The organism is Mixta mediterraneensis (assembly GCF_014946725.1).
Classification (GTDB): domain Bacteria; phylum Pseudomonadota; class Gammaproteobacteria; order Enterobacterales; family Enterobacteriaceae; genus Pantoea; species Pantoea mediterraneensis.
In genome coordinates, this window is the sequence record NZ_JACFXY010000004.1 from 1 (window position 1) to 55,838 (window position 55,838).

At 52.6% G+C, this 55,838-nt stretch carries 57 protein-coding genes, 1 tRNA gene and 5 pseudogenes; 44 read left to right on the top strand and 19 right to left on the bottom strand.

Going from position 1 to position 55,838, the window contains the following annotated elements:
• Positions 1-120 precede the first annotated feature (120 nt).
• The 4 genes from H2P46_RS08675 (at position 121) to H2P46_RS08690 (ending at position 1,602) form a co-directional block, all read left to right on the top strand.
• Positions 121-687: a hypothetical protein gene (locus tag H2P46_RS08675; protein WP_193404710.1), complete on the top strand. Its 567-nt coding sequence runs from the start codon at positions 121-123 to the stop codon at positions 685-687.
• A 105-nt stretch (positions 688-792) separates the two neighbouring features.
• On the top strand, positions 793-1,002 hold the full coding sequence (locus H2P46_RS08680; RefSeq protein ID WP_193404711.1) for a helix-turn-helix transcriptional regulator: 210 nt from the start codon (positions 793-795) through the stop codon (positions 1,000-1,002).
• Positions 1,002-1,421: a hypothetical protein gene (locus H2P46_RS08685; RefSeq protein WP_193404712.1), complete on the top strand. Its 420-nt coding sequence runs from the start codon at positions 1,002-1,004 to the stop codon at positions 1,419-1,421. The genes H2P46_RS08680 and H2P46_RS08685 overlap by 1 nt, the downstream gene beginning before the upstream one ends.
• Positions 1,422-1,434: 13 nt before the next feature.
• A complete protein-coding gene (locus H2P46_RS08690; RefSeq protein WP_193404713.1) occupies positions 1,435-1,602 on the top strand; it encodes a hypothetical protein in 168 nt (55 codons plus the stop codon).
• Between the two features lie 134 nt (positions 1,603-1,736).
• Here H2P46_RS08690 and H2P46_RS08695 read toward each other — a convergent pair whose 3' ends face one another.
• Positions 1,737-2,261, bottom strand: a complete 525-nt coding sequence (locus tag H2P46_RS08695; protein WP_193404714.1) for a hypothetical protein — start codon at positions 2,259-2,261, stop codon at positions 1,737-1,739.
• Positions 2,262-2,285: 24 nt separating this feature from the next.
• Between H2P46_RS08695 and H2P46_RS08700 the strand changes: the two are divergent.
• The 4 genes and pseudogenes from H2P46_RS08700 to H2P46_RS08715 form a co-directional block, all read left to right on the top strand.
• A pseudogene (locus tag H2P46_RS08700) lies at positions 2,286-2,483 on the top strand (terminase small subunit); the annotation flags it as partial.
• 59 nt (positions 2,484-2,542) lie between these two features.
• Entirely contained in the window at positions 2,543-2,749 is a 207-nt protein-coding gene (locus H2P46_RS08705; protein ID WP_193404716.1) for a hypothetical protein, read from the top strand.
• Positions 2,750-2,847: 98 nt separating this feature from the next.
• Positions 2,848-3,096, top strand: a complete 249-nt coding sequence (locus tag H2P46_RS08710; RefSeq protein WP_193404717.1) for a helix-turn-helix transcriptional regulator — start codon at positions 2,848-2,850, stop codon at positions 3,094-3,096.
• A 24-nt stretch (positions 3,097-3,120) separates the two neighbouring features.
• Complete coding sequence (locus H2P46_RS08715; RefSeq protein WP_193404718.1) at positions 3,121-3,459, top strand: helix-turn-helix domain-containing protein; 339 nt, start codon at positions 3,121-3,123, stop codon at positions 3,457-3,459.
• A gap of 209 nt (positions 3,460-3,668) precedes the next feature.
• Here H2P46_RS08715 and H2P46_RS08720 read toward each other — a convergent pair whose 3' ends face one another.
• A complete protein-coding gene (locus H2P46_RS08720; RefSeq protein WP_238938971.1) occupies positions 3,669-3,887 on the bottom strand; it encodes a hypothetical protein in 219 nt (72 codons plus the stop codon).
• A 52-nt stretch (positions 3,888-3,939) separates the two neighbouring features.
• Here H2P46_RS08720 and H2P46_RS08725 point away from each other — a divergent pair.
• From H2P46_RS08725 to istB, 3 genes are all read left to right on the top strand, one after another.
• A protein-coding gene (locus H2P46_RS08725) for an IS3 family transposase (protein ID WP_193404719.1) occupies positions 3,940-5,087 on the top strand; the annotation gives its coding sequence in 2 pieces (ribosomal slippage) (positions 3,940-4,177 and positions 4,177-5,087; 1,149 coding nt in all).
• Positions 5,088-5,261: 174 nt separating this feature from the next.
• Entirely contained in the window at positions 5,262-6,290 is a 1,029-nt protein-coding gene (gene istA / locus H2P46_RS08730) for an IS21 family transposase (protein ID WP_193403243.1), read from the top strand.
• Entirely contained in the window at positions 6,287-7,075 is a 789-nt protein-coding gene (gene istB, locus H2P46_RS08735) for an IS21-like element helper ATPase IstB (RefSeq protein WP_193404138.1), read from the top strand. Before istA ends, istB begins: the two co-directional genes overlap by 4 nt.
• 1 nt (position 7,076) lies before the next feature.
• On the opposite strand, the gene H2P46_RS08740 is transcribed toward istB, so the two are convergent.
• From H2P46_RS08740 to H2P46_RS08765, 6 genes are all read right to left on the bottom strand, one after another.
• Positions 7,077-7,421 carry a DUF6538 domain-containing protein gene (locus H2P46_RS08740; protein ID WP_193404720.1) on the bottom strand — a complete coding sequence of 115 codons (345 nt, stop codon included), beginning with the start codon at positions 7,419-7,421 and terminating at the stop codon, positions 7,077-7,079.
• 349 nt (positions 7,422-7,770) lie between these two features.
• Positions 7,771-9,384: a rhodanese homology domain-containing protein gene (locus tag H2P46_RS08745; RefSeq protein WP_193404721.1), complete on the bottom strand. Its 1,614-nt coding sequence runs from the start codon at positions 9,382-9,384 to the stop codon at positions 7,771-7,773.
• On the bottom strand, positions 9,377-9,967 hold the full coding sequence (locus tag H2P46_RS08750; RefSeq protein WP_193404722.1) for a cysteine dioxygenase: 591 nt from the start codon (positions 9,965-9,967) through the stop codon (positions 9,377-9,379). The genes H2P46_RS08745 and H2P46_RS08750 overlap by 8 nt, the downstream gene beginning before the upstream one ends.
• Positions 9,964-10,944 carry an ABC transporter substrate-binding protein gene (locus H2P46_RS08755; protein WP_193404723.1) on the bottom strand — a complete coding sequence of 327 codons (981 nt, stop codon included), beginning with the start codon at positions 10,942-10,944 and terminating at the stop codon, positions 9,964-9,966. Before H2P46_RS08755 ends, H2P46_RS08750 begins: the two co-directional genes overlap by 4 nt.
• On the bottom strand, positions 10,944-12,029 hold the full coding sequence (locus H2P46_RS08760) for an LLM class flavin-dependent oxidoreductase (protein ID WP_193404724.1): 1,086 nt from the start codon (positions 12,027-12,029) through the stop codon (positions 10,944-10,946). The genes H2P46_RS08755 and H2P46_RS08760 overlap by 1 nt, the downstream gene beginning before the upstream one ends.
• Positions 12,030-12,221: 192 nt before the next feature.
• Entirely contained in the window at positions 12,222-13,412 is a 1,191-nt protein-coding gene (locus tag H2P46_RS08765) for a NupC/NupG family nucleoside CNT transporter (RefSeq protein ID WP_193404725.1), read from the bottom strand.
• 339 nt (positions 13,413-13,751) lie between these two features.
• Between H2P46_RS08765 and H2P46_RS08770 the strand changes: the two genes are divergently transcribed.
• Positions 13,752-15,023 (top strand): Nramp family divalent metal transporter, encoded by a 1,272-nt coding sequence (locus H2P46_RS08770; RefSeq protein ID WP_338103638.1) that lies wholly within the window; start codon positions 13,752-13,754, stop codon positions 15,021-15,023.
• Between the two features lie 59 nt (positions 15,024-15,082).
• Here the strand turns inward: H2P46_RS08770 and H2P46_RS08775 are convergent, their stop codons facing one another.
• Both H2P46_RS08775 and mgrA read right to left on the bottom strand, forming a co-directional pair.
• Positions 15,083-15,427: a DUF2502 domain-containing protein gene (locus H2P46_RS08775; RefSeq protein ID WP_193404727.1), complete on the bottom strand. Its 345-nt coding sequence runs from the start codon at positions 15,425-15,427 to the stop codon at positions 15,083-15,085.
• 160 nt (positions 15,428-15,587) lie between these two features.
• Positions 15,588-16,577, bottom strand: a complete 990-nt coding sequence (gene mgrA / locus H2P46_RS08780; RefSeq protein ID WP_193404728.1) for an L-glyceraldehyde 3-phosphate reductase — start codon at positions 16,575-16,577, stop codon at positions 15,588-15,590.
• A gap of 215 nt (positions 16,578-16,792) precedes the next feature.
• Between mgrA and H2P46_RS08785 the strand changes: the two genes are divergently transcribed.
• The 4 genes from H2P46_RS08785 to alaC all read left to right on the top strand — a co-directional run bounded on the left by H2P46_RS08785 (position 16,793) and on the right by alaC (position 21,865).
• Positions 16,793-18,445: an alpha-keto acid decarboxylase family protein gene (locus tag H2P46_RS08785; protein ID WP_193404729.1), complete on the top strand. Its 1,653-nt coding sequence runs from the start codon at positions 16,793-16,795 to the stop codon at positions 18,443-18,445.
• Positions 18,446-18,607: 162 nt separating this feature from the next.
• Complete coding sequence (gene glk / locus H2P46_RS08790) at positions 18,608-19,573, top strand: glucokinase (RefSeq protein WP_193404730.1); 966 nt, start codon at positions 18,608-18,610, stop codon at positions 19,571-19,573.
• Between the two features lie 413 nt (positions 19,574-19,986).
• Positions 19,987-20,511 (top strand): GNAT family N-acetyltransferase, encoded by a 525-nt coding sequence (locus H2P46_RS08795; RefSeq protein ID WP_193404731.1) that lies wholly within the window; start codon positions 19,987-19,989, stop codon positions 20,509-20,511.
• Between the two features lie 118 nt (positions 20,512-20,629).
• On the top strand, positions 20,630-21,865 hold the full coding sequence (gene alaC, locus H2P46_RS08800; RefSeq protein ID WP_193404732.1) for an alanine transaminase: 1,236 nt from the start codon (positions 20,630-20,632) through the stop codon (positions 21,863-21,865).
• Positions 21,866-21,904: 39 nt separating this feature from the next.
• On the opposite strand, the gene ypdK is transcribed toward alaC, so the two are convergent.
• The 3 genes from ypdK to H2P46_RS08815 all read right to left on the bottom strand — a co-directional run bounded on the left by ypdK (position 21,905) and on the right by H2P46_RS08815 (position 24,814).
• The gene (gene ypdK / locus H2P46_RS08805; RefSeq protein ID WP_193404996.1) at positions 21,905-21,976 is read right to left on the bottom strand and encodes a membrane protein YpdK; all 72 of its coding nucleotides are present in this window, start codon (positions 21,974-21,976) and stop codon (positions 21,905-21,907) included.
• 201 nt (positions 21,977-22,177) lie between these two features.
• The gene (locus H2P46_RS08810; RefSeq protein ID WP_193404733.1) at positions 22,178-23,206 is read right to left on the bottom strand and encodes an HlyD family secretion protein; all 1,029 of its coding nucleotides are present in this window, start codon (positions 23,204-23,206) and stop codon (positions 22,178-22,180) included.
• A 51-nt stretch (positions 23,207-23,257) separates the two neighbouring features.
• Positions 23,258-24,814 carry an MFS transporter gene (locus H2P46_RS08815; RefSeq protein WP_193404734.1) on the bottom strand — a complete coding sequence of 519 codons (1,557 nt, stop codon included), beginning with the start codon at positions 24,812-24,814 and terminating at the stop codon, positions 23,258-23,260.
• Between the two features lie 151 nt (positions 24,815-24,965).
• On the opposite strand from H2P46_RS08815, the gene H2P46_RS08820 reads away from it, so the two are divergent.
• From H2P46_RS08820 to H2P46_RS08845, 6 genes are all read left to right on the top strand, one after another.
• Entirely contained in the window at positions 24,966-25,751 is a 786-nt protein-coding gene (locus tag H2P46_RS08820) for an IclR family transcriptional regulator (RefSeq protein ID WP_193404735.1), read from the top strand.
• Positions 25,752-25,758: 7 nt separating this feature from the next.
• Positions 25,759-26,211 carry a universal stress protein gene (locus H2P46_RS08825; protein ID WP_193404736.1) on the top strand — a complete coding sequence of 151 codons (453 nt, stop codon included), beginning with the start codon at positions 25,759-25,761 and terminating at the stop codon, positions 26,209-26,211.
• 9 nt (positions 26,212-26,220) lie between these two features.
• Complete coding sequence (locus H2P46_RS08830) at positions 26,221-27,024, top strand: hypothetical protein (protein WP_193404737.1); 804 nt, start codon at positions 26,221-26,223, stop codon at positions 27,022-27,024.
• A 250-nt stretch (positions 27,025-27,274) separates the two neighbouring features.
• Entirely contained in the window at positions 27,275-27,556 is a 282-nt protein-coding gene (locus tag H2P46_RS08835; RefSeq protein WP_193404738.1) for a hypothetical protein, read from the top strand.
• Positions 27,557-28,025: 469 nt separating this feature from the next.
• The gene (locus tag H2P46_RS08840; protein WP_193404739.1) at positions 28,026-28,901 is read left to right on the top strand and encodes an SMP-30/gluconolactonase/LRE family protein; all 876 of its coding nucleotides are present in this window, start codon (positions 28,026-28,028) and stop codon (positions 28,899-28,901) included.
• A gap of 276 nt (positions 28,902-29,177) precedes the next feature.
• Positions 29,178-29,417: a hypothetical protein gene (locus tag H2P46_RS08845; protein ID WP_193404740.1), complete on the top strand. Its 240-nt coding sequence runs from the start codon at positions 29,178-29,180 to the stop codon at positions 29,415-29,417.
• Between the two features lie 36 nt (positions 29,418-29,453).
• On the opposite strand, the pseudogene H2P46_RS08850 reads toward H2P46_RS08845, so the two are convergent.
• Positions 29,454-30,346, bottom strand: a pseudogene (locus H2P46_RS08850) (DMT family transporter).
• A gap of 177 nt (positions 30,347-30,523) precedes the next feature.
• Between H2P46_RS08850 and H2P46_RS08855 the strand changes: the two are divergent.
• Positions 30,524-31,393 (top strand): helix-turn-helix domain-containing protein, encoded by an 870-nt coding sequence (locus H2P46_RS08855; RefSeq protein ID WP_193404741.1) that lies wholly within the window; start codon positions 30,524-30,526, stop codon positions 31,391-31,393.
• A 77-nt stretch (positions 31,394-31,470) separates the two neighbouring features.
• Here H2P46_RS08855 and H2P46_RS08860 read toward each other — a convergent pair.
• Together H2P46_RS08860 and H2P46_RS08865 are read right to left on the bottom strand one after the other, a co-directional pair.
• A tRNA-Arg gene (locus H2P46_RS08860) sits at positions 31,471-31,542 on the bottom strand.
• Between the two features lie 73 nt (positions 31,543-31,615).
• A pseudogene (locus tag H2P46_RS08865) lies at positions 31,616-32,543 on the bottom strand (formate/nitrite transporter family protein).
• A gap of 210 nt (positions 32,544-32,753) precedes the next feature.
• Here H2P46_RS08865 and ccmA point away from each other — a divergent pair.
• The 10 genes from ccmA (at position 32,754) to mlaA (ending at position 40,638) form a co-directional block, all read left to right on the top strand.
• Positions 32,754-33,371 (top strand): cytochrome c biogenesis heme-transporting ATPase CcmA, encoded by a 618-nt coding sequence (gene ccmA, locus H2P46_RS08870; protein ID WP_193404742.1) that lies wholly within the window; start codon positions 32,754-32,756, stop codon positions 33,369-33,371.
• Positions 33,371-34,030, top strand: coding sequence for a heme exporter protein CcmB (gene ccmB / locus H2P46_RS08875; protein WP_193404743.1), 660 nt, complete (start codon positions 33,371-33,373; stop codon positions 34,028-34,030). Before ccmA ends, ccmB begins: the two co-directional genes overlap by 1 nt.
• 58 nt (positions 34,031-34,088) lie before the next feature.
• Positions 34,089-34,829, top strand: coding sequence for a heme ABC transporter permease (locus H2P46_RS08880; RefSeq protein WP_193404744.1), 741 nt, complete (start codon positions 34,089-34,091; stop codon positions 34,827-34,829).
• Positions 34,826-35,059 carry a heme exporter protein CcmD gene (gene ccmD, locus H2P46_RS08885; RefSeq protein WP_193404745.1) on the top strand — a complete coding sequence of 78 codons (234 nt, stop codon included), beginning with the start codon at positions 34,826-34,828 and terminating at the stop codon, positions 35,057-35,059. The genes H2P46_RS08880 and ccmD overlap by 4 nt, the downstream gene beginning before the upstream one ends.
• Entirely contained in the window at positions 35,056-35,541 is a 486-nt protein-coding gene (gene ccmE / locus H2P46_RS08890) for a cytochrome c maturation protein CcmE (RefSeq protein ID WP_193404746.1), read from the top strand. Before ccmD ends, ccmE begins: the two co-directional genes overlap by 4 nt.
• Positions 35,538-37,496, top strand: a complete 1,959-nt coding sequence (locus H2P46_RS08895) for a heme lyase CcmF/NrfE family subunit (protein WP_193404747.1) — start codon at positions 35,538-35,540, stop codon at positions 37,494-37,496. The genes ccmE and H2P46_RS08895 overlap by 4 nt, the downstream gene beginning before the upstream one ends.
• Positions 37,493-38,050 (top strand): DsbE family thiol:disulfide interchange protein, encoded by a 558-nt coding sequence (locus H2P46_RS08900; RefSeq protein ID WP_193404748.1) that lies wholly within the window; start codon positions 37,493-37,495, stop codon positions 38,048-38,050. Before H2P46_RS08895 ends, H2P46_RS08900 begins: the two co-directional genes overlap by 4 nt.
• Entirely contained in the window at positions 38,047-38,502 is a 456-nt protein-coding gene (locus H2P46_RS08905; RefSeq protein ID WP_193404749.1) for a cytochrome c-type biogenesis protein, read from the top strand. Before H2P46_RS08900 ends, H2P46_RS08905 begins: the two co-directional genes overlap by 4 nt.
• Complete coding sequence (gene ccmI, locus H2P46_RS08910; RefSeq protein ID WP_193404750.1) at positions 38,502-39,713, top strand: c-type cytochrome biogenesis protein CcmI; 1,212 nt, start codon at positions 38,502-38,504, stop codon at positions 39,711-39,713. Before H2P46_RS08905 ends, ccmI begins: the two co-directional genes overlap by 1 nt.
• Positions 39,714-39,873: 160 nt before the next feature.
• Positions 39,874-40,638: a phospholipid-binding lipoprotein MlaA gene (gene mlaA, locus H2P46_RS08915; RefSeq protein ID WP_193404751.1), complete on the top strand. Its 765-nt coding sequence runs from the start codon at positions 39,874-39,876 to the stop codon at positions 40,636-40,638.
• Between the two features lie 59 nt (positions 40,639-40,697).
• On the opposite strand, the gene fadL is transcribed toward mlaA, so the two are convergent.
• Positions 40,698-41,981, bottom strand: coding sequence for a long-chain fatty acid transporter FadL (gene fadL, locus H2P46_RS08920; protein ID WP_193404752.1), 1,284 nt, complete (start codon positions 41,979-41,981; stop codon positions 40,698-40,700).
• 358 nt (positions 41,982-42,339) lie between these two features.
• Here fadL and H2P46_RS08925 point away from each other — a divergent pair.
• From H2P46_RS08925 to sixA, 4 genes and pseudogenes are all read left to right on the top strand, one after another.
• A pseudogene (locus tag H2P46_RS08925) lies at positions 42,340-42,637 on the top strand (YfcZ/YiiS family protein).
• A gap of 160 nt (positions 42,638-42,797) precedes the next feature.
• Positions 42,798-44,108 (top strand): acetyl-CoA C-acyltransferase FadI, encoded by a 1,311-nt coding sequence (gene fadI, locus H2P46_RS08930; protein WP_193404753.1) that lies wholly within the window; start codon positions 42,798-42,800, stop codon positions 44,106-44,108.
• Entirely contained in the window at positions 44,108-46,225 is a 2,118-nt protein-coding gene (gene fadJ, locus H2P46_RS08935) for a fatty acid oxidation complex subunit alpha FadJ (protein WP_193404754.1), read from the top strand. The genes fadI and fadJ overlap by 1 nt, the downstream gene beginning before the upstream one ends.
• Before the next feature lie 205 nt (positions 46,226-46,430).
• Entirely contained in the window at positions 46,431-46,913 is a 483-nt protein-coding gene (sixA, locus tag H2P46_RS08940; RefSeq protein WP_193404755.1) for a phosphohistidine phosphatase SixA, read from the top strand.
• Between the two features lie 34 nt (positions 46,914-46,947).
• Here the strand turns inward: sixA and smrB are convergent, their stop codons facing one another.
• Positions 46,948-47,496, bottom strand: coding sequence for an endonuclease SmrB (gene smrB / locus H2P46_RS08945; RefSeq protein WP_193404756.1), 549 nt, complete (start codon positions 47,494-47,496; stop codon positions 46,948-46,950).
• Between the two features lie 159 nt (positions 47,497-47,655).
• On the opposite strand from smrB, the gene prmB reads away from it, so the two are divergent.
• The 6 genes and pseudogenes from prmB to H2P46_RS08975 all read left to right on the top strand — a co-directional run bounded on the left by prmB (position 47,656) and on the right by H2P46_RS08975 (position 52,243).
• Complete coding sequence (prmB, locus tag H2P46_RS08950) at positions 47,656-48,588, top strand: 50S ribosomal protein L3 N(5)-glutamine methyltransferase (RefSeq protein WP_193404757.1); 933 nt, start codon at positions 47,656-47,658, stop codon at positions 48,586-48,588.
• Between the two features lie 45 nt (positions 48,589-48,633).
• Complete coding sequence (aroC, locus tag H2P46_RS08955; protein WP_193404758.1) at positions 48,634-49,719, top strand: chorismate synthase; 1,086 nt, start codon at positions 48,634-48,636, stop codon at positions 49,717-49,719.
• A gap of 4 nt (positions 49,720-49,723) precedes the next feature.
• Positions 49,724-50,542: a penicillin-insensitive murein endopeptidase gene (gene mepA / locus H2P46_RS08960; RefSeq protein ID WP_193404759.1), complete on the top strand. Its 819-nt coding sequence runs from the start codon at positions 49,724-49,726 to the stop codon at positions 50,540-50,542.
• Positions 50,543-50,550: 8 nt separating this feature from the next.
• A pseudogene (locus tag H2P46_RS08965) lies at positions 50,551-51,354 on the top strand (sulfite exporter TauE/SafE family protein).
• A gap of 31 nt (positions 51,355-51,385) precedes the next feature.
• A complete protein-coding gene (locus H2P46_RS08970; RefSeq protein WP_193404997.1) occupies positions 51,386-51,931 on the top strand; it encodes an elongation factor P hydroxylase in 546 nt (181 codons plus the stop codon).
• 30 nt (positions 51,932-51,961) lie between these two features.
• Entirely contained in the window at positions 51,962-52,243 is a 282-nt protein-coding gene (locus tag H2P46_RS08975; RefSeq protein ID WP_193404760.1) for a YfcL family protein, read from the top strand.
• A 23-nt stretch (positions 52,244-52,266) separates the two neighbouring features.
• Here the strand turns inward: H2P46_RS08975 and mnmC are convergent, their stop codons facing one another.
• Positions 52,267-54,276 (bottom strand): bifunctional tRNA (5-methylaminomethyl-2-thiouridine)(34)-methyltransferase MnmC2/FAD-dependent 5-carboxymethylaminomethyl-2-thiouridine(34) oxidoreductase MnmC1, encoded by a 2,010-nt coding sequence (mnmC, locus tag H2P46_RS08980; RefSeq protein ID WP_193404761.1) that lies wholly within the window; start codon positions 54,274-54,276, stop codon positions 52,267-52,269.
• 154 nt (positions 54,277-54,430) lie between these two features.
• Here mnmC and fabB point away from each other — a divergent pair, with 154 nt between their 5' ends.
• Positions 54,431-55,651, top strand: a complete 1,221-nt coding sequence (fabB, locus tag H2P46_RS08985) for a beta-ketoacyl-ACP synthase I (RefSeq protein ID WP_193404762.1) — start codon at positions 54,431-54,433, stop codon at positions 55,649-55,651.
• Positions 55,652-55,838 lie beyond the last annotated feature (187 nt).

A 55,838-nucleotide genomic window follows, 5' to 3' on the forward strand; every position in this document is an offset into this window, starting at 1 on the left:
ACTGAAAGATAAGCTGAAAAGCGGTCAACTCCAGAAGAAAACGAAAGCAACAACGCTCGAATGATTCAAAGGGGGTGGGTCAGTTTTACTTTGGCAGGGTGGGTCAGAATTCGATCGGTATTGACATTTAGAGTCGGCCACGGCATTTATGATTTACCAATGGTTGGAGCAGAAGCTCTAGACGTTATGCATTTGCTGGATATAGAGCAGAAGAGAAAACCTAGGCAGTACGTCGATATGGAAGGTGCCTTTCTACTGAGCGAAGGGGCTATGATCAACATTATGGCTCCATTTAATAAATTTACCTTCAAAGCCAATGAGAGTGGTCATATGGGTGAATATGACCCAGAGAAAAAGCAATTCGTTGATTACAGCAGCGAAAAATACAGCTCTTTCTTTTACCCTGACGATGGGTTGGGCGACGTTGAGTTCGTTTTCAGACGGGAGAACATTGAGATATTTGAGAGGAACATTCAGCAAACCATCGATCAGCCTTTAACGCTTGATGAAAGTCTTTTAGTCATCGGTTCAATTCTCAACTCCCTGAAGAAAGCTCAGACAACATCAAAGCGATGGACACAGGACGCATTGAAGGCGGAGATTCTCGATAATGACCAACGCATTAGCGCGAGAACACTGGATGATTATTTCTCTGCTTCAAATAAATCATTTAAAACAGAAGGTTAATTTCGCACCGAAAACCTATTTTTCGCTGCGATGCTTTGTCCGAGACCATTAGCAATTATGAGCCCGTAACGACGCATAAACCACCAACAAGGGGTTACGGGCAACATGACGACACTTCAAGATACTTCATTACCTACCAGCGGCTATATCCGCCGCTTCCGCCTGGCTCAAGCGCTGGGTGTTCATGTAGCTACCATTGATCGCTGGGTTAGAGATAAGCGGCTCCCATCGCCGGTTAAATTGGGCGAGAAAAGCACGGCATTTGACGCTGCTGAGGTTAATCGCTGGCTGGCAGAACGGCGCGAGGTGGCATAATGGAAATGAAAAACCGCCCATTACAGGCGGCTAATCAGAGAGCTGACAACTCTGATGTTACGCCTGCCACAGTTATTAAGCCAGCGCCTAAGAAGCACCGAGCGCGTGTGTTCATGCTACGTAGCGGACCTAGTGGATTCACTGAGAATGATTTGCTGCGCCACTGCCGCCTATCCTCAGGCCGGAACTACGCCAGCGAGCTGGAACGCCAGTTAGATATCCGACTAGAGCGAATTGATGAGAAGAACCCGGACGGCATCGGCAGCCACTTCCGCTATCGCTTCACCTGCAGAGCAGACGTGTTACGTGTAATCCGCCTGATTAAATATAACGCCTCTGCTGGTGGCTATGCAGGCCTGCCAGATCACGAAGCTAACGCTATTTTGTCTCTCTATCCGGACGCGTTCAGCGCGGCATAACGGAGTCTGATATATGAACGTGAAAATAACGGCCAATACTGGCCGGGGCATCGCTCACCCTAAAAACGGCCAGCCAACTCCAGAGCAGACATATCAGGATGCCGGCGGGGCAAAGATAACAGTACACAGCGTGCAATTTAATCGCGTGGCCGAAGAGATTGCTGATCGTGAGGGGTTTTGACTTACCGCATCTCAGTATGTCTGCTTTAGCGACGCTGGCAGATTAATCGAGTCTAACACCTGTGAGCTTGGGCATGCCTCGCGCCGGATGACATGCCAGTAATTAAATTTTTAATAGGGCTTGGTCACATAATGTTAGTTAATCCCAACTTGTCGCGTTATACGATAAATAATGGCCCCCAGAATTGCCAAAAACCTCTCCCTGTTTGATGCGCCGGGATGATTCAAATACATACCGGAATCTCCCACACGCAATCCAAAATTGTGTAGAGCAACCAAATCTTCCTGCCCTCCCCTAGAAATGAAAGATCGTAGCGATTCAATCTCAGCATCAGTTATTGCTGAGTTATCGATTTGATGAGAGCGTGCATTTCTAATTTTATTTATGCGCTTCAACTCTGCAACAGAGTGCTCGTTGAGCCCTAAGTTCGCGGCTAGTTGTAATTTTGCTGCATATGTGACCGTAAGGTTTTCTCCAAAACCATTAAAAAGCTCTCGATTGTTGACGGCAGCACAGCAAAACGCCTCAATCATAGTTTCTGTTATCAAATGGGCGCGCAAGACAACTCCTATATCATCTTCGCTACTGAGGGTGCTGGCCAGGCGAGACCACGTTTGTTCATTCATCATAAATTTGGACGAAAATATCTCTGCATTCATAATCTGTCCTTGATAGGGGAATAAATGGCACTCACCGATAAACGAGAGATGCTCAGTCGCGAGCGCCTCATCAATTTGAACGCCACACAAGCGGCCATTCTGGCGGGGTACAACGAAAAGACTACCCGAGCATCAGGTTGCGAGAACCTAACAAAACCTGACATCCAAAACAGAATCGCCGAACTTAAAGCTGATCGCAATGGCAACTTGCAGATTGACGCCACCAGCCGCATTTAGCATAACGAATGACTGGACGTTCACTGTAAACAGGCAGGTGAGAAATGATTGACCGACAGACGCTTGAGATGACGCTGCTACAGATTGCCTGCCAGAATTGTGAGCCGCTGGATAGGCACACCCTCTATACGATCCGCACCAGCGTGGCACAGACGTTGCAGGCTAAAGAACGCCATCGACAGCGAATGACGGCTGCAGATTTTAAATGGCAGAAGCCAGCAAGAAGGCGGTTATCGTCACCGAAAGGTTAATTATACACTTGTAGAATTAGCTGACTGGAACGTTACCGACCTATCATCCAGGATGAAAATCATAAGCCTGAACAAGTAACCCATAGGAGCATTCAAGAATGCCTGAACGTTACGTTGTTTCACCTGCGGAGGCCCGGCATCTGCTAGATCATTACGGAGAAAAGTATGACCGCTTAGTGAACGAGCATGAGCGCCGCCACATTACAGGTATATGCAGAACTCACGCATGGAGCCTGGAAAAAACGGGAGATTATCCAGCCCGGAGAAAGGTTGGGGTAGGAAACAAAAAATGCGGCTGGCTACTCTCAGAATTGCTTCATTGGATACACAATCAACCCTTATCGTGACGCTGAATTAAAGCGAGAACCTCTATGGCATTGGAAAAGCTTACTCTCACTAGAAAAGAAGCTGCGGCAATCTTAGGCATTTCAACCGCTACCGTTAGTCAGTGGGTTAAGACCGGCAGATTACGCGCTATTAAGATAAGCGAGAAAGAAAACTCACGTTACCTCTTTACACGGGAAGACTGCATAGCGGCACTTGAGTTCGGCAAGGTGGACTTCCGTGCAGCAAGACCAGCAACTTCCCCGCAACTCACCCCCCCAATCTCTCAAGAGCCAGGACATTCCAAGCATAATGATTTAACCAAACGTTTAGATGAAATTCTCCAAATTCGAAGTGTTAATGCAAAACGAAGAAGCTCTGATTAAATTCATTTAGGGTTGAATGTTGAACGTTCAGAATCCTAAATATCTCTCTGTTTTTAAAATAAATTTTGATTCGCAATCAAACAACCATCAAGCAAATACAAAAACAAAAATGATTTGCAACTACATGATTAGACAGTAATTTGTTAAGGAGGTGAGGTTATACCCCACCATGCAAGCTTATAGAATCAAGCAACCATCAAGCAAATGGTTCAAGCCCATATGGGGATGTAACGCATAGCCTTGGTTTCTACATTCGCGTCATAAGGTTTGATGCGGTTATCTTGGACTGCTTGTTTGATGATTCGGCTAATCATCGCACTATTTTTTTCATCGACACCAAACCTCTCTCGCAGGGTGGTGTTGTTCATCGGGCTCTTATCAAGATACTTAAGGACGCAATGGAGGTAAGCAGCACGTTGAATCGCCACAGGTTTAACAGACACCTCAGAGTCATTTAAAATGGCTTAAAGAGAGGTGCACATGAGCAGTAAGCGTTATTCTGAAGAGTTTAAAATTGAAGCAGTCAAACAGGTTGTTGATCGTGGCCATTCTGTTTCCAGTGTCGCAAAACGTCTCGATATCACTACCCACAGTCTTTATGCCTGGATAAAGAAATACGGGCCGGACTCTTCCATCAACAAAGAGCAGTCAGATGCTCAGGCCGAGATCCGCCGACTCCAGAAGGAGCTGAAGCGGGTTACTGACGAACGGGACATATTAAAAAAAGCCGCGGCGTACTTCGCAAAGCTGTCCGACTGAGGTACGCCTTTATCCGTGACAACTCCTGTTGTTGGCCCGTTCGTCTGCTCTGTCGGGTGCTGAATGTTCATCCGAGTGGGTTTTACACCTGGCTTCAGCAGCCGCATTCACCACGGCTTCAGGCAGATCTCAGACTGACTGGACAAATCAAACAGTTCTGGCTGGAGTCCGGTTGCGTTTATGGCTATCGCAAGATCCATCTCGACCTGCGAGATAGCGGGCAACAATGTGGGATTAACCGGGTCTGGCGGCTGATGAAGCGTGCCGGGATAAAGGCTCAGGTCGGGTATCGAAGCCCGCGAGCGCGTAAAGGTGAAGCCAGTATCGTGACACCCAACAGGCTACAGCGACAGTTCAACCCGGAAGCGCCGGATGAACGTTGGGTAACGGACATAACTTACATCCGAACCCACGAAGGCTGGCTGTATCTGGCCGTAGTTGTTGACCTGTTCTCGCGCAAAGTTATCGGCTGGTCAATGCAACCCCGGATGACAAAAGTTATTGTTCTGAATGCGATTTTGATGGCCGTGTGGCGACGTAATCCCCAAAAACAGGTGCTGGTTCATTCTGACCAAGGTAGTCAGTACACAAGCCATGAGTGGCAGTCGTTCCTGAAATCACACGGTCTGGAGGGCAGTATGAGCCGTCGTGGTAACTGTCACGACAACGCAGTTGCAGAAAGCTTTTTCCAGCTACTGAAGCGTGAACGGATAAAGAAAAAGATCTACGGAACACGGGAAGAAGCACGCAGCGATATTTTTGATTACATCGAAATGTTTTATAACAGTAAGCGTCGGCATGGTTCGAGTGATCAGATGCCACCGACGGAATATGAAAAACAATATTATCAACGGCTCGGAAGTGTCTAGATTATCCGTGGCGATTCATATCTGCAAGCCGCCTTAGAGTAGGGCAGGCATCAACGGAAAAACTGAAATCGTCCGGCGATTTCTCAACGTGTCGCTACCGATGTAAAACTGGCCCACCTGCCGATGTAAATCTGACCCACCTAGGGTAAAAATGGCAGTTTTAAGGCACTGCCAATGATGACATTGGAGACCAGAGTGGAGATTAGTGTTTTACACCGTCAGGGCATGTCGATACGCGCCATCGCGCGCCAGCTTTCATGCTCTCGTGAGACCGTTCGCAGATATATTCGTAGCCCGCTGCCCGTAGCGGATATGCGCTACAAGCCTCGCGCACCCAGACCCTGCAAGCTTGACCCGTTCAAGACCTATATCCTTGAGCGCGTGGCCGCTGCCAGGCCCCTCTGGATACCCGCCAGTGTGCTGCTGCGCGAGATCCGTCAGCGTGGTTACGAGGGTGGTTACAGCATGCTGACCGCTTTCCTGCACCCCATTAAGCAGCCCGTCACTGAAGAGGTAACACGCTTCGAGACCGAGCCTGGCTTTCAGATGCAAGTTGATTTCACCATCATCAGACTCGGTCATAACCCATTGCTGGCCTTTGTCGCCACGCTGGGCTGGAGCCGCGCGACTTTCGTCAAGTTTTACAGCAACCAGGACTCCGCTGCCTGGTGTGACGGCATTGAGTCTGCGCTCAGGTTCTTCGGCGGGACGCCGCATCAGCTGCTGTTCGACAACGCCAAGGCCATCATCATTGAGCGCGATGTCTACGGCCCCGGTAAGCATCGCTGGAACCCGCAGTTGATGCACGTCGCCGAGAAGTATGCCTTTACTCCCAAGGTCTGCCGACCCTATCGCGCCAAGACCAAGGGTAAGGTTGAGCGGTTTAACCATTACCTCAAGAACAGCTTTATCGTGCCTCTTACCGCGACCTTCCGGCAGGCCGGGCTGGTACTGGATGTACCTGCTGCCAACACACGCATCGGCGAGTGGCTGGTCACCGTCGCGAACACACGAGTGCATGGCACCACAGGCGTACCGCCTGAGCAGCGCATGCCGCGCGAGCGTGCTGCGCTATTGCCGTTACCGAAGGTCACGTTGGCATTGCCTGCACCTGTCCCAGCGCTCAGCCAGCGTCCGGTGCCGACCGAGAGCCTGCAACATCCTCTGGCAACGTACCAGGCCTTGCTCGAGGTGCCAGCATGAACCTTCAACATGATCGTATTGCCGCGCTCTGCGAGCAACTCAAGCTCGACCGCCTGCCGGCAGAGTGGCCGGGTGTGGCACAGGCGACCATCGACAACAGCGGCACGCATGCCGACTTCCTGGAAGCCGTTTTGCAGCTCCAGCATGATGGCCAGAACGAACGGCGTCGCCAGACCATTTTGCGGTTATCAGGCCTGCCGGTGATAAAAACACTGGAGCAGTTCGATTACGCCTATGCCAGTGGCGTTCCACGAAGTCAGATCCAGGAGTTGGCGGGTCTGACATTTATCGAACGTCAGGAGAACGTTGTCCTGCTCGGGCCTTCTGGCGTCGGCAAAACGCACCTGGCGACCGCCATTGGCTATAAGGCCGCGATGGCGGGTTTAAGCATTCGGTTCATTACCGCCGCCGACATGATGCTGCAACTGATGGCGTCACATCGTCAGGGTGACCTGAAGGGCTACCTGAACCGCGTCGTAGGTAAACCTAAGCTGTTGATCATCGACGAAGTGGGATATCTGCCGTTCGGTAAAATGGAGGCGAACCTGTTCTTCCAGGTAGTCGCTAAACGGTATGAGTCAGGCAGCGTGATCCTGACCAGCAACCTGCCGTTTACGCAGTGGTCCGGAACGTTTGGTGATGACGAGACACTGACGGCAGCGATGCTGGATCGGCTGCTTAACCATGCGCATATCGCCCAAATCAGCGGCCAAAGCTATCGACTGAAAGATAAGCTGAAAAGCGGTCAACTCCAGAAGAAAACGAAAGCAACAACGCTCGAATGATTCAAAGGGGGTGGGTCAGTTTTACTTTGGCAGGGTGGGTCAGAATTCGATCGGTATTGACATCAACGTGGTTACGGAGACGTTTAATCTCAGTAAGCACAGCATCAATCCTCTTTTCGGTTTTGGGTTTTACTTGCTCACGTAGCAGATTAAATTCAGCGATCATTGCGTCTCTGAACAATCTGGCTTCCTGTATGTCCCCTGTGCCGCTCGATTTGCTGTAGGAGGTGCGGCCCTGAAAAAGTCCTCTCATATACGGAGGGATCATAACGCGGGTGTACCAAACTCCATCTGGTGAAAGGAACAGGTAAGCGTTCCTTCGATCTTTCTTCTTGATCTTTGGCATCGGTCTCATTACCTTTGATCGGGCAGTTTACATAGTAAAGTCTCCAGATGTGAGGGAATGCTTTGCATTTAAGTTACTGATAAGTAACTGATAGCTCAGCTGGGAGAGCGCTTGCATGGCATGCAAGAGGTCAGCGGTTCGATCCCGCTTATCTCCACCAATCATCTTTTTCTCTTCAAAATCAAAAAATTCAGGAAACTGAATACGTCCCTACAGGCAGAAATGGCCACAGTGCTGTGAGTCGAGAGACAGTTACCTCCCTGACTTAAGGCTATTTTACCGAAACGCTGAGATACTTCCTGTCCTGTCCAGACCGATCAAAAAAGCGACATTTCTGCCGCTTCTTTCCTTAAACCACGACATCTTCCTGTTTCACCTGCAACACATTAAAACCGTGTGTGCCATCGCGATCCAACTGCGCAACTAAACCATATTCCCAGTCGAGATATGCCTGCATCACCGTAGGTTCAATATCAGTGCCTTCATAAGGACGACGATAGCGATCAATAGCGGGTGACAGCAAATTCAGCTCACCTGACTCGGTCGGTAAACCGGCGTTGCGCCAGGCAGCATTACCGCCCTGCAACCGATACACCGGTTTGCCGGTTAATGCCGCGATTTCCTCTACCGCGTAACCCGCCAGCAGGCTGCTACCGCAGGTTAATACATAACGCTCAGCGTCGGGCAGGGCGCTTTTCCCCTGTTGCTGGAGCGTAGAACGTAACAGCCACGCCGCACCGGGGATGTGGTTTTTCAGATAATTAGCGTAAGTGGTGAAATCCAGCAGCTGGGTGTGACCCTGGGATAACCATTCAGCAAGTTGTGAAGGCGATACCCAGTCGGCGGCTGGCGCAGACGGCAGTTGTGGCTGCCAGCCGCCTTGCTGGCTGAAGTCTGCCAGCTTTAAGCCTTCCAGCACGGCAACGTGCCATCCCAGCTGTGCCAGCCACGAGGCCGTCATATTGGCGCGCACGCCGTCATTATCAATCAGAACGATGCGTGCGCCACGCACGCTAGCGTAATGATCGGTTTCCTGTACCAGCTGTCCACCAGGCACTGAACGGCTGCCGGGCACATGCCCGGTGGAAAATTCTTCGCCGTCGCGGACATCAAACAGATAGGTCGTTGCTTCCTGCTGCCAGCGCGCCAGAGTGGATTTATCAATGCGCAATACGCCTGCTTGATCGGCTACCCGTCTGGCCTGTGCGGCCGCATGATACTGCGCGGTTTCGCTGGTCGCGCCGTAACGTCGCGTTTGATCGTGGTCGAGCGATAAACCCGCCAGCGTCCAGCCGATAGTGCCATTACGCAGCGCAAATACCGGGTTACGAACCCCGGCATTAACCAGCGATTGCGTGCCAATAATGCTGCGCGTTCGTCCGGCACAGTTCACAATGATCGTTGTTTCTGGCGAGGGGGCTAAATCACGCACTCTTAGCACCAGCTCGCCTCCAGGCACGCTAACGCCTGCAGGAATGCTCATTGTGTGATATTCGTCATAGCGACGCGCGTCCAGCACCCTGACATCCACATTCTCGCGCAGTAGGGCATTCACTTCCTCCGCCGACAGAGAGGGCGTATGGTTGTGATGTTCAACCAACTCAACAAAGGCTTTGCTGGGTGAATTAACATCTGTAAACAGCTCACCGCCGGTCTTTTGCCAGCCGACAAGATCCTCGTTTAGCAACGCAATATTGCTGTAACCCCATGATGCAATGCGCGCCGCCGCCGCCTGGGCTAAACCTTCGCCGTTATCGTACAGGGTGACAGGGGTATCGCGGCGCGGAATACGATCCAGCCACTCCAGTTCCAGTCTGGATAAGGGCAGATTCACGGCAAACAGGGGATGTCCCTGGGCATAAAGCGCTTCATCGCGCACATCGACTAAAGCGACTTCCTGACGCTGACGCAGCGCCTGAATAATCTCTGCGGCATCGCGCAGGTGAAAAGTATTTTCAACCATGTGAAAGATCCCAAATATTAGGTAAAAATCGGTTGCTGTAGCCGGAAATAAAGCTTTTCTCACTGCCATCATCGCGATATACCGCACGCTTCACCGCGCCAATATTGGCACCATAAACGTGAATACTGATGGAAACGCGATCGTCAAAGGCATTACTGACGCGATGAATATCGCCAACGTGTGGTGAAACCGCGTCGATTTGGCCGGGTTCAAGCCGTATCGGCGCACCCTCTTTAGCCAGTCCGGTTGAGGTGAAGGTGAAAGATTGCGAGTCTTCCGCGCCGCGTAGCATGCCAATCAATCCCCATACCCGATGGTCATGAATCGGCGTCTGTTGTCCCGGTCCCCAGACAAAGCTCACCACCGAGTATCGCTGCTGTGCGTCTGCATACAGTAAATATTGTTGATAATGTTCTGCATGCGGCTGAGTAAAGGTTTCATCCAGCCAGTCATCATGCTGTAACAGCGGACGCAACAGTTCGCTGCCTTTCTCAAGGATTTCCGCTTCCTGCGGCTGATTATCCAGCAGCGCCGCAAGTTGTGCGACAAAGTCGCGTAAGCGATGGTGTTGTAATTCACTCACGATTTGTCTCCTGCGTTTTGTTTTGCAATCTGGTTAGCATTTGCCGACAAGCTGAAATCAAACGCATCACTGACGTTTACCTCTTTTGGCAACACGCCATAACGGTGAAAAAAATCAGCAGATTTTTGCAGCGTAGGGATTAACGATTGATCAAACACCAACGGACGAATATGCGCATCGGCAATCCAGCTACGCGTGATGCTGGTTGGCATATTCAGGGCCTGACCCAGCACGCTGGCAAACTGTTGCGGATGCTTTGCGGCCCATACCTGCGCTTTCGCCAGACGAGTGAGCAGATCGGCAATGGCCTGGCGTTTTTTCGGATCGCTCAGCGCTTCTTTGCGCGCTAGCGCGTAGGAATAGCCGGACATCACGCCTTTACCGCCGCCATCAGGAACACGAACCGTGCCATCTACCTGGGTTGATGTTGCAATGTAGGGTTCCCACGGAGCCCAGGCTGCCACCGAGCCGGACGTTAAGGCCGCGCGCCCGTCAACCGGATTCAGAAAACGCAGCGTTACGTCTGAAGGTTTCAGCCCGGCGCGCTCCAGCAAGCCCAGAATCAGGTAATGTCCCCAGCCGCCACGATTCACTGCGATTTGCTTGCCTTTCAGATCCTCCAGGCTGTGGATTCCGGCATCAGGACGAGTCAGCAACGCAATGCTGTCAGGATTATTCTGCCAGGCACCCACCGCTTTTACTGGTGCGCCAGCGGCATAGACAAATAAAAAAGGCAGGTCGCCGGTAAAGCCAACATCCAGCGCCCCGGCATTTAAAGCTTCCTGAACGGGCGCACCGGAATCAAAGGCGGTAAGTTTCAGGTTATAAGGCAGATTGTTCAGTTCGCCGGAGGCTTGCAAAGAAGCGAAGCGATCGCCTTTTACATCGCCCAGGCGCAACGTCACTTTTTCAGCCGCCCATAACGGATTCAGGCTCAGCGCCAGCAGTAAACCAGCAAAGCGTACAGCGGGCCGCATCAGGCGCTCCTTTTTTCGCTGCCGAGCGCGGCGACCTTCTCGCGCGTTAATGGAATCAGTTCCCGACCATATTCCAGTGCGTCATTCAGCGGATCGAAGCCGCGAATTAACACACTGTCGATACCAAGGAGATAGTAATCCAGCAGCGCATCAGAAACCTGATCCGGCGTGCCCACCAATGCCGTCGAGTTGTAGCCACCGCTTACCAGTTTCGTGATGCCTGTCCATAACACCTTGTCGTGGCGATCGTTCTGATTGGCGACAGTCAGCAGGCGTTGCGCGCCAATACTTTGCGGCTTCGGCAGGCCAAAGGTGTAGCCGGTTTCAGCCAGCTGTTTACGCGCCGTTTCATGGATATATTTGGCACGTTCCCAGGCTTCTTTCTCTGTGCTGCCAAGAATTGGCCGAAACGAGATATTGAATTTAATCTCCCGGTGATGGTTTGCCGCAGCAGCACGCACGCGGCGAACCGTTTCGGCGGCGCCTGCTAACGGCTCGCCCCATAATGCGAACACGTCTGCATGCCGTGAAGCGACATCAATCGCTTCGTCTGAAGAACCCCCAAAGTAAACAGGCAAGCGAGGTTGCAGCGGTTTAATGGCGGAAAACGCCTGTTCAGCCCGATAAAAGTCACCATTATGATCGTAGGCTTCGCCGGAAGTCAGGCTCTGTTTCAGCACGCTGAGAAACTCATCAGTGCGGGCGTAACGTTCGGCTTTGTTGAGATAATCCCCGTCACGACGCAGTTCACTGTCGCTGCCGCCGCTGATGATATGCACGGCAAGGCGCCCATCCGTCAGATGATCAAGCGTGGCCAGCTTGCGAGCCGCCAGGGTGGGAGAAACGAAGCCAGGACGGTGCGCCAGAAGGAATTTAATGCGTGAGGTATTTGCTGCCGCATGGGCGGTGACCAGAAAACCGTCGGGCTGATCGGACCAGTAACCAACCAGAATTCGATCAAAGCCCGCTTGTTCATGAGACCGGGCAAAATCAGCAATATAGTTCTTATCGAATAGCGGTCCGCTGGCAGGGATGATTTCAGACGCCAGACGATGGCCAATCATACCGAGGAATTGAATGCTCATGTTTTTCTCCTGATATTAAGTGATAAAGAAAAACTACGGGCTGAGCAATATGAGAGGGAAATTCTTAATTCTGCAAAGGATTTGCGTTATCTGGCTAAAGGCGGCGTACAGCGGGAAAAGGCAGCATCAAAGAGATATAACCGATGGGAATAACTCAGAAGAAAAGGGCGAGACAGACTCGCCCTTTATCATTTACCAGGAAAGCACCAGTCCGGCGATGGCAGCGGACAGCACGCTCACCAGGGTAGAGCCGTAAAGCAGTTTCAGGCCGAAGCGCGAGACCACATTGCCTTGCTCTTCGTTCAACCCTTTAATTGCACCGGCCACAATGCCGATGGAGGAGAAGTTCGCGAAAGAAACCAGGAATACAGACAGAATGCCTTCGGCGTGTGGTGACAGCTGAGCAGCAATTTTTTGCAGATCCATCATCGCTACAAACTCGTTGGATACCAGTTTGGTGGCCATGATGCTGCCAACCTGCAGTGCTTCACTTGATGGCACGCCCATCACCCAGGCAAACGGGAAGAAAACATAACCCAGCACGCCCTGGAAGCTGATGCCGAAGATGAAATCAAACAACGCATTCAGGCCAGAGATCAGAGCGATAAAACCGATCAGCATAGCAGCAACAATAATCGCGACGCGGAAACCCGCCAGAATATATTCGCCCAGCATTTCAAAGAAACTCTGGCCTTTATGGAGATCCTGCAACTGCAAGTCTTCTTCGCTATCCACACGGTATGGATTAATCAGCGACAGCACAATAAAGGTACTGAACATATTAAGCACCAGCGCGGCAACCACATATTTTGGCTCCAGCATGGTCATGTACGCGCCGACGATAGACATCGAAACGGTCGACATTGCTGTCGCTGCCATGGTGTAGATACGACGCTGTGACATCTTGCCGAGAATATCTTTATAGGCGATAAAGTTTTCTGACTGGCCCAGAATCAGTGAGCTAACAGCGTTAAAGGATTCCAGCTTGCCCATACCGTTAACTTTTGACAGTACAGTACCGATACCGCGGATAACCCATGGCAGAATGCGGAAGTGTTGCAGAATACCAATCAGCGCAGAGATAAATACAATTGGGCACAGCACATTAAGGAAGAAGAAGGCGAGACCTTTGTCATTCATGTTACCGAACACAAAATTGGTGCCTTCTGCGGCATATTTCAGAAGATGATCAAACACACCGGCAAAGCCTTTCACAAAGCCAAGACCGGCTTCGGAGTTGAGAAAGAACCACGCCAGCAATACTTCAATTATCAAAAGCTGAACGATATAACGAATGCGAATGCTTTTACGATCATGACTGACCAATAAGGCCAACACGCCGACCACTACCAGTGCCAAAAGGAAGTGTAAAATAGCGGACATATTTGCTCCAAATTTGAGGAGGGTTGTATTTTGCTGCGTATTCTATGTAACGCGTTACTTAAAAACGAGATCATAACCACAATATAAGTATTCGCTATCATAGTATTTTTCAGAAAAGTCTTGCCGGTCACGTATCGTTTACAAAACATTCACATCTTATATCCACATACTGATTGTCTGTATATTGCTTCAAGGGTAGAGTGAAACAAGTGCTCACATTTTTAGCAATCACTCTCTTTACTGCAAGGTATAGCCATGGCTATACTTTATAGCATTATCTATTACATCAATAATCATAACCGAATTTTATTGGTCATGCGGGTTCCGTAAGCTGTACAGGTGAACTCACGTTCAGACAGGGTAAAAAATATGTTTGAAAGTCGTACCGCCGAGCGTGCCGCTCGCGGAGTAAGAAAAGTCAAACTCGCGCTGTTGGGGCCCGCTTTTATTGCCGCTATTGGCTATATCGATCCGGGTAACTTCGCCACCAACATCCAGGCAGGGGCGGCTTACGGCTACAAATTATTATGGGTCGTGGTTTGGGCCAACATTATGGCAATGTTGATCCAGCTCATGTCAGCCAAGCTCGGCATCGCCACCGGTAAAAACCTCGCTGAACACATTCGTGACCGCTTTCCGCGACCGGCGGTGTGGTTTTATTGGATACAGGCAGAAATTATCGCTATGGCCACCGATCTGGCGGAATTTATCGGAGCGGCGTTGGGCTTTAAATTACTGCTGGGCATTTCGCTGCTGCAAGGCGCGGTACTTACCGGTATTGCCACTTTCCTGATATTGATGCTGCAAAGCCGGGGACAAAAACCACTTGAATGGGTGATTGGCGGGCTGCTGTTATTTGTTGCGGCAGCTTATATCGTTGAGCTGTTTTTCTCACAACCTAAAATCAGCGAATTAGTCATCGGTATGGCGTTGCCCTCGCTACCGACTTCCGATGCGGTATTTCTCGCGGCGGGCGTATTAGGAGCGACTATCATGCCGCACGTGATCTATCTGCATTCGGCATTAACCCAGACCAGTACTAGCGGGAGTCAGGCTGAGCGCTATTCTTCAACCAAGCTGGATGTGGCGATTGCCATGACGATTGCCGGTTTTGTAAACCTGGCAATGATGGCGACGGCGGCCGCGGCATTCCACTTTAGCGGTCACAGCGGCATTGCCGACCTTGACCAGGCCTACCTGACGCTGCAACCGTTATTGGGTCACGCGGCTGCCACCGTATTTGGTCTGAGTCTGGTCGCTGCTGGTCTCTCCTCAACCGTGGTTGGCACGCTGGCGGGGCAGGTGGTAATGCAAGGTTTTATTCGCTTTCATATTCCACTGTGGGTTCGCCGCACCGTCACTATGCTGCCTTCTTTTATTGTGATCTGGGCGGGCTGGGACCCGACGCGCATTCTGATAGTCAGTCAGGTACTGCTGAGTTTTGGTATCGCGCTGGCAATAGTTCCGCTGCTGTCATTTACCGGCAACCGCGAAATTATGGGCGATGATATGGTCAATTCACGGCTGATGCAGAACGCCGGGCGCTTAATCGTATTGCTGGTGGTGGCGTTAAACTTCTATCTTTTCGTTGGGGAAGTGTTCGGTCTGTAATTTATCGTGCTGATAAATTTCATCGTTAAAAAACGCCCGGCTGAAGCCGGGCATTTTTATTAATGGTGATGGTCGTGGCGATCGCGGTGATCATGACGATGATCGTGTCGCCAGTGACGTTCACGTTCCTGCATATGCCTGCGATGCTGGCGCTCCCATTCCTGATGGCGACGCCAGGCTTCATGTCGCCACCAGCGGCGCTCATTATAAGAGTAGCGATCGTGCCACCAGCGTGGTTCGCGCCAGCGTCCACCGTCCCAGTAATAGCCGCGTCGATCGCGATCGCCAAGATGTAAAGTGACACCCGGTGCCAGATTGATTGAAGCGCTTGTTGCTTGAGCTGTGTGAATCGCCAACGGCGATAAGCTTGCCAGCCAGACGGCAAACAGAATGGCTCGTTTCATAATTATCTCCTTATCAGCAGCTTGTCATCGCTACTGTGGCGCTATTCTGCCAGTTACTGTCAGCGTATCGTTGAGTTTCTGTCTGAAAATAGTGAGGATAATCTTAATTGGGAATTTTCTGGCAGGAAATCTGCCCAGCGAAGGCCGGGCAGGCGAGTGTTTACCCTAAAACAGATTCAATTGCCGCTAACTCGTCTTCGCTAAATTGACGTTGCGCTAACATATTCACCGCATCATCAATTTGCGTCGTTTTACTGGCGCCAATTAACACCGAGGTGACGCGCCTGTCACGCAGCACCCACGCCAGCGCCATTTGCGCGAGTTTTTGATCGCGCTGTTGCGCGATGACGTTTAGCCTGCGCACTTTTTCCATTTTTTCATTAGTCAGCTGATTTTGCAGCAAAAATTTACTACCGCTGGCGACACGTGAGTCTTCCGGTATGCCTTGCAGATAGCGATCGGTTAAGACGCCACCCGCTAATGGTGAAAAGGCGATACAACCTACGCCGCGATCGTCCAGCGTATGCAGTAAACCTTGCTCAGGGGTGCGTTCAAACATCGAATAACGCGGCTGGTGGATCAGACAAGGCGTGCCGAGTTCGCGCAGCATTGTGATCGCTTCGGCTGCACGATCCGCCGGATAATTGGAAATGGCGGCGTATAGCGCCTTGCCCTGACGTACCACATGATCCAGCGCGCGCATCGTCTCTTCTAGCGGCGTTTCTGGATCGGGACGGTGATGATAAAAAATATCGACATATTCCAGCCCCATACGCTTCAGGCTTTGATCGAGACTGGCAACCAGATATTTACGTGAACCCCAATCGCCGTAGGGACCGTCCCACATGGTGTAACCGGCTTTGGTAGAAATAATTAACTCATCACGATGAGGACGGAAATCTTCACGCAGAATACGGCCAAAATTCTCTTCTGCTGAGCCCGGTGGTGGCCCGTAGTTATTGGCTAAATCGAAGTGGGTAATCCCGCAATCAAAAGCGTGGCGTAACAGCGCACGACTATTATCGACGCGGGTACTGTCGCCAAAGTTGTGCCATAAACCCAGCGAAATCACCGGTAATTTAAGACCGCTGCGGCCGCTGCGGCGATATTCCATCTGCTGGTAACGATCGGGATGCGGAAAAGAGGTCATACAGCGTTCTGCCTCAAATAAGATAAAGAGCCGAAAGCATAGCAGTGTATACGGTTACAATTAGCCAGAGCGCGTAGTCGATCACATATTTGCGGAATATTCTGCCAGCGTAACGTTAACTTGCCAATGAATCACCGGCGAAGCGCCGCCTTTTTTCACCTAATCAGAGCCATGTCAGATACTCAAAAAGGACAATCCCAATAAAGGAACGGCTCATGACCACTTTTACCGTTGGCGATTATTTACTGGCGCGATTACAGGAAATAGGGACGAAACATCTTTTTGGCGTGCCTGGCGACTACAATCTGCAATTTCTCGATCTCGTCATTAACCATCCTGATATTGGCTGGACTGGCTGTGCCAATGAGCTCAACGCGGCCTATGCCGCTGATGGCTACGCGCGCTGTAATGGTATTGCTGCGCTGCTGACGACCTTTGGCGTTGGTGAACTCAGCGCCATCAATGGCATTGCCGGCAGTTATGCCGAGTACCTTCCGGTGATCCATATTGTCGGCGCTCCGGCCAGCCACGCACAGCAGCAGGGCGATTGCGTTCATCACTCTACAGGCGACGGTGACTTCGGTCATTTTATGCGCATGGCACAGGAGGTTTGTGTCGCAACGGCGCAACTCAATGCGGAAAACGCGACGGCGGAAATTGATCGGGTAATCGCCAGCGCGCTGCGGGCGTCGCGACCGGGGTATCTGATGTTGCCGGTCGATGTTGCACAAACAGAAGTCGATCCACCCACCCAGTCGTTAACGTTCAGCCAGCCATCTTCCCGTCATGTGTATGAGGCTTTTCGCCGGGCGGCAGAAAAGCGCCTGTTCCCGGCAAAACGGGTTTCGCTCTTAGCGGATTTTCTCGCTTTACGCTGCCATCAACAGTCAGCGCTGGCCGAGTTACGCACGGAGCGAGCCATTCCCTGTGCCAGCTTATTAATGGGGAAAGGCGTGCTGGATGAGCAGCAGCCAGGTTATGTCGGCACTTACGCCGCTGAAGCCAGCGAAGGAAAAGTGCAGCAGCTAATTGAACAAGCGGACGTGACGCTCTGCGTTGGCGTGCGCTTTACCGATACCATTACGGCGGGGTTTACTCAGCAATTCAGACCGGAACAGTGCATCGACTTGCAGCCTGACAGCGCCAGCGGAGCAGGAGAGACATTTGCGCCGTTAAGCATGGCTGATGCACTGAAGGCATTGCACACACTTTTTCAACGTTATGCTTCACGCTGGCAACTGGCGCCAGCTGACTTGCCTGACCAGCCGACTGAAGCTGCGGGCTGCATTAGCCAAAATGCTTTCTGGCGCGAGATACAGCAATTTCTCCAGCCGGGTGACATTATCCTTGCCGATCAGGGAACCGCTGCCTTTGGGGCGGCAGCGCTACGTCTGCCATCGCAGGCTCAGTTGCTGGTTCAGCCGCTGTGGGGCTCCATCGGCTATACTTTACCGGCAGCATTTGGTGCCCAGACCGCCAGACCTGAACAGCGCGTTATCCTGATTATTGGTGATGGCTCTGCACAGTTAACCATTCAGGAATTAGGATCGATGCTGCGAGATAATCAGCGCCCGATCATTTTTCTGCTGAATAATGAAGGTTATACCGTCGAGCGGGCGATCCACGGCGCAACACAACGTTACAATGATATTGCTCAGTGGAACTGGACGGCACTACCGCAAGCCCTTAGCCTGCACGGCCAGGCGCAAAGCTGGCGTATCAGCGAAACCGTGCAGCTTCAGGAGGTGATGGCGCGGCTTGCCGAACCGAAGTGGCTGTCGTTGGTGGAAGTCGTAATGAAAAAAGATGACCTGCCACCCCTGCTGCGTAAAGTCACGGCGTGCCTTAAGCAGCGCAACGGCGGATAAGATTCGGAAAGTTGCCGCTGGGCACTACGGGTTATGGCGGGTAGGCTGTACATCACTTTGAGTCAGACGCTCACCTTTCGCACTGGTGAGCGTTGTTGTTTTATGGACAGGATTTTATAGTGTCCTTCAACTCTTTAAGACACCAAGCGGAGCAACAGAAGAATGACAACTTATGCCTTGGTCGGCGATGTCGGCGGCACAAATGCCCGTCTCGCCCTGTGTGAGGTGGAAAGCGGTAGCATCTCCCAGGCCAAAACATTCTCAACATCAGAATACGACAGCCTCGAAGCCGTCATCCGCCATTATCTTGATGAACAAAAGCAGAACATTAAAGATGGCTGCATTGCCATTGCCTGCCCCATTACCGACGACTGGGTTGAAATGACCAACCACGACTGGGCATTCTCTACACGTAAGCTGAAAGAGAACATCGGTTTTGAAAACCTTGAGATCATTAACGACTTTACTGCGGTATCCATGGCGATTCCGATGTTAACCGCTGAGAATATGATTCAGTTTGGCGGCAAAAAGCCGGTGCAAGACAAACCAATAGCCATTTATGGCGCGGGCACGGGTTTAGGTGTCAGCCATTTAGTGCGCGTGGACAAACGCTGGGTTAGCCTGCCGGGCGAAGGCGGTCATGTCGATTTTGCTGCTAACAGCGAAGAAGAAGATCAGATTCTGGAAATCCTGCGCGAAGAGTTGGGCCACGTTTCGGCCGAGCGCGTGCTGTCGGGGGCGGGGCTGGTGAATTTGTATCGCGCTATCGTGAAGGCCGATCACCGTGTACCAGAAAACCTGAAACCAAAAGATGTCAGTGAACGCGCGCTGGCAGACAGCTGCATTGATTGCCGTCGCGCCTTATCGCTATTCTGCGTGATTATGGGACGTTTCGGTGGCAACCTGGCGTTGAACCTGGGTACGTTTGGTGGCGTTTATATTGCCGGTGGCATTGTGCCGCGTTTCCTGGAGTTCTTTAAAGCCTCTGGTTTCCGCGCCGCCTTTGAAGATAAAGGCCGTTTCCGTGATTACGTGGCAGATATTCCGGTATATATGATTACTCATGATCAACCGGGCTTATTAGGCGCAGGCGCGCATTTGCGTCAGACACTTGGCTGCGAACTATAAATACTTGCTGAAAGGATCTGCGAACCGTTTATGGTGACTGCCTACGTGCCCGCAGATCACCCCAACCGAGCGACAACCACTTTTCTCTCAGACCGCTCGCCCCGCGCCGCTTATGGCGCGGGTAGCGGTACGATCAAACACACCAGCCCTGTCAAACAGTAATGCCTGACTGCCGCCTGGCCGGGGAAAACGACGGCTATGCGAAAAAGATTCGTTAATGCCTCTTGCTGACGAACAGGCAGCTTCTGTTTCAGCACCGTTTTCCCTAAAAAAGCAAAAGCGGAAATGTTGACCTCAGGAAAGGGGATCTGTTTTTCGCGAGCGCGCCGCTGGTTGACCAGCTGCCGGTTTGCTATGTTGCCGGAAGAAAGCGGGCCAGTTATAACGGGTCTGCCGCGACCGGGAGCAGAGGAATGCACTTAACCACATCACGTTTAATTTTGAGCAAATTAAAGTCTGAAGACTGGCAACTGTTTCGTGCCGTGCATCATGACAACCTCACCATGACCTGGGTAAGTGAAATTCCAGAAGAAGCGGATTTACGCCAGCGTTTTCATGAACGCCTTGCGCCGTGGCAGGCCAGCAGTTTTCATATGTTATGCCTGGTGGCGCGACGGCGCGATAACGGTGAAGCCATCGGGCTGTTTGGCTGCAGCCCGGAATGGGAACCGTATCGTCAGGCTGAGGTGGGTTATATGTTACTCAGCCGGTATTGCGGCCAGGGGTTTGGCAATGAAGCGCTGGCGGCGCTGTGTGAGTTTTTGTTCCAGGCAGATTTTCATAAGCTTAAGGCGATGGTGATTGAGGGCAACTGGCCTTCACGCCGCATCCTTGAAAAGAACGGTTTTCAGCTGGAAGGCACGCTACGGGATAATTATCTACTGAACGGTCGCTGGGTAAACGACTGGGCGCTGGGTCGGCTGAACCAGAAAGAATAAAATAATTTTCTGCCGCTCTCGACAAGCTTGCTCTCGTCACGTTATGTTCTTGGTTCGGTCACGGCAGTGACCAGCGTCGCTCGGACGGTCCGGGCGCTTACGTACTCCAGAGGATCCTATGGCTGATAACAGCACACCCCGCCATTTCTCACGTATTGAACGTTTACCTCCCTACGTTTTTAACATCACCGCCGAACTAAAGTTAGCTGCGCGTCGGCGCGGCGAAGATATTATCGATTTTTCGATGGGAAATCCTGACGGCGCAACCCCGCCGCATATCGTTGAAAAACTGTGTCAGGTGGCACAGCGTGACGACACGCATGGCTACTCAACCTCCAGGGGAATTCCTCGCCTGCGCCGGGCGATTTCGCGCTGGTATGCTGATCGCTATGAGGTGGATATTGATCCCGAATCCGAAGCTATTGTCACCATCGGTTCGAAAGAGGGCCTCGCGCACCTGATGCTGGCAACGCTTGATCACGGTGATACCGTGCTGGTGCCCAATCCCAGCTATCCAATTCATATTTACGGTGCGGTCATTGCGGGCGCGCAGGTGCGTTCTGTCCCGCTGGTCGCGGGGGTTAATTTTTTTAACGAACTGGAGCGCGCCATCCGCGAAAGCTATCCCAAGCCGAAAATGATGATCCTTGGCTTTCCGTCGAACCCGACAGCGCAATGCGTGGAGCTGGATTTTTTTGAACGCGTTATTGCGCTGGCGAAACAGTACAACGTGCTGGTGATCCACGATCTCGCTTACGCTGACATTGTTTATGATGGCTGGAAAGCTCCGTCAATTATGCAGGTTCCGGGTGCGCGTGATGTGGCGGTCGAATTTTTCACGCTGTCAAAAAGCTACAATATGGCGGGCTGGCGTATCGGTTTTATGGTTGGCAATAAAGAGTTGGTATCGGCGCTGGCGCGTATCAAAAGTTACCACGATTACGGCACCTTCACGCCGCTACAGGTTGCTGCCATTGCCGCGCTTGAAGGCGATCAACAATGCGTCCGCGACATCGCTGAACAGTACAAACGTCGGCGGGATGTATTAGTTAAAGGGCTGCATGAAGCGGGCTGGATGGTAGATAACCCCAAAGCTTCAATGTACGTCTGGGCCAAAATTCCTGATCGTTATGCGCATCTTGGTTCACTGGAATTTGCCAAACTTCTGCTGCAGGAAGCGAAGGTCTGCGTCTCGCCGGGCATTGGTTTTGGTGAGTATGGAGATACGCATGTGCGGTTTGCATTGATTGAAAACAGTGACCGTATTCGTCAGGCGGTGCGCGGAATTAAAGCGATGTTTCGTGCCGAGGGTATGCTGTCGGGCAATGTGAAAAATCTGGAAGAAGAGAGTTAAAAGCCAGTTGGGGCGACAGCATTGTCGCCCCCGGCAGCATTACAGCATCAGCAAAAAGGTGCCGAGCCACAGCAACGCGAAAAAAGAAATCCCCATCAGGGCATATTTCACAATACAACTCCTCTGAGCGGTTACGATGACGGCGATCCCGGACTCGCGCAACGCGAACAGATGAGAAGAACGTTTCCGCTGACTACCACGTTGTGCTTCTTTCCGGGTCGATCTGAGGAACTCAGAACAGGATCGGGCGTTAATTTACGCGGAATCGATCTGAATTGAAATAGGGCGCAACTGAGATATTCCTCGCAAAATTTAAGGGACCTGGATTTCCGGGATTGCCGACATGCCGACACGTAACTGGATCAGATCTTTCTGATCGCGATCCAGCACGATTTTTACCGGCAGACGTTGAACAACTTTGGTGTAGTTACCGGTCGCATTATCGGGTGAGATGGCCGAAAAGGTTGCGCCAGTCGCTGGAGCGATGCTGTCAACGCGGCCTGAAAAGGTTTTGCCTGGCAACGCATCCACCGTCACGCTAACGCGCTGGCCGGGGCGTACATCCGCCAGCTGGGTCTCAAGATAATTGGCAGTGATATAGGTTTGTTGTAGTGGCACCACGGCTAATAAGCGGGTTCCGGCAGACACGTAAGCGCCAGATCGCACCGAACGTTGTCCTACCATGCCATCTACCGGCGCGAGAATGCGCGTATAGGACAAATTCAGCCGGGCCTGGTCAACGCTGGCTTTAGCGGCAGCCTCGTCTGCTTCTGCTGAACGTATCGCTGCCTGCAACACGCCAACCTCTTTCAGCGCTGACGTTAACGCAGCCTGGCTTTGACGCACTGCGGCCTGGGCAGAACGCTGAGTCGAGCTGGCTTTTTGTTGATCGTCGGCGGCCACTGTGCCGCTTTTATACAGGCGATTATAGCGATCGGCACTCTGAGTGGCATATTGCGCTGAGGCCTGGCTAGCCGCGAGGCTGGCTTTTTGCTGCTCAATCACTGACTGCTGCTGTTCAAGCTGTGCCTGGCTACTTAACAATTTAGCCTGGCTAACCTGCAAATCGGCTTCGGCGCTTTCCAGTGCGACGCGATAATCACGATCGTCCAGCGTGGCCAGCACATCACCGGTTTTGACCCGCTGGTTATCCTGTACGTTAACGCTGGCAATATAGCCCGACACTTTCGGTGCAACGAGCGTGTAATCGGCATTAACGTAAGCATCGGTAGTGCGATGATCGTTGTCAGTCATGGCGGACCAGACAAAAAATGCCATGACCAGTAAAACCAGCAGCAGCAGGCTCAACACCACGGTTTTTCTCATTACTAAAGCGCGCATATTCAGTTATCTCGACGTCGGTGTTACGGGTTGAATCAGGGTTTGTGGTGGTCAGACGCGTTTCGGCACAACGGCAGTGGCTAAAAGCAGGAAAACCGCAAAGCCAATCAGCAGCAGCCAGGTATCACTCAGGCTTAATACCAGCGCCTGATGCTTCACTAAGGTAGAAAAACCGCTGAGGTTTTCGGCGGAGCTGATGCTGCCGTCCGGCAGTAGCGGATGGCTACTGTTTGCCTGGCTACTGACTGGTGCCGTCATCAGCCATGCGTGACTGGCAGCGTTATTGATCAAAATACTGGAATGAAACTGCTCGCGATGGCTGACAAACCAGCTCACTAATGTTGAGGCAGCAATGCTGGAGAAGCCGCGTACGGTGTTAAACATCGCCGAGGCGAAGGGGCCTTCAGGCGGCGCCACTACGCTGGTGGAGCTCATCAATATCGGCAGGATTACCATCGGCTGGCCAAAAGCTTGCAGGATCTGAATCAACCAAAAATTTTGCCGTCCCCAGTCGCTGGTAATTTGCATGCCGGCCAGGCAAGACGTGATTAAAAATCCCAGCCCTACCGCCAGCATCCAGCGACAGTCAATCCAGCGAATATTCAGTAAAGCCGCCACCAGCGGAGCGATAAGCAGTTGCGGCAGACCGACAGTCAATGCCAGTGGGGCGAATTGCAGGGTGCGAAAGCCTTCAACCTGGGCAAAGTAGGCTGAGGGCAGGGCAGAACCGGAGAGAGATACAATTAACACGCCTGCCAGCGCCAGCAATCCGTGTGTCAGATTGTGCCGCTGTAACATCTGCAGCTTAAACAGCGGCAGCGGATGAAACCATTCGTTAATCAGAAACACGACAAACAGCGGCAGCGCGGCCAGCAGCAGGCCGATAATTAATGGCGAAGCTAGCCAGTCGAGGCGCTCGCCCTGCGTCAGCGCCAGAATCAGCAGCGAAATAGCGCTACAACCGGTTAACATACCGAACAGGTCGATCTGTCTGAAACGTTCAGTGCGCAAGGGATCTTGCGGCAGACCCCAGCTAATCAGCGCCATGGCAATCAACATCAGCGGCACGACTTGCCAGAATACAAACATCCAGCTGACGTCATCGGTCCAGAATGCCGCCAGCGGGGCGGCCATATTGGGGCCAAAAGTGGCGGTTAAAGCATAACCACTCAAGCCATACAGTTTGAGCGGTGGTGGCAGGAAACGCAGCGCAACGGTCATCAGCATCGGCGGCAGCGCGCCCCCGAATATACCTTGTAACACACGTAAACCGATAAACATCGCAGGCGTTGGCATCATGGGTAACAGGATGCCGGTAAGCATGAAGCCAGCCGAAACAGCCAGCGTGAAGCGGCGCAGCGAGAAAGTCACGGCAAACCAGGGCGCGATCATCATTGCCGCCACTTCAGCCGCCTGATAGGCAGAAATGATCCAGCTACCCTGATCGTAACTGATACCAATAGCGGCGCGGATGTCAGCCAGCGCGATGTCCGTCACGCGATCGTTTAATCCCGATGTCAGGGCGGCAATCAATACGCCGATTAAACCCAGCGCCAGTCGCAAAGTAAAAGGATGCGGCACCGGCGCGGCGGCAGGCTTAGCGTTCATAGCGGGGGATCTCTTATTTCTGTGATGCAGTGTATTGCGATGTGATACAGAGTCTTATCTTACATTTCGATATGCTGTATTGCAATGTGGTACACCCTGTAAAAAAAGCTTTATTCACGCTACAGTAGGGCAGCACAAACAGGACGATGCTATGGCTCAACTTCCATCCAGCCGCGAGGATGAAAAAATCGGTGGCATTCAGGTCATCGCTCGCGCAGCAAAAATTTTAAATGCTTTGGGTGATCATCCCGGCGGGATGAGTCTTGGGGAAATTGCGCAGGCGGTTGCTCTGCCCCGCTCAACGGTACAGCGTATTGTGGCGGCGCTTGACAGCGCTGAGCTGGTGCGCAGCAGCGGTGCAGGCGGTTTAAGGCTCGGCCCGGCGCTACTCAAGCTCATCTCAAGTGTCCATACCGACGTGGTAGATTTGGCCAGGCCGCTGCTGGAAAAGCTGTGTGCTGACACCAATGAAACCGTTTATCTGGCGCGCGCCAGCGGCACGCAATTGGCTATCGTGCATTACGTAGTGGCTTCGCGGGAACTGCGCGTCGTGCCGCGGATGGGATTAAATCTGCCGCTTTACAGCACCTCCGGTGGACGTGTGCTGCTGGCGCTGGAAAGCGATGATGATGTGCGAGTGATGGTGGGCGAAGCCTACCGCGAGCTCACGGAGATGACCGTGAAAACGCTGCCGCAACTGCTGCAACGTATCGCAGAAGTACGGGAAACCGGCATCTCCTACGATCGTGGCGAAACGCTGGAAGGTATTTCTGCCATGGCGGTGGCGCTGGATACGCTGTTTGGCCGTTTCTCTGTTTCCTTACTGGCACCGACCGCTCGATTTCTTAAGCACGAAGCGCGCTATCGTGAGGAAATACTTAAATGTAAAGACGCGCTGGTGCGCGAAATCGGCAAAATCGCCGCTGTAGAAGGATAAACATTTGATGAAAACCTTATTGATGGCCATTGATAATTCACCGGTTGCTGAAAAGGTCATTGACCTTACTACCGTTGAAGCGCTGGCGCATAACGCACAGGTAGTCGTGCTGTGTTGCATTGATCCGGCTTACTCATCGTGTAGCCAGCCGATTGAAATTGATGCAGGTGAAGATCCGGCTGATTTTCTTGCCGCGCAAGATGAGCAGAATACCGCCGAAATGGTGGTGCGTCGCGCACTGGCTCCGTTATTACGCGCTGGCGTTAATGCGCGTGGGATGATCCTAGCCGGCGAAGCCGCGGATACCATTATCGCACAATCGGAACAGCTTAAAGTCAGCATGATTATCATGGGTCGCCGTCATCTTTCATCCTTTAATCGTCTGTTTAAAGGCTCGGTGAGCGCATCGGTGATTGAACGCGCTCATTGTCCGGTGCTTATTGATGTGCGTAAGGATTAACTTCGTCGCATGATCTCTTTGTTTATCATCACGCTGGTGGCTTTTGCACTGCTGGCGTTAATTATCATTGTGTTGGTGAAAACTACCCGGTTTCGCCTCTGGCAGGGAGTGCTGGTTTTCCTGCTCCCGCTAATTCTGGCGAATTTACTGTGGTTCAGCTGGTTACAGCCCAGGCAGCAGCACGTGCAACAACGTGAACAAGTGGTGCAGTTACTAACGCAAACGCCGGGATATCGCGTTTTGCAAACGCAGGAACCTGCTCTATGGCAATTGCTGGTGCAGGAATTGCAGCACAAAACCCGGATGGGTGAATCGCCGCAACAAGCGTTAGGCGAATTGCGCGGTTGGCTGGCGAATGTGATCAACCGGCGTTTAATGCGCGCACCCGACGCGGCAGTAGTAAAGTATATCGCTGTGTCGGTACAGGAGATGCAGGCACTAAATAATATTGATCCGCAGCTTTGCTTTCGTTATCTGTATCCGCAAGTTAATGGTGGCGTTAATTTAGAAAAAACGCTTTCACCCGCATTGAATCAGCAAGACGCGCAGGCCATGGAAAAATTGCTGCTCGGCAGCACCGGCGGTGAACAGCAGATCGATAAAGCCGCGGCTCAGCGTGATCTACAAAATATTGTCGCCACGCTTTATAAGAAGTGGGGCGATAAGCTGCAACAGTTAAATATGCCCGCAGATACTGCGGTGGATCGCTCGTCAAGATGCGCCATGTCAATTGACCTCTACAGCGCTATTCTCGCATTACCTGCCAGGCAGGCGGCTAATTTACTCCGTAGAATGATTGCACTTACCGGTTAGCGGCCAAAAAAAGCCCGCTTAGCGCGGGCATAAAGGTCAAGATGATTTTCTTCTTCTGATTATCACCTGGTTTGGTGCAGACATCGTTTCGTCTGAAAATATCCTGACATATCGTCAGCGATAGGTGTAGGCGCTTAAACTTATCGATTTGATTGGTAAAAACTTGTGAAATGAAGCCGGTTCGCGCATTAATCCTATGGATGCGTCAGCTACAGCAGCTTACACTGCGCGGCAACGAGAGGAAATTCAAATGAAAAAAGTATTAGCCAGCGCATTAGCGCTAATTTTATTGAGCGGTTGTACCGCCAGCAAACCTGGTGCGTTTGAACGGATTGATGAAGATACCCGCTCAAATACAGTGCAATATCGTTATGATCCAGCCAAAGTAGATAAAGATGCAATGAAACTCGATCTGGCGAAATATTGTAATAAGCGAGGCTTCGATAAAGTTGAAACTTTACCGGCTCAGGACAGTCATGTTCCGGGATTAAAGAAAGCCTGGTTTCAGTGTAATTATGCACTGAAGAGTTAAAAAAGGGCGGGATACATTGTCCCGCCCTCAATATTTATTTTATGCTGTGTGAAATCTTTGCCCGTTAACGGTGATGATGCCTACCGTGATAACCTCCGTGATATCCTCCTCCGTGATCCCCCCCGCCATGTCGTGGTCCAATAATGCAGCCACTTAACAGGCTAATAAGGACACACACCGAAGCGACTTTAATTAAATTTTTCATGAAAAGTTCTCCTCTTTTCCGATAACAATGACGTTACGCTGGAAAAGTGAAGTAAAAATGCAGCAAATGTAGCTTTATTTAGAGAGATATTACGTAATATTTCAGCATGCGGTTTATTAAAACAGCTAAATATAAACCAATCAGAATCCACTGAATTAAAATTATTTCTGACGAGAAAAATCCTAAAATAAACAGAGAAATAATTCTCATTTGAAGCGGAATTGCCGCTACATTATTATCAGACTAGTTACTGGAGAGAAAATAATGGTGCACGTTGTTAGAACGGCTTTGGCGCTACAGGCCGAATTGGGGGAATGCCCGCTGTGGTCGGTAGCGGAACACGTTTTATGGTGTGTTGACATCCTCGCGCCTGCTATTCATCGCTTTGATCCACGTAACGGCACAGTGCAGACCTTTCCGCAGGCTGAAGAAGTGGGGTGTATTGGGCTGCGTGAACAAGGCGGCTTAATTGCTGCACTGCGTAGCGGCGTTTGGCTGCTGGACGATGAAGGTAAGCCGCAGCGTAAAATAGCGGATAATCCAGGCATCGCGGCACAAAGCCGTTTTAATGATGGTCGTGTCGATCCATGGGGTAATTTTTGGTGTGGCAGCTTATGGGAACCGCAGGACAAAAATGGCGGCTTGCTGTGTCGCGTAACGCCAGCGCTGGAATTAGAGGTAAAAGCGCGCAACGTAAAAATCTCTAACGGTCTGGCATTTTCTGCCGATCGCCGCTGGATGTACCACAGCGATACCCCGAACGAAGTGCTGTATCGCTATCCGCTCAATGAAACAGGGGAGCCTGGTGAACGTGAGATTTTCCGCCGCTTTGATGCGCGCGGGGGATTGCCTGACGGCGCAGCGGTTGATCGTGAAGGTTTTTACTGGTCAGCACAGTTTGATGGCGGCCGCGTGGTGCGCATCGACCCCAACAGCGCAGAAATCGTTGACGAAATTAAGCTGCCGGTAAAATGGCCAACAATGGTGGCATTTGGTGGGGAAGATCTCAAAACGCTGTATATCACCAGCTCACGAGAAAATCGTACAGCAGAAGAACTGGCGCGTTATCCGCAATCAGGCAATATCTTTTCGGTTGAGCTGGATGTCGCCGGTATCGCTGAGCCGCTCTTTCGTGGTTAAACGCGAAACGGTTGTTCTCGGGTGTGGACCTCAGTGATCGGGTCTGGCGGCTATATGCAGATCAGGCCGGAGTTTTGCGCGTGAAATCCCGGCCTGAACGGAAAAAAGCAGGCATGAAAGGCTGCTCAGACAGTATGAATCGTTTGGCGTAAAACGCGAACTGAAGGAGTGATGAATAAGCGTAATTAGCCGTAAGAGAAAGTTTCAAATACCGCTTTATGACAGCAGGTTTGCAGATTTTTTGCCAGGCTAAGAGTTCACACAACAGGAGGAAATATGAAAGACCGTACATATGAATCCGTCACCAGTGAGAATGAAGTTTGCTGCATAATCGGTCAGGCGGTGATTGAACTGAGCGTAGAGCAACAACCAGTGACAAAATCGACACTGGCATTAAAATTGCTGTCGATGGCCGATCAGGATAGTGACGATGAACGCGTATTGCTTTACTGGATTGCACGAAAAGCAATCAATCAGCCGCATACACTTAACATCAGTCAGCAGCAGTGGATGTAATACTCACCAGGATGCGGGCCGGGGCCCGCCTCTCCCTCAGACCATAGCGCGGCGCCACATGGCTGGCCAGCGAACAAACATAACCAAATTACCCAGCAAAATCATGACCAGGCCAAGGATAGCGCTTGAATGCCACTCGTATCTTTCATAGCGTGTCGATAAGGCTAAGGCCACCAGTGGAAACAGCAAAGTGCTGTAAGCCGCCTGGCTCGAACCAATCCGTCCCAACAAGGTGAAATAGGCTGCGAAGCCGATAACCGAGCCAAATATTGCCAGATAACTGACTGCGCCCAACCATTGCGGATCCCATGTTGGCTGTAGCGACCCCCCCTGTAATAGCGATAACACTGCCATCACCAATGCGCCATACAACATGCCGAAGCTGTTGGTGGTTAATACGTCACGCTTCAGTTGCTGATGGCGATTGCTAATCATATTCCCCAGAGAGAAACCTAACGTGCCGAGTGCGCTCAGCCCAATGCCCCACATCAATCCCGCAGAAGCTTGCGTATCGCGCAGATCATGCCAAAACAGTGCGACAATTCCCCCTATGCCTAAAAGTGCGGCGGGTAACAGCCGGACTGAAGGCCGCTGACGAAAGAAAATCCAGTTACTTATGGCGTTATATAATACCGCCATGGAGAAAATTACCGATTCCAGGCCGCTGCTAATCCACGCGGCGGCATAATAAAAACAGACAAAGTTGAAGCCAAAAACGCAGCAGCCTTGCAGCAAACAAAACAGGTGATCGCGTAGGGTTAAGGGACGCAGGCGGCGAAGCAGGCGCAGCATTAGCAACATCACCAGCGACGCCAGCAGAAAACGCCAAAAAACTGCGACGGTGACAGCACTGCTGCCTGTTGCGCGTAGATGGCAATCCAGGTGGTGCCCCAGATGACGACAACGGACAGGTATAAAAACAGATTCATAGACACTCTCCATACCAGAATGCGCGCAGTATGCGTTAGCCTTTGCGAGCTGGCTTGCATCACGCTGCGTTGAACTTGCAAATTCTTGCGTATTTTTCGCTGTGGTCCCGATGAGATCTGTTTTCTGCCGGCCTGGCTTCGTACACTAGCCGTCTGTTTTTGAGGACGGATACCACCATGAGCCGCTACCAAACGTTTGATATTCTGCAACGCGCCAATGCTCAGTTGCGCGATACGGTGCATTTAAACAGCGGCATTCAACTGGCTGCGTGGTTCAATCGCGGTGTACGCGTCACCAACCTCAGCGATCACCACACGCTCAGTCTTTATATCGCAGACGGTTATGACACCTGGCATAAAACCTCTCTCGGCTGGCGCAACGGTGGGGGACCAGATCGTTTCTGTCTGATGCCAGCCGGAACCGAATCAACCTGGGATGTGCGGGCAGATTTGTCGTTTGTGCACCTTTATTGCACCGAAATTCAGCTGCGCCAGCTAGCCGAACAGACGTGGGATCGCAGCCCAGCGCAGCTCAATCTTGATCAACAAGTTTTCGCGGATGATGATCGCATCACCCAGCTGTATCGCCATTTTTTATTGAGCTGCGACTGGCAACAGCCCGCTAATCAGCTAATGCTGAGCAGCGCTTCAACCTTGCTGCTGACGCACCTGTTGCGGCAATACAGTGAAGTGCAATGGCAACTGCCGCAGGTACGCGGCGGATTAGCGCCCGCTGTGCAACGCCGAATAATCGAATTTATTGATGCACAGCTTGATCAGCCGTTAACGCTGGCTGTACTGGCACAAGAAGCCGCGTTAAGTGAATTTCATTTTGCCCGCATGTTTCGTTACGCCATGGGTGAAGCGCCACATCAGTTTGTGATGCGCCGTCGCATGCTACGCGCACAGCAGCTGTTAGTACAATCGCAGCTTCCACTGACCGAAATTGCGTTACGTTGCGGATTTTATTCCGCCAGCCATTTCAGTAATCGCTTCCGTCAGGTTCACGGCGTTTCACCTTCGGTGTACCGCAAAGGGGTAGGCTAAGGGCAGCTAAAATGAACAGGAACGGGAAAGAAGGGGAGAAATATACGGTTTGCGTGGGAAAGATGCTGATTAAATAATATCCCCTGCAGGAATCGAACCTGCAACTAGCCCTTAGGAGGGGCTCGTTATATCCATTTAACTAAGGGGACGTCGGCGGGCAGTATAGCGCAGTTATACGCCAAATTAACCACGCCGACGTGCGTTTGCTCATTCCATCGACAATTAGTGCTCCTGTTGCTCTTCCTGACGGCGTTTCCCGGCCTTCTTTTGCTCTGCCTTAGCCTTAGCGGCGGCCAGTTCGCTCATATCATTACGAATTTGCGCATGACTGATTAAGGCGAAGATTAGCGTGCCGCCGGTGATATTGCCCAGCAGTGTCGGCAGAGCGAAAGGCCAGAAGAATTCTTGCCAGGCGATCGCACCGCTAAAGACTAAATAGAGCACTTCCACCGAGCCCACCACGATATGCGCCAGGTCGCCAAGCGCAACCAGCCATGTCATCATTATGATAACAAACAGCTTAGTCGCGCCAGCATAAGGAAACATCCATACCATCGTGGCAATAATCCAGCCTGCGATTACCGCGTTGGCGAACATCTCCCCTGGCGTGTTCTCCAACTTTTTGGCTGATCGTCGTGAAGGCATGATGCGTCGCATCATCAAAAACTGGCATTTCATTAAACGCCAGGGCAGCCAGAGCGGTGCCGATTAGGTTGCCGAGCAACACAATTCCCCACAAACGCAGCAGCAGCCCGCCATTGCTCCATGTCGGTTTATGCATGACAGGCAAAACGGCGGTAACGGTGTTCTCTGTAAACAGTTGCTGGCGTGCCATAATGACAATGACAAAACCAAAGGTATAGCCTAAATTCTCCAGCAAAAATGCGCCGGGTACGCCGTCGAGATGGACCAGAAAAATGCCTTTCGCCATCAGGGAGGCGCCCATGGATAATCCGGCTGCAATGGCCGACCACAGCAAGGCCATGCTGTCACGTTCCAGCTCTTTTTCGCCGTCCTGGCGTATCTCCTCATGGATCGCGGCGGCACGGGATGGGAGCGCTTCTTCATCGACTTCAATATCGGTGCCTTTTTCTTTTTCTTCGCTATCCACATCATTGTGGCCCTGATCAATGCCTGATGAATGCTTCATATTTTCTCCTGGTGACAATGCCAACGCGTAATAAGCGTAGACGGTTTTGGCTCGGCTAAAATGTAACTGTCGATAAGAATAAGAGTAACAACGTTTTAACCCTGCTTGTTTTTTGCACAATGCGGAATCTGAGGCGCCTGCCTGGGCTTCGGCCCACAGCATCATTGTGGTATTATCCTGGCCTCATTTATCTGGCGCGATTTTCCCTTCATGTTGGAAGTCATTAATCTTTCTTGTGTTCGCGACGAGCGCACCCTTTTTCACGGGCTCACGTTCAGCGTGGCGGCAGGTGATATTGTGCAAATTGAAGGACCGAATGGTGCAGGTAAAACATCTTTGCTGCGCCTGCTGGCTGGCCTGAGCCGGGCTGAGCAGGGTGAGGTCAGATGGCAATCCCGACCCATCCACCAGCAACGCGGAGTCTGGCATCAGACGATGCTGTATCTTGGTCACCACGCTGGCGTGAAAGCAGTGCTGTCGCCGCTGGAAAATCTGCGCTTTTATCATCGCGATTGTCATGACGAACAGATTTTTGACGCGCTGGAAAGCGTTGATCTGCTCGGCTACGAAGAAGTGCCGGTAGCACAGCTTTCAGCGGGACAGCAGCGGCGCGTGGCGCTGGCAAGATTATGGTTGAGCCGCGCTTCACTGTGGATTCTGGATGAGCCTTTAACTGCCATTGACAAAGCGGGCGTAGAAAAATTAATGACGAAATTCGCTCAACATGCCGATAACGGAGGTGCGGTGATTCTGACCACGCACCAGGATTTACCTAACAGCCATGCCAGCATACGTAAAATTCGCCTGAGCGGTGCGGAGCTAATTTAATGTTAATGCCGGTTATTCAGCGCGAACTCCGCATTGCCTTTCGCAGCGGCGCAGAAGTGATTAACCCGCTGTGGTTTTTCCTGATTGTGATTACCTTATTCCCGCTTGGTATTGGACCCGATCCGCAGCAGCTGGCACGCATCGCGCCGGGCGTGGCGTGGGTAGCGGCCTTGCTGGCCTCGCTGCTGGCGCTGGAGCGTTTGTTCCGCGATGACTTTATCGACGGCTCGCTGGAGCAACTCTTACTGTTGCCTGCGCCGCTGCCGCTGACGGTAGTGGGTAAAGTCATTGCGCATTGGTTGGTAACAGGATTACCACTGATTGTGCTATCACCACTGGCGGCGCTGCTGTTGTCTCTGGATTTTCGCGGCTGGAGCGCCATGGCGCTGACGCTACTGCTAGGCACACCAACCTTAAGTTTTCTCGGGGCAATTGGTGTTGGGTTAACGGTGGGATTACGTCGCGGCGGCGTGCTGCTTAGTCTGCTGGTGTTACCGCTGGCGATTCCCGTACTGATTTTTGCCAGCGCGGCGATAGATGCGGCAGGGCAGGGTTTACCTGTCAGCGGCTATTTGGCCATTCTGGGCGCGATGCTGGCGGCGAGCGCCACCTTAGCCCCGTTTGCCACCGCCGCCGCATTACGTATTACGTTGCACTGAATCGCACACGCTATAGACGTGGCGATAACAAATTTATTTTTAATGTGAGCAAGTCATCATGTGGAAATGGTTACATCAACTGGGCAGGCCCGAGCGGCTGTATCAGTTATGCGGGCGCTTAGTGCCGTGGTTTGCAGTGGCGGCTATCGCTACGCTGCTGCTCGGCTGGGCCTGGAGATTCGGTTATGCGCCTGCGGATTATCAGCAGGGTAACAGTTTCCGCATCATGTACATTCACGTTCCGGCGGCGATGTGGTCGATGGGGGTATATGCCTCAATGGCCATCGCTGCTTTTATCGGCCTGGTCTGGCAGATGAAAATGGCCGATTTGGTATCGGCCGCGATGGCACCTGTTGGCGCCGTTTTTACCTTTATTGCTTTGGTAACCGGCTCCGCCTGGGGGAAGCCAATGTGGGGGACCTGGTGGATCTGGGATGCGCGCCTCACTTCGGAACTGGTTTTGCTCTTCCTTTATATGGGCGTAATCGCGCTCTATCACGCGTTTGACGATCGTCGAACGGCCGGGCGAGCCGCCGGTATTCTGATTCTGGTTGGCGTGGTTAATCTGCCGATCATTCACTTCTCAGTCCAGTGGTGGAATACCCTGCATCAGGGATCTTCTGGCATATTGCAGCAGGCCATTGCGCCTGTGATGCGTTCGCCGCTGCGTTGGGCAATCCTGGGGTATCTGCTGGTGTTTGTCACCTTAACGCTAATGCGTTTACGTAATCTGATCCTGTTAACGGAACGTCATCGCCCCTGGGCTGTCGGCGTCGCGAATGGAGGACGCAAAGTATGATGCCTGCATTTGCTTCCTGGCATGACTTCTTCGCCATGGGGGGATACGCCTTTTACGTCTGGCTGGCCGTTGTGTTTACCGTTATTCCTTTAGTGGGTCTGGTGCTGCACACACTGTTGCTGCGCCGCCGTTTGCTGACGGAGATTCGCCAGCATGAATCCAGAGAGCGTCGTATTCGCGCGGCGAAAACTAAAAAAGCCGCCAGTGAAGCGGCAGGAGAAACCATGTGAATATCCGCCGTCGCAATCGTCTCTATGTTGTCGTGGCGATTTTAGTCGGGCTTGGACTTGCTACTGCGCTGGTCATGTATGCGCTACGTTCCAACATTGATCTGTTTTATACCCCGAGCGAAATTTTATATGGCAAAGGCGAAGCGCATCAGAAGCCAGAGCCAGGCCAGCGTCTGCGCGTTGGCGGCATGGTGATGCCGGGCAGCGTTAAACGCAATCCGCAAACCCTTGCCGTTTCGTTTAAGCTCTACGACGCCAACGGCGTGGTCAGCGTTAGCTTTGAAGGCATTTTGCCGGACCTGTTCCGCGAAGGGCAGGGCGTAGTTGCGCAGGGCGTGCTGGAAAAAGGTAACCTGGTTAATGCAAAAGAAGTGCTGGCTAAGCATGACGAAAAATACACTCCGCCAGAAATAGAAGACGCGATGAAAAAGAATCACACCGGGCCGCAGTCCACCTATCAACAACCGGGTAAACAATCATGATGCCAGAAATTGGTAGTTTTCTGCTCTGCCTGGCATTGGGGATTTCTCTGTTGCTGAGTATTTATCCGTTGTGGGGAGCACAGCGGCAGGATGCTCGCCTGATGGCGATGGCGCGCCCGCTCTCTTACGGCCTGTTTGCCTGCATTGCCGCGGCATTTATGTTGCTGGTTTACGCCTTCATCGTGAATGACTTTACTGTCGGTTACGTAGCGACTAACTCCAACTTGCTGTTACCGGTCTATTACCGTATCGCCGCTACCTGGGGGGCGCATGAAGGTTCGCTTTTGCTGTGGGTTTTACTGCTCAGTACCTGGACATTAGCGGTAGCGCGGTTCAGCCGTGGTATGCCGCAGGATGCCCTGGCACGCGTGCTGGCGGTAATGGGCATGATCAATCTTGGCTTTCTGCTGTTTATCATTTTCACCTCAAACCCCTTTGCCCGCACCTTGCCAGATTTCCCGATTGATGGTCGCGATCTCAACCCAATGCTGCAGGACATCGGCCTGATCTTCCATCCGCCACTGCTGTATATGGGTTACGTTGGCTTCTCGGTGGCGTTTGCTTTTGCGATTGCCTCGCTGATGGCTGGGCGACTCGATACTGCCTGGGCGCGCTGGTCACGGCCATGGACAACCGCCGCCTGGGTGTTTCTTACCATCGGCATCGTACTGGGCTCGGCATGGGCTTACTACGAACTTGGCTGGGGCGGCTGGTGGTTCTGGGATCCAGTGGAAAATGCCTCTTTTATGCCGTGGCTGGCGGGCACCGCGTTGATACACTCGCTGGCGATGACGGAAAAACGTGGCACCTTTAAGGCCTGGACGGTGTTGCTGGCGATTACCGCATTCTCACTGAGTCTGTTAGGGACTTTCCTGGTACGTTCCGGGGTGCTGGTATCGGTTCATTCGTTCGCTTCCGATCCGGCGCGCGGCATGTTTATCCTGGCTTTCCTGATTATCGTCATCGGCAGCTCCCTGCTGTTGTACGCGATTAAAGGCGGGCAGGTGCGCAGCCGGGTACAAAATGATGCCTGTTCACGCGAATCTTTCCTGCTAGGCAATAATGTTTTATTGATTGCAGCGATGCTGGTGGTTTTACTGGGGACGCTGTTGCCGCTGGTACACAAGCAACTTGGCCTTGGCAGCATCTCGGTGGGTGAACCCTTCTTCAATACTATGTTTACCTGGCTGATGGCACCCTTTGCTTTAATGCTCGGCATCGGGCCGCTGGTGCGCTGGCGGCGTGATGAACCGCAGAAGCTGGCGAAACGCCTGGCGCTAGCGCTGATCGTGACGCTGGCTTTTTCGATTTTTATGCCCTGGTGGTTGCAGGATCGTATTGAAGCGATGACCGTGGTAGGTCTGCTGATGTCGGTGTGGATTATTGTTCTGACGCTGCTGGAGCTGCACGAGCGCGCCACGCATCGTCACCCTTTTTTCGCAGGTTTGCGCCATCTGACACGCAGCCACTGGGGTATGGTGCTGGGTCACCTCGGGGTTGGCGTTACGGTGATTGGGATTGCGTTCAGCACTCAATATAGCGTTGAGCGCGACATCCGTATGAAGGCCGGTGACAGCGTCGATATACATAGCTATCACTTTGTCTTCCGCGGGGTGCAGAATCTGCAGGGGCCGAACTACAGCGGCGGGGCCGGTATTATTGATGTCTCACGCAACGGCAAGCCGGAAGCCGTACTGCAAGCCGAAAAACGTTTTTACACTGCTGCGCGTACCATGATGACCGAAGCGGCAATTGATGGCGGCTTTACACGCGATCTCTATGCGGCGCTGGGCGAACAGCTTGATGACGGTTCGTGGGCGGTGCGTATTTATTACAAACCCTTTGTGCGTTGGATTTGGTTCGGCGGCGTGTTTATGGCGGTGGGCGGCCTGTTCTGCCTGCTCGATCCACGCTACCGCTCGCGTAAAAAAGCCCAACGCGAGGATTTGGCATGAACAAAAAAATACTGTTTATTCCATTCGCTTTTTTCCTGTTGTTGGCGGCGGTGCTGCTGTGGCAGCTGTCGCGTAACGCGAAGGGCGACGATCCCACGCGTCTTGAATCCGCGTTAATCGGTAAACCGGTGCCGTTGTTTAAGCTTGAAGCGCTGGATCAACCCGGCAAGATTTACGACCAGGGCGTGTTGACCGACGGTAAACCGATTCTCCTTAACGTTTGGGCGACCTGGTGTCCGACCTGTCGCGCGGAACATCAATATTTGAACACGCTGGCAGAGCAAGGCATTCGTGTGGTGGGTCTGAACTACAAAGACGATCGCAGCAAAGCGGTGACCTGGCTAAATACGCTCGGCAATCCTTACGCGCTGAGTTTATATGACGGTAACGGTATGCTCGGTCTCGATCTGGGTGTGTATGGCGCGCCGGAAACCTTCCTGATCGACGGTAAGGGCATTATCCGTTATCGCCACGCGGGTGACATGAATGCGCGCGTCTGGCTGCAGGAAGTGAAACCGCTATGGATCAAATACAGTTCGGAGGCGGGCGCATGACACGCCTTATTTTATGTATCTGTGGCATGCTGTTTAGCGTCAGCCTGTGGGCTGCTATCGACACCTATCAGTTTGATTCGGTGGCGCAAGAAGAACAATACCGCAATTTAACCGCTTCACTGCGCTGCCCGAAATGTCAGAACAACAGCATTGCTGACTCGAATGCAATGATTGCCGCTGATATGCGCCTCAAAGTGTACGAGCTGATGAAGCAGGGCCAAAGCCGCCAGCAAATCATCAATTATATGGTGGCGCGTTACGGCAATTTTGTGACCTATGAGCCGCCGGTTACGCCATCAACGCTCATTCTTTGGGTTGGGCCAGCGCTGTTTGTGGTGTTAGGGGGATTAATCATTATTTTGCGCAGCCGCCAACGTAAAACGCGCAGCGAACTGGACGACAGCGAACAGCAGCGTCTTGACGCGATTTTGAAGTCAGACAGGAAGCCGTAATGAGTGCATTTTGGATCACCCTTTTACTGTTATTGCTGGCGGCCTGTGCGCTGTTTCTTAGCGCCGGCTGGCGTCAACGTCAGGCCAGTAATGGCGATCGCGATCGCCTGAATAAAGATTTTTACCAGCAAAGAATGGATGAGCTGGCGCAGGATGAAGCGCAGGGCGTGGTGGCTGAACGGCCCGTGATGGAACGTGAGCTGCAACAAACGCTGTTAACGGATATTCCTCCCGGTAAGGTCGCTTCAGTACACAGCAGCAGCCGCTGGATACTTCTGCCAGGTGTCATAGCGTTAATCGTTGTATCGCTGGGAACGTATCTGAAAACCGGCGGCCTGGCGCAGATGCGCGACTGGATGCAGGTAAAGGAGGAATACCCAGCGCTATGTGCTCGCGTGATGGACCCGCAAGCCAAACCGCTGAGCATGGAAGAGCTGGCGCATTTGCAGCTGGGCCTGCGCAGCGCGCTGCAATCTGAGCCGAATAACCGCAATGACTGGGCGATGTTAGGACGCCTCGGCATGGTGTTGAATAACGCCAATCTTGCCAGCCAGGCTTTTGAACATGCCTTACAGCTGGCACCAAATAATCTTGAATTAAAACAGGACTATGCCGAAGTATTAACCCGGTCCAGCGATCAGCAGGATAATCGTCAGGCGGGCTTAATTTTGCGTGATCTGCTTAAGGACGATCATAATAATATCCGTACATTAAGCCTGCTGGCGTTTAATGCGTTTGAACAGCAACAGTACGATCAGGCGATAAGTGCCTGGCAAACCATGCTGACGTTGTTACCGGTTGACGATCAGCGCCGCACGATGATCGCGCGCAGCATTGAGCAAGCAAAAACCGATGCAGGACAGCAGGATAACCGGCTGGCATTAACGGTGACTTTAGCACCGCAGGCAGAAAAAATGTTACCGCAAGGCGGAGTCATGTATATTTCTGTTTCTGACGGTGTATCACCGGTGCCTGTGGCCGTTAAGCGTATGCCGCTAAGCCACTTTCCGTTATCGCTGACGCTGGATGACAGTAACGCCATGATGCAAGATCGCCTACTGTCGGCGCAGCATCAGGTACAGGTTCGGGTGCGAATTTCCCGCGATGGCAGTGCCAATCCGCAGTCAGGAGACTGGTTTGGTCTGAGCGAGATAACGCCCTGGGATGGTCATCAGCATGTGGCTGTGGAAATTAATCAGCAGCAGCCCTGAAGCGATATACCCGTCATACTTCAGACTGCAGATGCGTAGGTATTGTCTGTTGCTCCCTGGCTCAGAGTGATCTCTGCTCCAGGGAATGCGCAGGTTCGCCGTCTTCCTGCAACCTGAAGTATTTTGGGTATACACTTTTCATCCGCACAGGGAGATTGGAATGAATTATCGCCTGACCAGTTTGGTTGTGGCCAGTGTACTTCTGGTGGGTTGTGCCAGTTCAAAGCCTGAAAACAACGAGCCTGCGCAGCGCAGTGATCCGTTCGAAGGCTTTAACCGCACGATGTTTAACTTTAACTACAACGTGCTGGACCCCTATGTGGTGCGTCCTGTTGCAGTGGCATGGCGCGATTATGTGCCGGTGCCGGCGCGTACCGGCCTCAGTAATTTTCTTGGCAACCTGGAAGAACCAGCCAGCATGGTGAACGCTATTCTGGTGGGCAATCCGCATGATGCAGGCATTCACTTCACACGCTTCTTCCTTAACAGCGTGCTGGGTCTGGGGGGCTTTATTGATGTGGCGGCTAAAGCGAACCCGGAGCTGGCACGTGAAGAGCCGCACCGTTTCGGCACCACGCTCGGACATTACGGCGTCGGTTACGGTCCGTATGTTGAACTACCTGCGTACGGGAGCTTCACCGTGCGTCAGGATGGCGGTGATTACGTCGACACGCTTTATCCCATCCTTGGCTGGCTGACCTGGCCGATGTCGATCGGTAAATGGACGCTTGAAGGGATTGAGACGCGGGCGCAGCTGCTGGATTCCGATGCGATCCTGAAACAGCAGAACGATCCGTATGCCTTTATCCGTAACGCTTACTTCCAGCGTCACGACTTTTTGGCGCGCGGTGGCAAGCTGAAACCGGAAGAAAACCCAAACGCTGCGGCGATTCAGGGTGATCTGCAGGACATCGACTCGCAGTAATTGAGGCGAAATAAAAAAGGCGACTCCAGTGAGTCGCCTTTTTTGATGGTGCCGCGCTATCAGAATTTGTAGTTGAAATTCGCGCCATACAGCCAGGCTTTACCGGTAGAGTTGAAAGTATAGGGGCCTTCTCTCACCGTGACGTGCTGACCGTGCATATAGGAAATGCCCAGGTCCACTGACGCGTCATCATTAAAGGCGTAAGACGCACCGGCGCTCAGCCATAAACGATCCTGGTCGGGAATGGAAATCGAGCGTTTGTCTGCCGGAACCGGGCTATCATCAAAGGCGATACCGGTACGGAACGTCCAGTTTTGGTCGTAAAAATACGTTGTCCCCAACGCCAGCCGATAAGCATCGCGATAGCTTTCATCTTTATAGAACAATGTCTGGCCGTTTGAGCCGGTGGCTTTCAGCTCCTGGAACTGACTCCAGCTGGTGTACGCCATGCTGTAATGCACCGCCCATTGAGGGGCCACTTTATGCCAGCCGGACAATTCCCACATTTCTGGCAGATTCAGGGTTAATGCGCCGGGGACGGTCATGCCGCCTGTGCCGTAAGGAATACCGGTTTGCATCGGATTATTGACGGCATTAAGTGCTGTGGGCAGGTTGCTCTTATAATCGCCATCAAAGTCGATTTTCACTTCGGAACGATAGGTAAAGCCGAAGCGATTATTTTCATCTACTTCATACAAAATGCCGACGTTCCAGCCATAACCCCATTCATCACCTTTCAGGCGGGCAATTTGTGTATCCGCCGGAACGCCCAACGCGGCGCCCGATTCACCGGCATAGCGCTCAATTTTGGCTTTTGCATATACTGCATCAAAGCCGACACCTACGCTGAAATGCTCATTCAACCGGTATGCGGTGCTGAGGTTAAGGTTGCCGGTCACTAAATCGGTTTTACCGCCATAGCCACCTGCGGTATAGCCGTTATTAAATTCGGTGGCCAGGCCATAGTTAGATGTCACAGAGGCGCCAATCCACCACTGATCGTTAACGGGCTGCACGTAATGGATATTGGGCACCCATTGGCTTGGCGCAATATTACTGGCATTCAGGCTGCGGCCACTTTGGCTGGTGCCGTTGATATTCACGTCGGGATCGATATACACCGCGCCAATGGAGAAAGAAGGGCGATTCATCAACGCCATCGTCGCCGGGTTACGGCTGGCCGATGCGGCGGTATCACCCATTGCGCCTTCACCAGAACAGGCGCGTCCTAAACCAATCGAAGAAAATTCATTTAATTGAAACCCAGCTGCGTAAACGTGTGAAGAGACAAGCGCTATTGCAGCCGCCACGGCTGACTTTGCAAACAGGTTTTTATGGCTCATGACCACAACCTCATGTGAATTATTATTTAACGCTATGACGACGCGTAACAAGGGACGGCGGATTGTAGGGACTGATGTCAAACGTACATATCAGACCAGTGCGGCAAGTATAGGTCCGACCTGTGTGTGTGTTGCAATATTGTTTTTAAAATATTTCTGGGTTGATCGATGAAAATTCGATCCACTTAACAAAAGCAGAAGAAGCGAACACAGCATAACGATTCATATTTGTTTTGGGTCAATTTTTATTGTGATATTCGTCACTTAGCGAGGCAGTCATAGCGCAAATCATCCTGAAGGCGTAAAATTTCGGACTGAAAATTACGCAGCTTGTCGAATTAATCGTCAGGAGAAAAAGATGTCTGATGCCATTAAAAAATGCAGTGCAAACGAAACCGCAGCCTGCTGTTGTGTCGATGTCGGCACCGTTATAGATAACAGCGACTGTACTGCAACCTGGACCGAATGGGTTTGCGCAACGTGCCGACGCTGAAACAAAATTGCAGCGCCTGAGCGAAAAGGCGCGTCAGGTTGAATCTGAACCTTGCGATATTGATGCGCGTTTCAGCGAAGAAGCAGACGGCGTTAAATTAGAGGCCGGTTTTACTTTCCCCTGCCAGGCTGAAACCCTGATTTTTCAGCTCAGCCTGCGTTAATCCGCTCACGCCGCTTATCGCGGCGTTTTTCATTTTCGTGTTTCCCTTCGCAAATTTTTCCTTTCGATATTGGCGGGGCAACCGCTTGTGGTTAACACTGTTGATCAGGTCAGACCTCTTTCGGCAATGATGCCCCGGTCCCGATTTACAGGTGAAAACAATGAGCAAAGCGCAGTCGCTGCTGACGCGTGATGGCGAGCGCATCGCCATAACCCACGGATTACGTACACCTTTCCTGCGGCAGGCTAGCGGCTTTCATGGCATTCCGGCGGTTGAGTTAGGCCGCATGTTGATAAGCGAACTGATGGCGCGCAGCGAATTATCCGCAGAGGTGATTGAACAGCTGGTGTTTGGTCAGGTCGTGCAAATGCCAGAAGCGCCCAATATCGCCCGTGAAGTGGTTCTCAGTAGCGGCTTAAGTGTGCATACCGATGCTTACAGCGTTAGCCGCGCTTGCGCGACCAGTTTTCAGGCGGTGGCTAATGTCACCGAAAGTCTGTTGGCGGGAACAATCTCGGCGGGCATTGCGGGCGGTGCGGATTCCTCTTCTGTGCTGCCCATCGGTGTCAGCAAAACGATGGCGCGTGCGCTGGTGGATATGAACAAAGCGCGCAGCTTCAGGCAAAAACTCCATATTCTGCGCCGTCTGCGGCCACGTGATCTGCTGCCCGTTCCGCCTGCGGTGGCAGAGTTTTCGACCGGTTTACGCATGGGCGATACGGCTGAGCAGATGGCAAAAAGTCATGGCATCACGCGTGAAGCACAAGACGCGCTGGCGCTGCGTTCTCATCAACGTGCCGCCAAAGCCTGGCAATCCAGTGTGCTGAGCCAGGAAGTGATGCCGGTTTTTGTCCCACCGTGGAAAGCGCCGATTGAGCAAGACAATAACGTGCGTAGAGATGCGAAACCCGCGGATTATGCGCGGCTGCGTCCGGCGTTTGATCGCCAGCATGGCACAGTTACTGCCGCAAACAGTACCCCGCTTACCGATGGCGCGGCCGCAGTAATTTTGATGCGTGAAGGCCGTGCACGCGAACTGGGACTCAAACCGCTGGGGTATCTGCGCAGCTACGCTTTTACCGCAATTGATGTCTGGCAAGATATGCTGCTCGGCCCGGCTTATGCCTCGCCGCTGGCGTTAGATCGCGCTGGCCTCTCCCTAAACGATTTAACCCTGATTGACATGCATGAAGCCTTCGCGGCACAAACGCTGAGCAACCTGCAGATGTTCCGCGACGAACGTTTCGCTCGCGAGGTGCTCAACCGTCCACACGCTTTGGGCGAAGTGAACGAAGAACGTTTCAATGTGCTCGGTGGCTCTATTGCTTATGGTCATCCTTTCGCCGCCACCGGTGCGCGTATGATCACCCAAACTTTACAGGAACTACGGCGACGTGGTGGTGGTTTAGGCCTGGTGACCGCCTGTGCAGCGGGTGGATTAGGTGCGGCAATGGTTCTGGAGGCCGAATAATGGAACAGAACGCTTTTCATTTACAGATGCGCCTCGATCACGTGGGTATTATTACCCTTGACGTACCGGGCGAAAAGATGAATACGCTCAAGGCTGAATTTGCCGCGCAGATTGCTGCCATCATTGCCGAAGCGCGGCGTGATAAACAGTTGGCAGGATTAGTGTTGATCTCTGGCAAGCCGGACAATTTTGTAGCGGGGGCGGATATTAGCATGATCGATCGTTGCCAGACAGCGCAGGAAGCTGAAGCGCTGGCGCGGCAAGGCCAGGAAGTGATGGCTTCACTTGCGGCACTACCTTTTCCGCTGGTGGCGGCAATTCATGGCGCTTGTCTGGGTGGCGGCCTGGAGCTGGCGCTGGCCTGTGATGCACGCATCTGCTCGCTGGACGATAAAACCAGGCTGGGACTGCCAGAAGTGCAGTTAGGTTTATTGCCGGGTTCGGGCGGCACGCAGCGATTACCGCATCTGATTGGCATACAGCAGGCGCTGCCGCTGATCCTTACCGGGAAAACCCTGCGCGCTAAGCAGGCACGTAAACTGGGGCTGGTCGATGATGCTGTACCGCAGGCGATCCTGTTGGAAACTGCGATTGAGCGAGTAAAAAAAGGCAAAATCAGCGCGCGCGTCTTACCAATGCGCGAGCGTTTATTACAGGGACCCATCGCCCGCCAGGCTTTGTTTGCGCTGGCAAAGCGTCAGACTGACCGCAAAACGCACGGCAATTATCCAGCGGCAAAACGTATTATTGACGTGGTGCGTATCGGGCTGGAGCAGGGCAGCCGGGCCGGGCATGATGCCGAAGCTCAGGCGTTTGGCGAACTGGCGATGACGAAAGAATCAGCTGCGCTGCGTAGTCTGTTTTTTGCTTCAACGGCCATGAAAAAAGAGCAGGGCGGTAATGGCGAAGCGAAAATTATTCAGCGCGTCGGCATTTTAGGTGGCGGCCTGATGGGGGGAGGAATTGCCAGCGTCAGCGCCATTAATGCCGGATTATCGGTGCGGATCAAAGACATCCATCTGAATGGCGTCAATCATGCGCTGCAAACCTGCTGGGAATTGCTGAGCGAAAAGGTAAAACGCCGCTATATCAGCGAGGCACAACGTCAGCAGCAGCTGGCGCGCATTACGGGAGGCATTGACTATCAAGGCTTTACGCAGCGCGACATGGTGATCGAAGCGGTATTTGAAGAGCTGGCTCTGAAACAGCAAATGGTCCGCGAAGTGGAAGAACATTGCCAGCCGCACACTATATTCGCCTCTAATACCTCGTCATTACCTATTGCTGATATAGCGGCGAAAGCACAGCGCCCCGAGAATGTCATTGGCCTGCACTATTTCAGCCCGGTAGATAAAATGCCGCTGGTAGAGGTGATTCCACATGGCGGGACATCGGAGGAAACGCTGGTCAGCACCGTGGCGCTGGCGCGGAAACAAGGCAAAACGCCAGTTATCGTGGCAGACAGGCCGGGCTTTTACGTCAACCGCATTTTGGCACCCTATATAAATGAAGCGATGCGCTGTCTGCTGGAAGGCGAGCCGATCGATCATATTGATCGTGCGCTGGTGAAGTTTGGTTTTCCCGTCGGGCCTATTCAGTTACTGGATGAAGTGGGTATTGATGTCGGCAGCAAAATCATTCCGATTTTACAGCAGGCTTATGGCGATCGCTTTGCTGCACCCGACGCGTTTGACGCCGTACTCAAAGATGGAAGAAAAGGGCGCAAAAATGGTAAAGGATTTTATTTATATGGATCGCATCGTGGTCAGCAGAGAAAGGCTGATCCTTCGCTGTATGCGTTGCTGGGAATAAAACCGCAGGTGAAGCAAAGCGCAGCGCAAATTGCCGAACGCTGTGTGATGATGTTGTTAAATGAAGCGGTACGCTGTCTGGATGAAGAGGTGATTCGGCAGCCACGCGATGGGGATATTGGTGCTGTTTTTGGCATCGGGTTTCCTCCCTTCCTCGGGGGACCGTTCCGCTACCTTGACCAGCTTGATGCAGCTGAGGCGCTTAATACATTAAGCCGCCTTAAGCAGCAATATGGCGATCGTTTTATACCTTGTGACGCTCTGGAAAACCTGGCTCAGCAGCAGAAGAAATTTTACATTTCTTAGGGCGGGCAGAATAACCTTACTGATTCAGCGGGTTGGCAGGGTCTCATCAGCGTCTGCGGCACAGCACGATTCTGAGATGTGCTTATTTAATAAACAACCGGTTGACTATACTGAAGCCATTAAGGTACAACACGGCGTTCATTCGCAGAATGATAAGCCAGACGCGCTGGCGTCTGGTGATGTCGACAAACAACAGCGGTGCTTTATGCAAGTTTTTATCATGCGTCACGGCGATGCAGCTCTGGAAGCCGCAAGCGATTCGGTCAGACCTCTGACGCTTTGTGGGTGTAACGAATCACGCCAAATGGCGGGCTGGCTCAACGGTCAGACGCTGGATATTGAACGCGTTCTGGTGAGTCCGTATTTGCGCGCTGAACAAACGCTCGCAACGGTACGTGAAGCATTATCCTTGCCTGCCGGGCAGGACGTTTTACCTGAATTAACGCCGGGCGGCGATCCGGGGCTGGTGGCCTGCTATTTACAGACGCTGGCGAACGAGGGGGTGAAATCGGCGCTAGTGATTTCGCATTTACCATTAGTGGGTTATCTGGTTTCTGAACTCTGTCCGCAGGAAACTCCGCCGATGTTCGCCACTTCCGCTATTGCCTGTGTGGATTTTGATGCCGTTCAGAGTAAAGGCAAATTATTGTGGCAGGTAAGTCCTGCAAAACTGGCGAAAGCCATTTAATGTCTGTGGGCCGAATCAGCGGCCCAATCCCCTCTCAAGGCAGCTCGGGCGGTTGCCACTCCTCTACTTCAATCAATACCAGCAGCGCTGCGTCGCCGCCAAATAGCTTTGGTGCCTGATGAAAAGCCATCACAAAAGGGTGCTGAGCCAGCCATAACGGCGTTTGCTGTTTCAAAATATGTTTACCATGACCGGTCATTACGCTGGCGCAAAACAGATGTTCGCGTCGGCAGGCGGCAATTAACGCGCCCAGTTCCTGCTTGGCCTGCTGCTGGGTCAGGCCATGCAGGTCGAGAAAAATTTCTGGTGTGTAATCACCACGACGCAATTTTTTCAATTCAAAATGGCTGACATCGGCGCGTACATAGCGTGTTGCGCCTTCGGTTGATAGCAGCGGCTGGAACTCATCAGAAAAATAATGGCTGTTATCGGCCTGCTCAGAAAACAACCGTTTTGTTGGCACTTCGCGGATTTTCACCAAGGGTTTGTGCACAATCGTATCTTGTTTCAGCTTACGTGTTCCGCTCATCAACTGGCGAAACAGCGCTTTATCGTCCTGGCTGAGGCGTGTTTTTTTACTCATGGCGGGTAAAGTGTGTCAGAAAAGGTTGGTTTTCAGGGAATACGCTACCTTACCGTTAAGTGTCATTAAATGTCAGCTTTTTCACCTCGCTGCGCTGAATTCTCCATGGCTTCATGGCACACTATCGGCCGATTTAGCAAATGGCCTGCGGAGGGCTGCGTGGACAAAATTTTCGTCGATGAGGCAGTGAACGAACTGCACACTATTCAGGATATGCTGCGCTGGGCGGTTAGTCGCTTCTCTGCTGCCGGGATTTGGTACGGACATGGCACAGATAATCCCTGGGACGAAGCCGTTCAACTAGTCTTACCGTCGCTCTGGCTACCGCTTGATATACCAGAAGATATGCGCAATGCGCGCCTGACCGCCAGCGAGCGTCATCGGATTGTCGAGCGGGTTATTCGCCGCGTTAATGAGCGCATTCCGGTCGCCTACCTGACCAATAAAGCCTGGTTTTGCGGTCATGAATTTTATGTGGATGAGCGAGTATTAGTGCCACGCTCGCCGATTGGCGAGCTGATTGAAAACCGTTTTGCCGGTTTGGTCAGTGACACGCCGCACCATATCCTTGATATGTGCACCGGCAGCGGCTGCATTGCGATTGCCTGCGCATACGCTTTTCCGGAAGCTGAAGTGGATGCCGTGGACATTTCCACAGATGCGCTGGCGGTTGCTGAACAAAATATTGAAGATCATGGCCTGATGCACAACGTTACGCCAATTCGTGCTGACCTGTTCCGTGGCCTGCCTGAACTGAAATACGATTTAATCGTCACCAATCCGCCTTACGTTGATGCGGAAGACATGGATGATCTGCCAGGTGAATATCGTCATGAGCCGGAACTCGGACTGGCAGCAGGCAGCGATGGGCTGAAACTGGTGCGCCGCATTCTTGCCTGCGCGCCAAATTACCTCAGCGAGCAGGGCGTCCTGATTTGTGAAGTGGGCAACAGCATGGTGCATATGATCGAGCACTATCCCGATGTGCCGTTTACCTGGCTGGAATTCGACAACGGTGGCGACGGTGTATTTATGCTGACGCGCCAGCAGATCGTTGACGCGCAACATCATTTTTCTTTTTTCAAAGACTGAAAGCGGGGCGAGTATTCGCCTGTTGAACCGTAACAAGGAAACAAAATGGCCGGAAACAGCATCGGACAATTTTTTCGAGTAACAACCTTTGGCGAATCCCACGGCATCGCGCTGGGCTGCATTGTGGATGGCGTGCCGCCAGGTATTCCGCTCACTGAAGCGGATATTCAGCACGATCTTGATCGTCGTCGCCCCGGCACGTCGCGCTATACCACGCAGCGCCGGGAGCCGGATCAGGTGAAAATTTTGTCCGGTGTGTTTGAAGGCATCACCACTGGCACCGCAATTGGTTTATTGATCGAAAATACCGACCAGCGTTCTCAGGATTACAGCGCGATCAAGGATCTGTTCCGTCCAGGCCATGCGGATTACACCTACGAACAAAAATATGGCATGCGCGATTATCGCGGTGGCGGCCGTTCTTCCGCACGCGAAACCGCTATGCGCGTGGCGGCGGGGGCTATCGCTAAAAAGTATCTGCAAATGAAGCACGGCGTTGTGGTACGCGGCTATCTGGCGCAGATTGGGGATGTGGCCTGTGAGCTGAAAGACTGGGGTATCGTGGAAGAAAATCCATTCTTCTGCCCGGACGCTGACAAGCTGGACGCGCTGGATGAGTTGATGCGTGGCCTGAAGAAAGAGGGCGATTCCATTGGCGCGAAAGTTACCGTGATGGCTGAAAACGTGCCAGCGGGTCTGGGTGAGCCGGTATTTGATCGGCTGGATGCCGATTTAGCGCACGCATTGATGAGTATCAACGCAGTGAAAGGCGTTGAGATTGGCGACGGCTTTGCGGTGGTAAACCAGCGCGGCAGCCAGCATCGTGACGAAATTCGCGCTGACGGTTTCCAGAGTAATCACGCAGGCGGCATTCTTGGTGGTATCAGCAGCGGTCAGGTAATCAGCGCTAATCTGGCGATGAAACCGACCTCCAGCATTACCGTGCCGGGTAAAACTGTTACCCGTGATGGCGAAGAAGTGGAAATGATCACCAAAGGCCGACACGATCCGTGCGTAGGTATTCGTGCCGTACCGATTGCCGAAGCCATGATGGCTATTGTGCTGATGGATCATCTGCTGCGCCAGCGCGCGCAGTGCGCTGGCGTCAATTCTTCCGTACCACGCTGGTAATTGCATGAAACGCCTCCTGTTAGCCCTCTCTCTGCTGCTCAGCGCATCCAGTCTGGCGGCAACGCCCTGGCAGCGCATTCAGCATCCGATTGCGGGTGCGCCGGTCTCTGTCGGTAGCTTTGCCAATGGCTGCATCGTGGGTGCGCAGGCGCTGCCACTTAATTCGCCGAATTACCAGGTGATGCGTCAGGATCAGCGTCGCTACTTTGGTCATCCCGATCTGATTCAGTTTATTCAGCGCTTAACGACCCAGGCGCATAATCTGCAACTGGGCAATGTGCTGATTGGCGATATGGGTATGGCGGCAGGTGGACGTTTTAGCAGTGGTCACGCCAGCCACCAGACCGGGCTGGATGTGGATATTTGGCTGCAACTGCCCAAAACGCGCTGGACGGCGCAACAATTACTGAAACCGCAGCCGCTTGATCTGGTTGCGCCCGACGATAAACGTGTGCGGACGCGTCACTGGCAACCCGAAATTGACAGCCTGATTAAACTGGCTGCGAAAGATGGTGAAGTGGCGCGCATTTTTGTTAATCCCGCGATTAAAAAGCAACTTTGTGCTGATGCCGGGGCGGATCGAGACTGGCTGCGCAAAGTACGTCCCTGGTTTGCTCACCGCGCGCATATGCATGTGCGTCTGCATTGCCCGCAAGGAAGCAGTGAATGTATCGATCAAGCGCCACCCCCGCCGGGCGATGGCTGTGGCGCGGAACTGCAAAGCTGGTTTCTGCCGAAGCAGCCAGGTTCAGCGCCTGTGAAACGCGAACCCCCGCCGCTGCCTGCGGCTTGTCAGGCGTTGCTGGATAAACATTTACTGTAAGGGACATTATGGATTGGTTTGTCGTCAGCCCACTACTGGTTGGGCTGCTGTTCTTTGTCGCCATGCTGGCTGGCTTTATTGATTCGATTGCGGGGGGCGGCGGGTTGTTAACCGTCCCGTCCCTGTTAGCGGCGGGCCTCTCTCCCGCGCAGGCACTGGCAACTAACAAACTGCAATCTGTCGGTGGTTCGTTCTCTGCCAGCCTCTATTTTGTACGACGCGGCGCGGTCAAATTAAAAGAGCAATGGCTAAATATTGCCATGACCTTCATCGGTTCGGTGCTGGGAGCGATACTGATTCAACGGTTACAGGCCGATATGCTGCGTCAGGTGCTACCGCTGCTGCTGATTGCGATTGGGTTATGGTTTCTGTTAATGCCACGTATCGGTGAAGAGGATCGCGCTCGTCGCCTGTACGGGTTGCCCTAAGCGCTAGTAGGCGGTGGCTGTATCGGCTTCTACGATGGTTTTTTCGGCCCTGGCGCAGGTTCCTTTTATGCGCTGGCCTTCGTGACGCTATGCGGCTTTAATCTGGCGAAAGCCACGGCGCATGCCAAAATCCTTAACTTCACTTCTAACGTTGGCAGCCTGCTGTTTTTTATGTTTGGCGGCAAAGTGGTGTGGGGAACGGGCGTAATTATGATGCTCGGTGCATTCTGCGGCGCTCGTCTTGGCGCACGGCTGGTGCTGGCGCGCGGGCAGAAATTAATCCGTCCTATGGTGGTAATTGTCTCAGCGGTAATGAGCGCCAAACTGCTGTGGGACAATCACGGCAGTGATATTATGGCGTGGCTGACCACGCTGCATGCGTAACGGATAACGCCAGATGACAGTAAATAAACATATGAATCCTCCCCATCACTACGAACAGCTGATTACGCTGTTTGATCGCTGTTTCCGCGACGACTTTCAGACCCGTCTAATTAAAGGAGATGACGAACCCATTTATCTTCCCGCTGATGCCGAATCGCCCTGGCATCGTGTGGTGTTCGCTCATGGTTTTTATGCCAGCGCACTGCATGAAATTTCACACTGGTGTATTGCCGGTGAAGCCCGACGAAAACAGGTAGATTTTGGTTACTGGTACTGCCCGGATGGCCGCGACGCGCTGACGCAAAGCCAGTTTGAAGCGGTAGAGGTGAAGCCACAGGCGCTGGAGTGGATGTTTTGTATGGCGGCAGGCTTCCCCTTCAATGTCAGTTGTGACAATCTCGACGGGGAGTGTGAGCCGGATCGCATTGCTTTTCAGCGTAAAGTCCATGCTCAGGTCATGTCTTATCTGGAGCAGGGTATTCCTGCACGACCCGCGCGTTTTATTGCAGCATTAGCTGAATTTTATGGCAGACCTTCATTGACGGCTTCACAGTTTTCCTGGCCGGAAGATCTGTGACTTTGAAGGTTATCAAAAAGAGGAATTGAGATGATCGCAGAATTTGAAGCGCGTATTCTGGCCTTAATTGACGACATGGTTGAACACGCCAGTGACGATGAGCTATTTGCCAGCGGTTATCTGCGCGGCCACCTCACGCTGGCGGTTGCCGAAGTGGATCAACTGGGCGAGCATACGCCAGAAGCGTTACAGATTCAGGTCACCCGCAGTCTGCAAAACGCCATCGCCGCAGGTGAATTATCACCCCGCGATCAGGCGCTGGTGGTTGGCATGTGGGACAATCTGTTTTTGCAGGCGCGCCAGTCGGCCTGAGTATGCAGGGCGGTTCGCCGCCCTTATCCTGCTTTTTTGCCCTTCAGGAGTTTCCTCACCCAGTAACGATTCGGATTAAGCGCCGCCAGGGTTGCTGCATCTAAAGGCTGCGGTTCTGCTGTCAGTTGTGCTGCCAGCACCTCTGCGGCTAACGGCGCGCTGCATAAACCGCGCGAGCCCAGCGCGCCAAACAGATAAAGTTGAGGATAAGATGGCGCGTCGGCGATGGCTGCATTTTGCGCACGCTGGGCGGGTAAATCCTCATATTGCTTCAACGTTGCGGCATAATCTGGCGCGCTTCCTGCCATGGGTAAATGGTCACGGGTTGCGCACCGTACGCCGATACGCGCTTCTCTGGCGCTGACATCAACCTGCTGCGGCCAGTGACTTTCTGGCAGACAGGCGATCAGGCGCGCGCGGTTTTCCTGTTGATCGCTCTCACGATACGCGGTTTCGGTTTCACCACGATGGTAGCTGGCACCGATACAATGCGTGCCAAACTGCGGGCTAACCGGCGTCAAATAGCCGTCGTAACACAGGACCGTTTGCAGCATATCCAGCTCCGGTGTGGACGGCACGTGGCTGACCTGGCCTGCTACTGCGTAAACCGGCACCTGTTCAGTTTGCGTGAAATCAGTCAGGCTATGTCCGTTCGCCAGCACTACCGCGTGATGCTGAACCGTGGGGCGATCGGCAAAGGTTAACCTCCAGCTTTCCTCTTTATATTCCAGCTGGCTAAGACGATGCAGCCAGTGAATACGCAGACCCTGTGCTTCACCATGTGCGAGCATGCCAGCAGTGAGTTCTGCGGGAGACAGCCAGCCGCCTTGCGGATAAAAAATTCCGCCGCAGCCCAGCTTCAGGTTCGCCAGCGCTTCTGCCTGCTGTTGATCGACGCCGTACGCTAACGCATCCGGCAAATCCATCCTGATCATCTGTTCGATCTTAGTCGCGCTTTTTTCATTCCAGCCCAGCTGCAACACGCCGCTCCAGTGATGTTCATACTGAACCGGAAGCTTTTCATAAAAACGGCGCGCAAAACTAAACGCGACAGGAAAGAAAGCGGCCAGCGCCGGATCATGCTGATTAAGCAAAGGATAAAGCGCACCCTGCCGGTTGCCAGAGGCGCCAAGCGCGGGGGCTTCATCGGCACAATATAGCGTGACGCGCCAGCCACGACGCAGCAATGCCAGCGCTAAGGTCGCACTGGCAATACCGCCCCCGATAAGCGCAATTTCATGGACCTGTAACCCCGGACGGGCATACCATGGCTGACGTAACGGGCACGCAGGCGCAGCGGCAAACTGGCCGCACAACATTTCACGTTTCGGCCCAAATCCTTTGCGCCGCGTCACGCTAAAGCCCGCCTGCTGCAATCCACGACGCACAAATCCCGCAGCAGTGAAAGTGGCGAACGTTCCGCCGGGACGCGCCATTTTTGCCATGGCACTGAATAATTCAGGCGTCCACATATCCGGGTTTTTCGATGGCGCGAAACCGTCCAGGAACCACGCGTCCACCTGACGATTCAGGCTGTCATCAAACGTGTGAATAAGCGCGTTAATATCGCCTAACCACAAATCAAGGGTGACACGACCTTCGTCAAAAAGCAGGCGTTGACAGCCGGGCAGGGCGATTGGCCATTGCTGCTGCAACTGTTCTGCCCAGGTCGTCAGCGTTGGCCAGTGCTGATGGGCCGCGATTAAATCGCTTTGCGTTAACGGAAACTTCTCAAAGCTAATGAAGTGAAGGCGCTGCAAGATGGCGTTGGGCTGTTCCATGCGAAACGCCTCAAACGCCTGCCACAGTGTCAGAAAATTGAGTCCGGTGCCGAACCCGCTCTCAGCAACAATCAGCAGGGAGCGCTCGTGTTGGGCGAAGCGCTGTGGAAATTCATTGCCGCCAAGAAAGACATAGCGCGTCTCTTCCAGACCGTTTTCATTTGAGAAATAGACATCCTCAAAGGCTCGGGAAACAGGTGTACCCTGTTCATTCCAGTTAAGCTGGGCGTGTTCGACCGGGGTTAATTTCACGGAAAAGGCTCGTTTTTCAGGCAATGGCGCGATTCTAACGACCCGTGTGACATGACGCAAATTTACAAAAGGAAATGGCTGATCGGACTTGTTCGGCGTACAAGTGTAAGCTAAAGTGCACGTCAATCCAAAAGAAGTGGAAGAGGAAGGTTGAATGAAACGTGCAGTGATTACTGGCTTGGGGATCGTTTCCAGTATTGGTAATAACCAGCAAGAGGTGCTGGCATCTCTGCGTGAAGGCCGTTCAGGCATCACATTTTCTCAAGAGATGAAAGATTCCGGCATGCGTAGTCACGTCTGGGGTAACGTTAAACTGGATACCACCGGCCTTATTGATCGCAAAATCGTGCGTTTTATGAGTGATGCGTCCATCTATGCTTATCTTTCCATGGAAGAAGCAATTAAAGATTCTGGCCTGAGCGATGAAGCTTACCAGAATAATCCGCGCGTTGGTCTGATTGCAGGCTCCGGCGGCGGTTCGCCACGTTATCAGGTATTCGGTGCAGACGCGATGCGTAGCCCACGCGGCCTGAAAGCGGTTGGCCCTTACGTGGTGACCAAAGCGATGGCGTCAGGCGTCTCCGCATGCCTGGCCACTCCGTTCAAAATCCACGGTGTTAACTACTCCATCAGCTCTGCCTGCGCCACCTCTGCGCACTGCATCGGTAATGCGGTTGAGCAAATTCAGCTAGGCAAACAGGACATCGTATTTGCCGGTGGTGGTGAAGAGCTGTGCTGGGAAATGGCGTGTGAATTCGATGCCATGGGCGCGCTGTCTACCCGATACAATGAAACGCCCGAAAAAGCGTCACGTACCTATGACAACGAACGTGATGGTTTCGTTATCGCAGGCGGCGGCGGTATGGTGGTTGTCGAAGAGCTGGAACATGCTCTGGCGCGTGGTGCGCACATCTACGCTGAAATTGTTGGCTACGGTGCGACCTCAGACGGTGCAGATATGGTCGCGCCATCGGGTGAAGGCGCGGTACGCTGTATGAAGATGGCGATGCAGGGCGTTGATACGCCAATCGATTACCTGAACAGCCACGGGACGTCAACGCCGGTGGGCGATGTGAAAGAGCTGGGTGCCATCCGCGAAGTGTTTGGTGATAACACACCATACATTTCCGCAACCAAAGCCATGACCGGCCATTCACTGGGTGCGGCAGGCGTGCAGGAAGCGATCTACAGCCTGTTAATGCTGGAGCACGGCTTTATCGCGCCAAGCATCAACATTGAATCGCTGGATGCGGCGGCAGAGGGCATGAATATCGTCACCAGCCCGACTGAAAAAACGTTAACAACGGTGATGTCTAACAGCTTTGGTTTTGGTGGCACCAACGCCACGCTGACGCTGCGGAAATATCAGGCGTAATTTTTTCACCTCATTAACACCTCAAGGGTCGGCTCGCCGGCCCTTTTCTTTGACATTAATTTAACTTCTTGTCAAAATTCACGCTCTCAGGTCCTGCCTTAACGATCTTTCTCGTTACGTAAGCGTTCACGTTAACCAACGCGTATCCAGTCTGTTATCACGCAGATGGCGTGCGCATGCAGTTGGT

Bases quoted from the DNA above. Each gene is read 5' to 3' on its own strand.
- H2P46_RS08680 (WP_193404711.1), top strand. From the start codon at position 793: ATGACGACACTTCAAGATACTTCATTACCTACCAGCGGCTATATCCGC.
- H2P46_RS08685 (WP_193404712.1), top strand. From the start codon at position 1,002: ATGGAAATGAAAAACCGCCCATTACAGGCGGCTAATCAGAGAGCTGAC.
- H2P46_RS08690 (WP_193404713.1), top strand. From the start codon at position 1,435: ATGAACGTGAAAATAACGGCCAATACTGGCCGGGGCATCGCTCACCCT.
- H2P46_RS08695 (WP_193404714.1), bottom strand. From the start codon at position 2,261: ATGAATGCAGAGATATTTTCGTCCAAATTTATGATGAATGAACAAACG.
- H2P46_RS08705 (WP_193404716.1), top strand. From the start codon at position 2,543: ATGATTGACCGACAGACGCTTGAGATGACGCTGCTACAGATTGCCTGC.
- H2P46_RS08710 (WP_193404717.1), top strand. From the start codon at position 2,848: ATGCCTGAACGTTACGTTGTTTCACCTGCGGAGGCCCGGCATCTGCTA.
- H2P46_RS08715 (WP_193404718.1), top strand. From the start codon at position 3,121: ATGGCATTGGAAAAGCTTACTCTCACTAGAAAAGAAGCTGCGGCAATC.
- istA (WP_193403243.1), top strand. From the start codon at position 5,262: ATGATGACATTGGAGACCAGAGTGGAGATTAGTGTTTTACACCGTCAG.
- istB (WP_193404138.1), top strand. From the start codon at position 6,287: ATGAACCTTCAACATGATCGTATTGCCGCGCTCTGCGAGCAACTCAAG.
- H2P46_RS08740 (WP_193404720.1), bottom strand. From the start codon at position 7,421: ATGCCAAAGATCAAGAAGAAAGATCGAAGGAACGCTTACCTGTTCCTT.
- H2P46_RS08745 (WP_193404721.1), bottom strand. From the start codon at position 9,384: ATGGTTGAAAATACTTTTCACCTGCGCGATGCCGCAGAGATTATTCAG.
- H2P46_RS08755 (WP_193404723.1), bottom strand. From the start codon at position 10,944: ATGCGGCCCGCTGTACGCTTTGCTGGTTTACTGCTGGCGCTGAGCCTG.
- H2P46_RS08760 (WP_193404724.1), bottom strand. From the start codon at position 12,029: ATGAGCATTCAATTCCTCGGTATGATTGGCCATCGTCTGGCGTCTGAA.
- H2P46_RS08765 (WP_193404725.1), bottom strand. From the start codon at position 13,412: ATGTCCGCTATTTTACACTTCCTTTTGGCACTGGTAGTGGTCGGCGTG.
- H2P46_RS08775 (WP_193404727.1), bottom strand. From the start codon at position 15,427: ATGAAACGAGCCATTCTGTTTGCCGTCTGGCTGGCAAGCTTATCGCCG.
- mgrA (WP_193404728.1), bottom strand. From the start codon at position 16,577: ATGACCTCTTTTCCGCATCCCGATCGTTACCAGCAGATGGAATATCGC.
- H2P46_RS08785 (WP_193404729.1), top strand. From the start codon at position 16,793: ATGACCACTTTTACCGTTGGCGATTATTTACTGGCGCGATTACAGGAA.
- glk (WP_193404730.1), top strand. From the start codon at position 18,608: ATGACAACTTATGCCTTGGTCGGCGATGTCGGCGGCACAAATGCCCGT.
- H2P46_RS08795 (WP_193404731.1), top strand. From the start codon at position 19,987: ATGCACTTAACCACATCACGTTTAATTTTGAGCAAATTAAAGTCTGAA.
- alaC (WP_193404732.1), top strand. From the start codon at position 20,630: ATGGCTGATAACAGCACACCCCGCCATTTCTCACGTATTGAACGTTTA.
- H2P46_RS08810 (WP_193404733.1), bottom strand. From the start codon at position 23,206: ATGCGCGCTTTAGTAATGAGAAAAACCGTGGTGTTGAGCCTGCTGCTG.
- H2P46_RS08815 (WP_193404734.1), bottom strand. From the start codon at position 24,814: ATGAACGCTAAGCCTGCCGCCGCGCCGGTGCCGCATCCTTTTACTTTG.
- H2P46_RS08820 (WP_193404735.1), top strand. From the start codon at position 24,966: ATGGCTCAACTTCCATCCAGCCGCGAGGATGAAAAAATCGGTGGCATT.
- H2P46_RS08825 (WP_193404736.1), top strand. From the start codon at position 25,759: ATGAAAACCTTATTGATGGCCATTGATAATTCACCGGTTGCTGAAAAG.
- H2P46_RS08830 (WP_193404737.1), top strand. From the start codon at position 26,221: ATGATCTCTTTGTTTATCATCACGCTGGTGGCTTTTGCACTGCTGGCG.
- H2P46_RS08835 (WP_193404738.1), top strand. From the start codon at position 27,275: ATGAAAAAAGTATTAGCCAGCGCATTAGCGCTAATTTTATTGAGCGGT.
- H2P46_RS08840 (WP_193404739.1), top strand. From the start codon at position 28,026: ATGGTGCACGTTGTTAGAACGGCTTTGGCGCTACAGGCCGAATTGGGG.
- H2P46_RS08845 (WP_193404740.1), top strand. From the start codon at position 29,178: ATGAAAGACCGTACATATGAATCCGTCACCAGTGAGAATGAAGTTTGC.
- H2P46_RS08855 (WP_193404741.1), top strand. From the start codon at position 30,524: ATGAGCCGCTACCAAACGTTTGATATTCTGCAACGCGCCAATGCTCAG.
- ccmA (WP_193404742.1), top strand. From the start codon at position 32,754: ATGTTGGAAGTCATTAATCTTTCTTGTGTTCGCGACGAGCGCACCCTT.
- ccmB (WP_193404743.1), top strand. From the start codon at position 33,371: ATGTTAATGCCGGTTATTCAGCGCGAACTCCGCATTGCCTTTCGCAGC.
- H2P46_RS08880 (WP_193404744.1), top strand. From the start codon at position 34,089: ATGTGGAAATGGTTACATCAACTGGGCAGGCCCGAGCGGCTGTATCAG.
- ccmD (WP_193404745.1), top strand. From the start codon at position 34,826: ATGATGCCTGCATTTGCTTCCTGGCATGACTTCTTCGCCATGGGGGGA.
- H2P46_RS08895 (WP_193404747.1), top strand. From the start codon at position 35,538: ATGATGCCAGAAATTGGTAGTTTTCTGCTCTGCCTGGCATTGGGGATT.
- H2P46_RS08900 (WP_193404748.1), top strand. From the start codon at position 37,493: ATGAACAAAAAAATACTGTTTATTCCATTCGCTTTTTTCCTGTTGTTG.
- H2P46_RS08905 (WP_193404749.1), top strand. From the start codon at position 38,047: ATGACACGCCTTATTTTATGTATCTGTGGCATGCTGTTTAGCGTCAGC.
- ccmI (WP_193404750.1), top strand. From the start codon at position 38,502: ATGAGTGCATTTTGGATCACCCTTTTACTGTTATTGCTGGCGGCCTGT.
- mlaA (WP_193404751.1), top strand. From the start codon at position 39,874: ATGAATTATCGCCTGACCAGTTTGGTTGTGGCCAGTGTACTTCTGGTG.
- fadL (WP_193404752.1), bottom strand. From the start codon at position 41,981: ATGAGCCATAAAAACCTGTTTGCAAAGTCAGCCGTGGCGGCTGCAATA.
- fadI (WP_193404753.1), top strand. From the start codon at position 42,798: ATGAGCAAAGCGCAGTCGCTGCTGACGCGTGATGGCGAGCGCATCGCC.
- fadJ (WP_193404754.1), top strand. From the start codon at position 44,108: ATGGAACAGAACGCTTTTCATTTACAGATGCGCCTCGATCACGTGGGT.
- sixA (WP_193404755.1), top strand. From the start codon at position 46,431: ATGCAAGTTTTTATCATGCGTCACGGCGATGCAGCTCTGGAAGCCGCA.
- smrB (WP_193404756.1), bottom strand. From the start codon at position 47,496: ATGAGTAAAAAAACACGCCTCAGCCAGGACGATAAAGCGCTGTTTCGC.
- aroC (WP_193404758.1), top strand. From the start codon at position 48,634: ATGGCCGGAAACAGCATCGGACAATTTTTTCGAGTAACAACCTTTGGC.
- mepA (WP_193404759.1), top strand. From the start codon at position 49,724: ATGAAACGCCTCCTGTTAGCCCTCTCTCTGCTGCTCAGCGCATCCAGT.
- H2P46_RS08970 (WP_193404997.1), top strand. From the start codon at position 51,386: ATGAATCCTCCCCATCACTACGAACAGCTGATTACGCTGTTTGATCGC.
- H2P46_RS08975 (WP_193404760.1), top strand. From the start codon at position 51,962: ATGATCGCAGAATTTGAAGCGCGTATTCTGGCCTTAATTGACGACATG.
- fabB (WP_193404762.1), top strand. From the start codon at position 54,431: ATGAAACGTGCAGTGATTACTGGCTTGGGGATCGTTTCCAGTATTGGT.